Origin of the sequence: Streptomyces sp. NPDC001508 (genome assembly GCF_040298665.1) — a bacterium.
GTDB lineage: Bacteria > Actinomycetota > Actinomycetes > Streptomycetales > Streptomycetaceae > Streptomyces.
In genome coordinates this window covers 57,672-109,168 of record NZ_JBEPAP010000028.1, presented here as the reverse complement: position 1 = coordinate 109,168, position 51,497 = coordinate 57,672, and the positions used below count along the sequence as shown (strand labels likewise).

At 71.8% G+C, this 51,497-nt stretch carries 43 protein-coding genes, 1 tRNA gene and 3 pseudogenes (1 of these 47 only partly in view); 32 read left to right on the top strand and 15 right to left on the bottom strand.

Annotated elements, in window-relative coordinates:
* Nucleotides 1-94: 94 nt before the first annotated feature.
* A pseudogene (locus tag ABT245_RS24565) lies at nucleotides 95-598 on the bottom strand (transposase); the annotation flags it as partial.
* A gap of 259 nt (nucleotides 599-857) precedes the next feature.
* Between ABT245_RS24565 and ABT245_RS24560 the strand changes: the two are divergent.
* Nucleotides 858-1,901: a cytochrome P450 gene (locus ABT245_RS24560; RefSeq protein ID WP_351736974.1), complete on the top strand. Its 1,044-nt coding sequence runs from the start codon at nucleotides 858-860 to the stop codon at nucleotides 1,899-1,901.
* Nucleotides 1,888-2,685 carry a cytochrome P450 gene (locus ABT245_RS24555; protein ID WP_351736972.1) on the top strand — a complete coding sequence of 266 codons (798 nt, stop codon included), beginning with the start codon at nucleotides 1,888-1,890 and terminating at the stop codon, nucleotides 2,683-2,685. The genes ABT245_RS24560 and ABT245_RS24555 overlap by 14 nt, the downstream gene beginning before the upstream one ends.
* 163 nt (nucleotides 2,686-2,848) lie before the next feature.
* Here the strand turns inward: ABT245_RS24555 and ABT245_RS24550 are convergent.
* Nucleotides 2,849-2,922 (bottom strand) — tRNA-Pro (locus ABT245_RS24550).
* Nucleotides 2,923-3,036: 114 nt separating this feature from the next.
* On the opposite strand from ABT245_RS24550, the gene ABT245_RS24545 reads away from it, so the two are divergent.
* Together ABT245_RS24545 and cobF are read left to right on the top strand one after the other, a co-directional pair.
* Nucleotides 3,037-3,570 (top strand): DUF309 domain-containing protein, encoded by a 534-nt coding sequence (locus ABT245_RS24545; RefSeq protein WP_351736970.1) that lies wholly within the window; start codon nucleotides 3,037-3,039, stop codon nucleotides 3,568-3,570.
* A 377-nt stretch (nucleotides 3,571-3,947) separates the two neighbouring features.
* Nucleotides 3,948-4,721, top strand: coding sequence for a precorrin-6A synthase (deacetylating) (cobF, locus tag ABT245_RS24540; RefSeq protein WP_351736968.1), 774 nt, complete (start codon nucleotides 3,948-3,950; stop codon nucleotides 4,719-4,721).
* 57 nt (nucleotides 4,722-4,778) lie between these two features.
* Here cobF and ABT245_RS24535 read toward each other — a convergent pair whose 3' ends face one another.
* Complete coding sequence (locus ABT245_RS24535) at nucleotides 4,779-5,537, bottom strand: cobalt-precorrin-6A reductase (RefSeq protein ID WP_351736966.1); 759 nt, start codon at nucleotides 5,535-5,537, stop codon at nucleotides 4,779-4,781.
* 210 nt (nucleotides 5,538-5,747) lie between these two features.
* On the opposite strand from ABT245_RS24535, the gene ABT245_RS24530 reads away from it, so the two are divergent.
* Nucleotides 5,748-6,542: an HAD-IIA family hydrolase gene (locus tag ABT245_RS24530; protein WP_351736964.1), complete on the top strand. Its 795-nt coding sequence runs from the start codon at nucleotides 5,748-5,750 to the stop codon at nucleotides 6,540-6,542.
* 9 nt (nucleotides 6,543-6,551) lie between these two features.
* Here ABT245_RS24530 and ABT245_RS24525 read toward each other — a convergent pair whose 3' ends face one another.
* Together ABT245_RS24525 and ABT245_RS24520 are read right to left on the bottom strand one after the other, a co-directional pair.
* Nucleotides 6,552-7,325, bottom strand: a complete 774-nt coding sequence (locus tag ABT245_RS24525; protein ID WP_351736962.1) for a sulfite exporter TauE/SafE family protein — start codon at nucleotides 7,323-7,325, stop codon at nucleotides 6,552-6,554.
* A gap of 387 nt (nucleotides 7,326-7,712) precedes the next feature.
* On the bottom strand, nucleotides 7,713-8,900 hold the full coding sequence (locus tag ABT245_RS24520) for a thiolase family protein (RefSeq protein ID WP_351736960.1): 1,188 nt from the start codon (nucleotides 8,898-8,900) through the stop codon (nucleotides 7,713-7,715).
* A 131-nt stretch (nucleotides 8,901-9,031) separates the two neighbouring features.
* Here ABT245_RS24520 and ABT245_RS24515 point away from each other — a divergent pair, with 131 nt between their 5' ends.
* The 5 genes and pseudogenes from ABT245_RS24515 (at nucleotide 9,032) to ABT245_RS24495 (ending at nucleotide 13,214) form a co-directional block, all read left to right on the top strand.
* Nucleotides 9,032-9,841, top strand: a complete 810-nt coding sequence (locus tag ABT245_RS24515; RefSeq protein WP_351736958.1) for an alpha/beta hydrolase — start codon at nucleotides 9,032-9,034, stop codon at nucleotides 9,839-9,841.
* A gap of 282 nt (nucleotides 9,842-10,123) precedes the next feature.
* Nucleotides 10,124-10,933 (top strand): SAM-dependent methyltransferase, encoded by an 810-nt coding sequence (locus ABT245_RS24510; protein WP_351736954.1) that lies wholly within the window; start codon nucleotides 10,124-10,126, stop codon nucleotides 10,931-10,933.
* 38 nt (nucleotides 10,934-10,971) lie between these two features.
* On the top strand, nucleotides 10,972-12,375 hold the full coding sequence (locus tag ABT245_RS24505; protein WP_351736952.1) for a type I glutamate--ammonia ligase: 1,404 nt from the start codon (nucleotides 10,972-10,974) through the stop codon (nucleotides 12,373-12,375).
* A 6-nt stretch (nucleotides 12,376-12,381) separates the two neighbouring features.
* A pseudogene (locus tag ABT245_RS24500) lies at nucleotides 12,382-12,675 on the top strand (amidohydrolase family protein); the annotation flags it as partial.
* A gap of 11 nt (nucleotides 12,676-12,686) precedes the next feature.
* Nucleotides 12,687-13,214, top strand: a complete 528-nt coding sequence (locus tag ABT245_RS24495; protein ID WP_351736982.1) for an NUDIX hydrolase family protein — start codon at nucleotides 12,687-12,689, stop codon at nucleotides 13,212-13,214.
* A gap of 31 nt (nucleotides 13,215-13,245) precedes the next feature.
* Here the strand turns inward: ABT245_RS24495 and ABT245_RS24490 are convergent, their stop codons facing one another.
* Nucleotides 13,246-15,060 (bottom strand): ABC transporter ATP-binding protein, encoded by a 1,815-nt coding sequence (locus ABT245_RS24490; protein ID WP_351736950.1) that lies wholly within the window; start codon nucleotides 15,058-15,060, stop codon nucleotides 13,246-13,248.
* 189 nt (nucleotides 15,061-15,249) lie between these two features.
* A complete protein-coding gene (locus ABT245_RS24485) occupies nucleotides 15,250-16,362 on the bottom strand; it encodes a transaldolase family protein (protein WP_351736948.1) in 1,113 nt (370 codons plus the stop codon).
* A 264-nt stretch (nucleotides 16,363-16,626) separates the two neighbouring features.
* On the opposite strand from ABT245_RS24485, the gene asnB reads away from it, so the two are divergent.
* The 9 genes from asnB to ABT245_RS24440 all read left to right on the top strand — a co-directional run bounded on the left by asnB (nucleotide 16,627) and on the right by ABT245_RS24440 (nucleotide 27,084).
* Entirely contained in the window at nucleotides 16,627-18,480 is a 1,854-nt protein-coding gene (asnB, locus tag ABT245_RS24480; RefSeq protein WP_351736946.1) for an asparagine synthase (glutamine-hydrolyzing), read from the top strand.
* Nucleotides 18,481-18,484: 4 nt separating this feature from the next.
* Nucleotides 18,485-19,222: a DsbA family oxidoreductase gene (locus ABT245_RS24475; protein ID WP_351736944.1), complete on the top strand. Its 738-nt coding sequence runs from the start codon at nucleotides 18,485-18,487 to the stop codon at nucleotides 19,220-19,222.
* A 375-nt stretch (nucleotides 19,223-19,597) separates the two neighbouring features.
* Nucleotides 19,598-20,887 (top strand): multidrug effflux MFS transporter, encoded by a 1,290-nt coding sequence (locus ABT245_RS24470; RefSeq protein ID WP_351736942.1) that lies wholly within the window; start codon nucleotides 19,598-19,600, stop codon nucleotides 20,885-20,887.
* A 208-nt stretch (nucleotides 20,888-21,095) separates the two neighbouring features.
* A complete protein-coding gene (locus ABT245_RS24465) occupies nucleotides 21,096-22,268 on the top strand; it encodes a 3-deoxy-7-phosphoheptulonate synthase (protein WP_351736940.1) in 1,173 nt (390 codons plus the stop codon).
* A 26-nt stretch (nucleotides 22,269-22,294) separates the two neighbouring features.
* The gene (locus ABT245_RS24460; protein WP_351736938.1) at nucleotides 22,295-23,104 is read left to right on the top strand and encodes a 2,3-dihydro-2,3-dihydroxybenzoate dehydrogenase; all 810 of its coding nucleotides are present in this window, start codon (nucleotides 22,295-22,297) and stop codon (nucleotides 23,102-23,104) included.
* On the top strand, nucleotides 23,101-23,778 hold the full coding sequence (locus ABT245_RS24455) for an isochorismatase family protein (RefSeq protein WP_351736936.1): 678 nt from the start codon (nucleotides 23,101-23,103) through the stop codon (nucleotides 23,776-23,778). The genes ABT245_RS24460 and ABT245_RS24455 overlap by 4 nt, the downstream gene beginning before the upstream one ends.
* Complete coding sequence (locus ABT245_RS24450) at nucleotides 23,775-25,649, top strand: anthranilate synthase family protein (protein WP_351736934.1); 1,875 nt, start codon at nucleotides 23,775-23,777, stop codon at nucleotides 25,647-25,649. The genes ABT245_RS24455 and ABT245_RS24450 overlap by 4 nt, the downstream gene beginning before the upstream one ends.
* On the top strand, nucleotides 25,646-25,993 hold the full coding sequence (locus ABT245_RS24445) for a hypothetical protein (protein WP_351736932.1): 348 nt from the start codon (nucleotides 25,646-25,648) through the stop codon (nucleotides 25,991-25,993). The genes ABT245_RS24450 and ABT245_RS24445 overlap by 4 nt, the downstream gene beginning before the upstream one ends.
* Nucleotides 25,993-27,084: an FAD-dependent oxidoreductase gene (locus ABT245_RS24440; RefSeq protein ID WP_502982180.1), complete on the top strand. Its 1,092-nt coding sequence runs from the start codon at nucleotides 25,993-25,995 to the stop codon at nucleotides 27,082-27,084. The genes ABT245_RS24445 and ABT245_RS24440 overlap by 1 nt, the downstream gene beginning before the upstream one ends.
* Here the strand turns inward: ABT245_RS24440 and rfbB are convergent.
* Together rfbB and ABT245_RS24430 are read right to left on the bottom strand one after the other, a co-directional pair.
* Nucleotides 27,074-28,045: pseudogene (rfbB, locus tag ABT245_RS24435) on the bottom strand (dTDP-glucose 4,6-dehydratase); the annotation flags it as partial. The gene ABT245_RS24440 and the pseudogene rfbB sit on opposite strands and share 11 nt — an antisense overlap.
* Nucleotides 28,042-29,103: a glucose-1-phosphate thymidylyltransferase gene (locus tag ABT245_RS24430; protein WP_351736928.1), complete on the bottom strand. Its 1,062-nt coding sequence runs from the start codon at nucleotides 29,101-29,103 to the stop codon at nucleotides 28,042-28,044. The gene ABT245_RS24430 and the pseudogene rfbB, both read right to left, overlap by 4 nt.
* Before the next feature lie 162 nt (nucleotides 29,104-29,265).
* Here ABT245_RS24430 and ABT245_RS24425 point away from each other — a divergent pair, with 162 nt between their 5' ends.
* Complete coding sequence (locus ABT245_RS24425) at nucleotides 29,266-30,396, top strand: nucleotide disphospho-sugar-binding domain-containing protein (RefSeq protein WP_351736926.1); 1,131 nt, start codon at nucleotides 29,266-29,268, stop codon at nucleotides 30,394-30,396.
* Between the two features lie 91 nt (nucleotides 30,397-30,487).
* On the opposite strand, the gene ABT245_RS24420 is transcribed toward ABT245_RS24425, so the two are convergent.
* The 4 genes from ABT245_RS24420 to ABT245_RS24405 form a co-directional block, all read right to left on the bottom strand.
* Complete coding sequence (locus ABT245_RS24420) at nucleotides 30,488-31,300, bottom strand: AfsR/SARP family transcriptional regulator (RefSeq protein WP_351736924.1); 813 nt, start codon at nucleotides 31,298-31,300, stop codon at nucleotides 30,488-30,490.
* A gap of 185 nt (nucleotides 31,301-31,485) precedes the next feature.
* The gene (locus ABT245_RS24415) at nucleotides 31,486-32,385 is read right to left on the bottom strand and encodes an LLM class flavin-dependent oxidoreductase (RefSeq protein ID WP_351736922.1); all 900 of its coding nucleotides are present in this window, start codon (nucleotides 32,383-32,385) and stop codon (nucleotides 31,486-31,488) included.
* 33 nt (nucleotides 32,386-32,418) lie between these two features.
* Nucleotides 32,419-32,724, bottom strand: coding sequence for an antibiotic biosynthesis monooxygenase family protein (locus ABT245_RS24410; RefSeq protein ID WP_351736920.1), 306 nt, complete (start codon nucleotides 32,722-32,724; stop codon nucleotides 32,419-32,421).
* A gap of 103 nt (nucleotides 32,725-32,827) precedes the next feature.
* Nucleotides 32,828-34,300 (bottom strand): MFS transporter, encoded by a 1,473-nt coding sequence (locus ABT245_RS24405; RefSeq protein WP_351736918.1) that lies wholly within the window; start codon nucleotides 34,298-34,300, stop codon nucleotides 32,828-32,830.
* A gap of 257 nt (nucleotides 34,301-34,557) precedes the next feature.
* On the opposite strand from ABT245_RS24405, the gene ABT245_RS24400 reads away from it, so the two are divergent.
* Nucleotides 34,558-35,865 (top strand): NDP-hexose 2,3-dehydratase family protein, encoded by a 1,308-nt coding sequence (locus tag ABT245_RS24400; protein WP_351736916.1) that lies wholly within the window; start codon nucleotides 34,558-34,560, stop codon nucleotides 35,863-35,865.
* Nucleotides 35,862-36,881 (top strand): Gfo/Idh/MocA family protein, encoded by a 1,020-nt coding sequence (locus ABT245_RS24395; protein ID WP_351736914.1) that lies wholly within the window; start codon nucleotides 35,862-35,864, stop codon nucleotides 36,879-36,881. Before ABT245_RS24400 ends, ABT245_RS24395 begins: the two co-directional genes overlap by 4 nt.
* Here the strand turns inward: ABT245_RS24395 and soxR are convergent.
* Nucleotides 36,844-37,299, bottom strand: coding sequence for a redox-sensitive transcriptional activator SoxR (gene soxR / locus ABT245_RS24390; RefSeq protein ID WP_351736912.1), 456 nt, complete (start codon nucleotides 37,297-37,299; stop codon nucleotides 36,844-36,846). The genes ABT245_RS24395 and soxR overlap by 38 nt on opposite strands.
* A gap of 232 nt (nucleotides 37,300-37,531) precedes the next feature.
* Here soxR and ABT245_RS24385 point away from each other — a divergent pair, with 232 nt between their 5' ends.
* A complete protein-coding gene (locus tag ABT245_RS24385; protein ID WP_351736910.1) occupies nucleotides 37,532-38,671 on the top strand; it encodes an IS701 family transposase in 1,140 nt (379 codons plus the stop codon).
* Here the strand turns inward: ABT245_RS24385 and ABT245_RS24380 are convergent.
* Nucleotides 38,647-40,614 (bottom strand): helix-turn-helix domain-containing protein, encoded by a 1,968-nt coding sequence (locus ABT245_RS24380; protein WP_351736908.1) that lies wholly within the window; start codon nucleotides 40,612-40,614, stop codon nucleotides 38,647-38,649. The genes ABT245_RS24385 and ABT245_RS24380 overlap by 25 nt on opposite strands.
* Before the next feature lie 186 nt (nucleotides 40,615-40,800).
* Here ABT245_RS24380 and ABT245_RS24375 point away from each other — a divergent pair, with 186 nt between their 5' ends.
* The 9 genes from ABT245_RS24375 to ABT245_RS24335 form a co-directional block, all read left to right on the top strand.
* Nucleotides 40,801-41,511 carry a methyltransferase domain-containing protein gene (locus tag ABT245_RS24375; protein WP_351736906.1) on the top strand — a complete coding sequence of 237 codons (711 nt, stop codon included), beginning with the start codon at nucleotides 40,801-40,803 and terminating at the stop codon, nucleotides 41,509-41,511.
* A gap of 32 nt (nucleotides 41,512-41,543) precedes the next feature.
* The gene (gene pabB / locus ABT245_RS24370) at nucleotides 41,544-43,661 is read left to right on the top strand and encodes an aminodeoxychorismate synthase component I (protein WP_351736904.1); all 2,118 of its coding nucleotides are present in this window, start codon (nucleotides 41,544-41,546) and stop codon (nucleotides 43,659-43,661) included.
* A 304-nt stretch (nucleotides 43,662-43,965) separates the two neighbouring features.
* A complete protein-coding gene (locus ABT245_RS24365; protein WP_351736902.1) occupies nucleotides 43,966-45,618 on the top strand; it encodes an AMP-binding protein in 1,653 nt (550 codons plus the stop codon).
* Nucleotides 45,615-46,889, top strand: coding sequence for a pyridoxal phosphate-dependent aminotransferase (locus ABT245_RS24360; RefSeq protein WP_351736900.1), 1,275 nt, complete (start codon nucleotides 45,615-45,617; stop codon nucleotides 46,887-46,889). Before ABT245_RS24365 ends, ABT245_RS24360 begins: the two co-directional genes overlap by 4 nt.
* A gap of 69 nt (nucleotides 46,890-46,958) precedes the next feature.
* Complete coding sequence (locus ABT245_RS24355; protein ID WP_351736898.1) at nucleotides 46,959-48,299, top strand: KamA family radical SAM protein; 1,341 nt, start codon at nucleotides 46,959-46,961, stop codon at nucleotides 48,297-48,299.
* Nucleotides 48,296-49,438, top strand: a complete 1,143-nt coding sequence (locus ABT245_RS24350; protein WP_351736896.1) for an acyl carrier protein — start codon at nucleotides 48,296-48,298, stop codon at nucleotides 49,436-49,438. The genes ABT245_RS24355 and ABT245_RS24350 overlap by 4 nt, the downstream gene beginning before the upstream one ends.
* 38 nt (nucleotides 49,439-49,476) lie before the next feature.
* Nucleotides 49,477-49,722: a phosphopantetheine-binding protein gene (locus ABT245_RS24345; protein ID WP_351736894.1), complete on the top strand. Its 246-nt coding sequence runs from the start codon at nucleotides 49,477-49,479 to the stop codon at nucleotides 49,720-49,722.
* Nucleotides 49,723-49,786: 64 nt separating this feature from the next.
* Nucleotides 49,787-50,920, top strand: coding sequence for an acyl-CoA dehydrogenase family protein (locus tag ABT245_RS24340; RefSeq protein WP_351736892.1), 1,134 nt, complete (start codon nucleotides 49,787-49,789; stop codon nucleotides 50,918-50,920).
* Nucleotides 50,913-51,497, top strand: partial view of an acyl-CoA dehydrogenase family protein gene (locus tag ABT245_RS24335; RefSeq protein ID WP_351736890.1) — the 5' portion only. Its footprint extends 489 nt past the window's final position; 585 of the gene's 1,074 nt are visible here — the first part of the coding sequence; its start codon is at nucleotides 50,913-50,915; its stop codon lies beyond the right edge, outside the window. The genes ABT245_RS24340 and ABT245_RS24335 overlap by 8 nt, the downstream gene beginning before the upstream one ends.

Below are 51,497 nucleotides of genomic sequence, written 5' to 3'. Positions count from 1 at the left end.
CTCCAGGAGCACATCATGAGAGCACCCCATTCATGATCGCGAATCGTCGGCACAGCCTGCTCAACCGTCCGCATCACAAGATCGTCGACAGAACCCTGATCTTGACGTTGATAGCGTCCACGAACAGGACCGGGTAGACGCGATCGAGCGGCCGGTTCTGCCATTCGGCCATGCCGTCCATCACCTTGTCGGTGATGGTGGAGATGGTCTGCTTGGACACCTCCGCCCCGTAGACCTCGGCGAGGTGAGCCGCTATCTCACCGTGGGTGAGACCCTTCGCGGACAAGGAGAGCACCATCTCGTCGACGCCGGTCAGGCGGCGCTGCCGCTTCTTGACTATCTGCGGTTCGAAGGTGCCGGCGGTGTCGCGGGGCACCCTCACCTCCACCGGGCCGACGTCGGTCAGCACGGTCTTCGCCCGGGTGCCGTTGCGGCTGTTGCCGTTGTTCTTCCCGGCCGGGTCGTGCTTCTCATAGCCGACGTGGTCGGTGATCTCGCCTTCCAGGGCGGACTCCAGCACCCGCTTGGTCAGCAGTTGCAACAGCCCGCCCTCGCCGGTCAGCTGCAGCCCCTCGTTCCGGGCCCGGTCAACCAGCATCGCAACGAGCTGCTCGTCCGACACCACACTCGACGGTGCCTGAACCACCTGCTCGGCCTGCTCGTTCTCCACGGCGGTCTCCATCATCAGACGCGTCTCCTTGATCATCAGATCCGCCGTTGATTAGACACTCCCGCCTCCGGACGAACACAACCGGCAAATGACACCTAACGGAGCCCTACTAGCCATCGGTGGGGTCGTCCCCGTCGCACGGCGGGGGCGACCTCACCGGTCCCCTCGGCCTTCCCGGAGACCTCGCATGCGTACCACGGTGTTCCACCCTCGCCTCGCCGCCCTGCTCCGGGACCACCTCGGACAGGACGTCTTCCGGCTCGAACCGGACACGGTCGCAGTGGCCGGGCACGGCGTCGCCGACAGGGTCCTCGCGGCCCGTCGGGCCACCGAGACCGAACGGCCCACGTTCAAGCCGTTGCACGGGCGCTCGATCTCCCGCGCCGAGGCATCATCGGTGATGCGGGTCATTGCCGGTGACGTCCGCACAGCGCTGCACAAGCCACGGGCACGGCCTGAGGACGTCGATCTGTCCGGGGTCTGGCCCCTCACGGGGCATCTGTACCTGCGGGATCTCATCCTCGGTGGGGACCCATACCGGCTGCGCATCCTGATGAGCCGCAACCTCGAACTGACCCCCCTACTCACCTGGACGGTCATAGCGGCGGGCGCCGCGCTCCCCGGCCGGACCGGACGGCGAGGTGCCCAGGTGACCGGTATCGCGGGTCTGACGGCCGAGGCCACCGGCTACCACGAGCGCCGGTACGCCATGGGCATGTACCGGCGTGCAGCGGCCCCCGTGTGCTTCACGGTCTCCACCCTGGTCGCGAACGCGCTGTGGCTCGGCTCGCCGTTCGACCCCGATACGCCGAACCGGCACATCCTCTACGAGGCGATGCGACTGCTGCCGCCGTCCTGGAACATCCTGCGCCGTGCCTCCGCCGAATACCCCGCCGTCGACCGACGCATCGCACCGGGCGACGATGTGCTCGTCCTGCCCCTCCTCTCACATCGGGATCCTGAACTGTGGGAGGACCCTTCCCAGTTCCGCCCGGAACGCTGGAACACCCTCGACCCCGACACCGCGCCCGGCTACCTGCCCTTCGGTCACTCCTCCGAACGCTGCTGGGGCCGGCACATGGTGATGCCACTGGCCGAGTTGCTCCTGGACCTCGTACGCGGGGCCGGTCTGACGGTCAGTCCCGCCCAGACCACCGCGAAGGTCCCCGTCTTCGGTCTGCTCGGCGTCGAGAACGTACAGGTGACGAAGGTGTGCGATGCCGCCGTCTGAGCCGACCCACCCCACCGAGACCGTGGACGAGTCGTTCGCCGTCCACCCGCACGACGTCTACCGGCGCTGGCGCGACGAAGGCGGCGTCCGCAGGGTCCGCTTCCCCGGCCCCGTCCCCTTGGCGGGCTGGGTCGTCACGGGTCATGCGGCCTGCCGGGCTGCCCTTGCCGACCCCCGGCTGAGCAAGGACGGCGCGACCGAGGTGTTCGCACGCTACGCCGGACTACCCACCGACGGCCCAGGCGGATCGCTCACCACACACATGCTCAACTCCGACCCACCCCGGCACACCCGCCTGCGCCGAATTGTCCAGCAGGCGTTCACCACACGGCGGGTGGCGGACCTGCGCCCCAGGATCGAGGCTCGTGTCACCGCGCTGCTCGACGCCCTGGACGGGGCGGACCAAGACGAAGTCCGCCACGAAAGCCCGTTCGGCATCGCCACGCTGCGCTACACCACAGAGCCGGTGACCATCGCCGGCACGGCGATTCCAGCCGGGGAGTTCGTGCAGATCGCGCTGTCGGCCGCCAACCGCGATCCGGACGTTTTCGGGGCCCCCGACCGGTTCGACATCACCCGAGACGCCTCCCGGCACCTGGCGTTCGGCCACGGCATCCATCATTGCCTGGGCGCACCACTGGCCCGGCTGCAGGCCGGTATCGCATTCGGCCACATACTCCGACGCTTCCCCGGCCTGCGACATGCCTATCCGCATCGTGCCCCTCAGTGGCAGAACAACCCACGGCACCGGGGACTGCTCACGTTGCCGGTCCGGCTGCGCTGATGTGATACCAGGTCTCTGCCACGGAGGACGCCATCGCCTCCGGCCCGGAGCTGGGACGGAACGAGGAACTCGAGGGCGCCGTCGGCACCGCCGCGGTCGAAAGATCAAGGGGCCGTTTTCGGATCTCCTCTGAAAACGGCCCCTGACCTGCGACTTCGTAAAGTCGGGACGACAGGATTTGAACCTGCGACCCCTTGACCCCCAGTCAAGTGCGCTACCAAGCTGCGCCACGTCCCGGTGCGCTCGCGGGTGGTGACCCGGGTGAGCGCGCGAAGAGCACTTTACCCCAATCCCCGGGCCACTCCGAAAGCGGCGCCGGGTGCGGCCGGGCCGGTGGGGGACAATCGTCGTATGGGAAGCACGGGCGCATCATCGGGAGGGCCGGCCGGCACCCGCGACCGGGACAGCGCGGGCCGGGCCCGCAACGCACGGCCCCGTGACGGGCTGGGGCGGCCCCTGCCGTACGGCGCGGACGGTGTGGCGCGCCAGCCCGAAGGGATCGTACGCACGCCGTCGCAGACGGTCACCGAGGCACAGGAACTGCTGGACGCGGGCAGACCCTTCCATGCGCACGAGGTCTTCGAGGACGCCTGGAAGTCCGGGCCCGAGGACGAGCGCGCACTGTGGCGGGGCCTGGCCCAGCTGGCGGTGGGGCTCACCCATGCGGCCCGGGGCAATGCCACCGGCGGGCCACGGCTGCTGCGGCGGGGCGCGGGAGCGGTCGAGGAGTGGGCGGCGCACAGCGGACGGCAACGGCCGTACGGGCTGGACATCGCCGGGCTCGCGACCTGGGCGCGCGACCTGGCGGGCGCGGTACAGCGAGACGAAGAGCCCATCAACGCCGCCGAGCGGGCGCCCCGGCTGAGCAGGCGGCAGGCGTCGTAGGGCCCAGTCGAACGGGGGGCGCGGCGCCCCGGCTGCGCGGGCCGCAGGCGTCGTAAGGCCCGGCGGGGCGGAGGTACGGCGCCCCACTGGGCAGGCGGCAGGCGTCGTTGCGCCCGGTAGGACAGGGGTGCGGGCGCCATCGACGCCGCCGAGCGGGCCCAGGCTGAGCAGGCGGCAGGCGCCGTAGGGCCCAGTCGAACGGGGGGCGCGGCGCCCCGGCTGCGCGGGCCGCAGGCGTCGTAGCGCCCGGTGGGGCGGGGTGCGTGATCCGTCGACGCTGCCGCGCGGATGCCCCAGCGAAGCAGGCGGCAGGCGTCGTAGGGAGCGGTGGGGCGGGGGGTGCTGGTGTGGTCGGGGGGATGGGGCAGACTCGGGGGGTGCGAAGGATTCTTGTCATCGGTATCGGCGCGGGCGACCCGGAGCAGCTGACCCTCCAGGCGGTCCGGGCGCTGCGCGGCACGGACGTGTTCTTCCTCCTCGACAAGGGTGAGGTGAAGAGTGATCTGACCCGGGTGCGCCGGGAGATGCTGGACGCGCACCTGCCGCCGGGGACGTACCGGCTGGTGGAGGCGCGCGACCCGGAGCGGGACCGGGGCGCGGGCGGCGCGGCGTACTCGCCGGCCGTCGGCGAGTGGCGCAGCGCCCGTGCCGACGTCTACGAGCGCCTGATCACCGAGGAGTTGGGCGAGGACGAGACCGGGGCATTCCTGGTGTGGGGGGACCCCGCGCTGTACGACAGCACGCTGGGGATCCTGGAGGAGGTGCTGGCCCGGGGCACCGTGGCCTTCGCCCATGAGGTCGTGCCGGGCATCAGCAGTGTCTCGGCGCTCGTCGCCCGGCACCGCACCGGCCTGAACCGGGTGGCGCGGCCCGTGCAGATCACCACCGGGCGGCGGCTGGCCGAGGGTTTCCCCGAGGGCGTGGACGACGTGGTGGTGATGCTCGACGCCCAGCAGGCGTTCCGGCGGTACGCCGGCGAGGACATCGACATCTACTGGGGCGCCTATCTGGGCACCCCGGACGAGATCCTGGACTCCGGTCCGATCGCGGAGGCCGGGCCGCGCATCGAGCGGCTGCGCGCCGAGGCCCGTGCGCGCAAGGGCTGGATCATGGACACGTATCTGCTGCGCCGCCGTCCGCGCGACCGGTGACGACGCCCCCGTACCGTGCGATGGCCCGGTACGGGGGGATCCGGTGCCGTGGCCAGCTCAGGGCGTCGGGTGTGGCGGGGTGCGGCCCAGTCGTTCCAGTACGGCCGCGATGTCGGGCACCGCGGTCACTCCGGCCGGCAGCGGTGGCCTGCGTACGACGACCACGGGCAGGCCCAGCGTGCGGGCGGCCGTCAGTTTGGCGGCCGTGGCCGCTCCCCCGCTGTCCTTGGTGACCAGGACGTCGATCCGGTGCCGGCGCAGCAGCGCCGTCTCGTCGGCCACCGTGAACGGGCCCCGCGCGAGGACGACTTCGGTATGCGGCGGCAGCGGCGGCGCGGGCGGCTCCACGGACCGTACGGCGAGGCGAACGCCGGCGAGGTGGGCGAAGGCGGCGAGACCGAGACGGCCGGTGGTCACAAAGGCCCGGCGGCCGAGGCCGGGCAGCGCGTCCGCGGCGGCGGCCAGGGAGTCCACCGGGTGCCAGCGGTCGCCGTCGCCGGGCTGCCAGCCGGGGCGGCGCAGCACCACCAGCGGCACTCCGGTCGCCGCCGCGGCCCGCGCCGCGTGGGCGGTGATCCGGGCGGCGAAGGGGTGGGTGGCGTCCACGACGGCGGTCACCCGCCGCTCGGCGAGCCACGCGGCCAGCCCCTCGGCCCCGCCGAACCCTCCGGTGCGGACGTCCCCGGGCATCGGCGCCGGCCGGGTCACCCGCCCGGCCAGTGACATGGTGACGCGGACACCGGGTCCGGCCGCGAGTTCGGCGGCGAGCAGGCGTGCCTCGGCGGTGCCGCCGAGGATCAGGACATGCGGGGACATGGGGGTGAGCGTACGGGGTCGCGCGTCGCCGCCCGCCCGGTGTGGCGTACGAGGCCGCGGATCGCCGCCGTCCGGGTGTGCGGAGTCTGTGTGCGGTACGGGCGTCCGGGCCGTAGGTGCGGGCGGAGCACGGTCGGGGTGGTCGGAGTGGTCGGGGTGCGGTCGGGGTGCGGCGATCGGGGGTACCTGGCCGGTATGGAGACGGGTCCGATGTCCGTGCGTGCCGTGCTGATCGACATCGACGGGGTGCTCACCGTCTCGTGGCGGGCCCTGCCCGGCGCGGTGGCGGCGCTGCGGGAGATCCGCGCGGCCGGGCTCGGCGTCGCGCTCGTCACCAACACGACGTCCCGGACGCGTGCCTCGATCGCCGCGGCCCTGGCCGAGGCGGGTTTCGCGGCGGGCGCCGAGGACGTGCTCACCGCACCCGCCGTCACCGCCAAGCATCTCGCCGAGCACTTCCCGGGTGCCCGCTGCGCCCTCCTGAACAGCGGGGACGTCCGGGAGGACCTGGAGGGCGTACGGCTCGTCGACGAGAACGAGGACGAGAACGAGGACCCGGATGTCGTGATCGTGGGCGGCGCGGGTCCGGAGTTCGGCTACGCGGCGCTCAACCGGGTCTTCGGGCACCTCCAGCGGGGCGCGCGGCTGGTGGCGATGCACCGCAATCTGTTCTGGCGCACGGACCGCGGTCTGCGGTTGGACACGGGCGCTTTCCTGCTGGGCCTGGAGCGGGCGGCGCGCACCGAGGCGGTGGTGACCGGCAAGCCGTCGCCGGCGTTCTTCGCGGCGGCGCTGGCCCGGCTGGGGGTGGACGCGGACCGGGCGCTGATGGTGGGCGACGACGTCGAGTCGGACGTGCTGGCGGCGCAGCGGGCCGGGATCAGCGGGGTGCTGGTCCGCACCGGCAAGTACCTGCCCGAGTCGCTCGCCGCGGCGAGCGGCACCCCGGACCATGTGCTGGACTCGTTCGCCGACCTGCCCGCGCTCCTCCGACTGCGCGGGTAGCGGTCGGCGTCAGCGCAGCAGCAGTTGCGCGCCGCCCACGACGGTCGCCGCGATCACCAGGCGCTCGAACAGCCGCTGGTTGATCCTGCCCACGGCCCAGGCGCCGAGGAACGCGCCGGGCACGACGAACACGACGAGCGCGGCGTCGAGGAGCAGCGAGTGCCCGTCGATCAGTCCGAGGCCGACGCTGAAGGGGACCTTGGACACGTTCACGATCAGGAAGAAGAACGCCGACGTGCCCAGGAAGCCCAGCTTCCGGAAGCCCGCCGACAGCAGGTACATCGACATCACCGGGCCACCCGCGTTGGCGACCATGGTGGTGAAGCCGCCGAGGACGCCGTACGAGCGGGCCTTGAGGCGGCCCGCCCGGCCGGTGTCCGGCTCGGGCGCCTCCTCGGTGCCGGAGCGGCGCCGCCGCCAGAGTGTGACGGCGGCCATCAGCAGCAGGATCGCGCCGATCGAGGTCCGTACGATCCCGTCGTCGGCCCACATCAGGAACAGTGTGCCGACGACCACACCGGCCGCGACGGCGGGGAACAGCCGCCCCAGTGTGGGCCAGTGGGCGTGCCGCCGGTAGGTGGCGACGGCGAGCAGATCGCCCGCGATCAGCACCGGGAGCAGTACGCCGGTGGAGGCGCGGGCGGGCAGCACCGCCGCGAAGACGGCGAGGCTGACCGTGTTGGCCCCGCTCACCGCGGTCTTGGAGAAGCCGACCAGGAGCGCCGCGAAAGCCAGCGCGGCGAACTCCCAGCCTGATAGGTGCCAGAGCGTCATCGTGTTCATGCGGTCACTGATGCTATGCCCACGCATTCGGGCCGCGTAAGGAAGCGTTCCGCGGAGCGGCCCGGACGCCCGGCCCACGCGTCGGCCCGCGTGCCGCCGGGCGCCCGGCCCGCCGCCGCACAAAGACGCACGACCAGGCATGGCGCCAGCGCGGAAGACCCGCAACCGGTCACGGCACCGGCGCGGGAAGGCGCGGGACGGTCACAGCACCGGCGCGAAAAGGCGCACGACCGGTCACGGCGCCAGCGGAAGACCCGCGACCGGTCACGGCACCGGCGCGAGGAGGCGCGGGACGGTCACGGCCGCCGGCGCGAGGAGGCGCGCAACCGGTCACGGCGCCGCCGCGGGCGGCCGGCGACGCGGCGCGGCTTGTCCCCGGCGGAGCCCTCAGGGCCGCTCGACCAGCACCGCGCTGCCCTGCCCCACCCCCACACACATGGTCGCGAGCCCCCGCTCGGCGCCCGTGCGGCGCATGCGGTGCAGCAGGGTGGTGAGGATGCGGGCGCCCGAGCAGCCGAGGGGATGACCGAGGGCGATCGCCCCGCCGTACGGGTTGACCAGGTCGGGGTCGATGCCGAGCAGGTCGACGCAGGCCAGCGCCTGGGCGGCGAACGCCTCGTTGAACTCGGCCTCCTGGATGTCGCCGATCTGCCAGCCGGCACGGGCCAGCGCCTTGCGGGTGGCGGGCACGGGGCCGATGCCCATCACGTCGGGGTGGACGCCGGCGGAGGCGCCGGCCGCGTACCGGCCGAGGGACACGAGCCCCAGCTCGTTCAGGACCTCCTCGCTGACCAGCAGCAGTCCGGCGGCGCCGTCGTTCATCGGCGAGGCGTTGCCCGCGGTGACCGTGCCGTCCTGGCGGAAGACCGGCCTGAGCCGGGCCAGTCTCTTTGGCGACGTGTCCTCGCGGATGCCCTCGTCGCCGTCGACGACGATGCCGTCCGGGCGCTCGACGGGCAGCAGTTCGTCGTCGAAGTGGCCGCTCTTGCGGGCCGCGGCGGCCAGTTGGTGGCTGCGCAGCGCGAACGCGTCCTGGCGCTCGCGCGGGATGCCGTACCGTTCGGCGACCTGCTCGGCGGTCTCGCCCATGGACAGCAGCCCGTGCAGCTCACGCATCGCCGGGTTGACCAGGCGCCAGCCGAGCCAGGTGTCGACGGTCTCGATCCGGTGCGGCAGCGCCTCGTCGGGGCGGGGCAGCACGAAGGGGGCGCGGCTCATCGACTCGGAGCCGCCCGCCAGCACGATGTCGGCCTCGCCGGCCGCGACGGTGCGGGCGGCGGCGGTGACGGCCTCCATACCGGAGGCGCACAGCCGGTTGACGGTGGCGCCCGGCACGGTCTCGGGCAGGCCCGCGAGCAGGGCGGCCATCCGGGCGACATTGCGGTTGTCCTCGCCCGCCTGGTTGGCAGCGCCCCAGTAGACATCGTCGATCCGGGCCGGGTCGAGCGCGGGCACGTCGGCGACCAGACGGCGGATGACGGCCGCCGCGAGGTCGTCGGGCCGCACGGAGGACAGGGCTCCGCGCAGCCTGCCGATGGGGGTGCGGCGGGCGGCCGCGAAGTGGACGGGGCGCACGGCTGGGCTCCTGACCGTCGGCGCTGGTGACCAGCGAGCTTACTTAGCACTGCTAGTTTCAGACTCTAGCCGGTCGCCCCGACCGCTGGAAAGATCTCCCCCATACCCGTACCGAGGCATCCGGAGGTCCCATGGCCCACGCCCGCGAGCATGCCCTGACCGGTGTCCGGGGCGCGATCAGCGCGCGCGAGTGGCCGCACCCGGCGCCGCGCCACCTCGTCCTCCTGGCGCACGGTTACGGCGAGCACATCGGCCGCTACGAGCGGCTCGCCGACGTCCTGTCCGGGCACGGCGCGGCCGTGTACGGGCCCGACCACCTGGGCCATGGCAGATCGGCGGGCGAGCGGGTGCTGATCGAGGACTTCGAGGACGTGGTCACCGATCTGCACGCCGTGGCGGACCTCGCCCGCGCGGCGCATCCCGGGCTGCCGCTGGTCGTGCTCGGCCACTCCATGGGCGGCCTGATCGCGGCCCGCTATGCGCAGCGCCATCCCGCCGAGCCCGCCGCGCTCGTGCTGTCAGGACCGGTGATCGGCGCCTGGGAGCTGCCGGGGCGGCTGCTGGCCCTGGACGAGATCCCGGACATCCCGGTCAGCCCGTCGGCGCTCTCCCGCGATCCGGCCGTGGGCGCCGCGTACGCCGCCGATCCGCTGGTGTGGCACGGCCCGATGAAGCGGCCGACGCTGACGGCGTTCGCGCGCACCCTGGAGACCGTGGCCGCGGGCGGTGCCGTCGGCCGGCTTCCCGTGCTGTGGCTGCACGGCGCCGAGGACCGGCTGGTCCCGCCGGCCGGCAGCCGGCCCGGCGTGGCACGGCTGAGCGGCGGCACGGCGACGGAGCGGATCTACGCCGGGGCCCGGCACGAGGTCTTCAACGAGACGAACCGGACCGAGGTCTTCGCGGACCTCCTCCGCTTCCTGGACACCGCGCTGCCGGCCTGAACCGGCCCGAGCCGTACCGGGAACCGCCGGATGCCCGAACGCCCGCACCGCAAGACGGACCCGACGACGGCCCGAACGCCCGCACCGGAAGACCGACCCGACGACGGCCCGAACGCCCGCACCGGAAGACCGACCCGGCCACGGCCCGACGCCACGCGTACCGGCCCGGTGTTCCTCATGGCGCGGACGGACCCCGAGCCGTCCGCTGCCGGATTCCCGGGACAGTTGCGATCATCGGGCGGCACAATGACGGCGTAACACCCAGATGAGAAGGGCAGTGACGTGAGCGAGGGGCACCCTGCGGACGGGCCGGTGAGGCTGAACACCTCCGTGGCCCACAACGCGCGGGTCTGGAACTACTGGATCGGCGGCAAGGACAACTACGAGGTCGACCAGCAGGTCGGCGAGCATGTCGCCGGGCTGTTCCCGGTGATCCGGGCGGTCGCGCGCGCGGACCGGGAGTTCCTGGGGCGGGCGGTGCGGTTCCTGGCCGAGGAGCGCGGGGTGCGGCAGTTCCTCGACATCGGCACCGGGCTGCCGACCGTGAACAACACCCATGAGATAGCGCAGCGGATCGCGCCCGAGTCACGGATCGTGTACGTCGACAACGACCCGATCGTGCTGGCGCACGCCCGCACCCTGCTCACCAGCAGTGCCGGGGGCGTCACCGACTACATCGACGCCGATGTGCACGACCCGGAAGCGATCCTGCGGCGCGCCGCCGAGACCCTGGACCTGTCACGGCCGGTCGCGGTGATGATGCTGGGCATCCTGAACTTCGTGCTCGATGTGGACAAGGCCCGGGACATCGTACGCCGGGTCATGGCGGCGGTGCCCTCCGGCAGCTTCCTCGTGCTGACCCATCCCACCCTCGACGCCGAGTTCGGCGGCGCGGGCAACGTGGCCGCCATGGAGTTCTGGAACGAGAACGCCACGCCGCCCATCATCGCCCGCACGAAGACCGACGTCGCCGCCTTCCTCGACGGACTCGACCTGCTCGAACCGGGCCTGGTGCCGTGCTCGCAGTGGCGCGCCGGACCCGACTCCCCCGCGGCGGTGCCCCAGTTCGGCGCGGTGGCCGTGAAACCCTGACCCTGGGACCGGACCGCCGAGCCCGTCATGGAGGACGTATGACCACGCTGGCCGATCCCGTGCCCGGGGGGCGTCCCGGTGATGTGGAGCGGGCCGTGGCCCGCACCGCCGAGCTGACCGGCCGGGGCGTCCACGGAATCGTGCTGTCCTACGTCGACACGGCGGGCGTGGGCCGGGTCAAGACGATCCCGACGGCGCGGCTCGCCGACGCGGCGGCCTGGGGCGTCGGCATGTCACCGGTCTTCGACACCTTCCTGGCCGACGACTCGATCGTCACCACGGACGTCCTCGGCTCCCCCGACGGCGATCTGCGGCTGTACCCGGACCTGGAGCAGCTGGTGGAGCTGGCCGGTCAGCCCGGCTGGGCCTGGGCGCCGGTGGACCGGATCACACAGGAGGGCGAACCGCACCCCGGGTGCGGCCGTACCTTCCTGCGCCGGGTCGTCGTGGACGCCGAGGCCCGGCTCGGCGTCACCGTCCGGGCGGCCGTCGAGATCGAGTGGACCGTCGGCCTGGACACGGCACCCGAGGACGCGTTCGTGCCCGCGGTGTCCGGCCCGGCCTACAGTGCCTCCCGGCAGGTCGAGCTGAGCGACTGCACCGCCGATCTGCTCGCCGCGCTCGCCGCGCAGGGCGTGGCTGTGAACCAGGTCCATCCGGAGTACGCGGCCGGGCAGTTCGAGGTGTCGGTCGGTGCGCTCGACCCGGTGGCGGCGGCCGACCGGAGCGTGCTCGTGCGGCAGACCGTCCGGGCGGTGGCGCGGCGGCACGGACTGCGGGTGTCGTTCGCCCCGGCCGTGCTCGCCACCGGCGTCGGCAACGGCGGTCATCTGCACCTTTCCTGCTGGCGAGGCGGGGTGAACCTGCACGCGGGTGGCACGGGCCGGTACGGCATGACGGGCGCCGCGGAGTCGTTCACGGCCGGGGTGCTCGCCCGGCTGCCCGCGCTGGCCGCGGTGACCGCGCCGAGCCCGGCCAGCTATCTGCGGCTGCGGCCCTCCCAGTGGGCCGGCGTGTTCACCTGCTGGGGCCGGGAGACCCGGGAGGCGGCGCTGCGGGTCGTCACCGGCATGGCGGGCCGCCGGGAACGGGAGGCCAATCTGGAGGTGAAGCCGGTCGACCTGGCCGCCAACCCGTATCTCGCGCTCGGCTGTGTCATGGCCGCCGGTCTCGACGGTCTCGCCGCCGCGGCCCCGCTGCCCGAGGAGATCACCGGGAACCCGGCCCGGTTCGACGCCGACGAGGCGGCCGCCCGGGGCGTGCGACGGCTGCCGACCACGCTCACGGCGGCGGTCGAGGCGTTCCGTGCCGACCTGGTGCTGCGCGCCGCCCTGGGGCCGGTCCTGGCCGACGCGGTGACCGCGGTCCGCCTCGGGGAGGCCCGCAGCGTCGACGGCCTCGACGACGCGCAGGTGGCGGCGGCCTACCGCTGGCGGTACTGACGATGGGCGCGGTCCCGGGCGATCCTGGAGGAGGCCCTGGAGATCACCCCGTTCCGCAAACTGCTGTACAGCTCCGACGCGTACGCTCTGGCCGAGTTCCACCACCTGGGCGCGCTGTGCTTCCGGCAGGGGCTCGCCGCGCTGCTCCAGGACCGGGTGGACACGGACGAGCTGAGCCTGCCCGACGCCCTGCGGATCGCCGCGTGGACGGGCCGGGACAACGCCCGCCGCCTGTACGGACTGCCCGCACCCGACCCCGCCCGCGACCGAGCGCACACCACACCGGAAAGTATGATCTAGCGATGTCTGACATGACCGAAACCACGCCCGGCTGGCTGACCAGCGACGAGCTGGAGATGGCGCGCGCCCGCATGCCGATCCTGTACGTCGAGGCCGTGCCCGTGCGCGTGGACGACAGCGGCGAAGTCACCAGTGTCGGTCTGCTGCTGCGCATCGGACCGGACGGCACGGTCAGCCGGACCCTGGTCTCCGGCCGGGTCCTGCACCACGAGCGGGTGCGCGACGCCCTGCTGCGCCATCTGGAGAAGGACCTCGGGCCGGTGGCACTGCCGCGGGTGCCGGCCTCGCTCCAGCCGTTCACGGTCGCCGAGTACTTCCCCACGGCGGGGATCACCCCGTACCACGACCCGCGGCAGCACGCGGTGTCCCTCGCCTATGTCGTCCCGGTGACCGGGGACTGCCGCCCCCGGCAGGACGCGCTGGACCTGGTGTGGTTCACGCCCCAGGAGGCCGCGTCCGAGGCGGTGCACAGCGAGATGCCCGGCGGGCACGGGGCGCTGCTGAAGCAGGCCCTCGCCCACGTCGGCCAGGTGTCCTGACCTCCTGCGGTCCTCGGTCCGTCCCGCGTCCTCAGCGCGGGTCGGCCTGGGGCGGGACGGCGTCGAGGAAGCCGCCCGACTGGTGCTGCCACAGCTTGGCGTACGCGCCGTTCGACGCGAGCAGTTCCTGGTGGGTGCCCTGCTCGACGATCCGCCCGCGGTCGAGCACGACCAGCCGGTCCATGGAGGCGACCGTGCTCAGCCGGTGCGCCACCACCAGCGCCGTCCGCCCTTCCATGAGCCGCCACAGCGCCTCCTGGACGAGGATCTCGCTCTCCGAGTCGAGGGCGCTGGTCGCCTCGTCCAGCAGCAGGACCGGCGCGTCCCGCAGGATCGCCCGGGCGAGGGCGACCCGCTGGCGCTGACCGCCGGACAGCTTGACGCCGCGCTCGCCCACCATGGTCCGGAAGCCGTCGGGCAGCGCGTCGGCGAACTCCGTGACATGCGCCGCCTCGGCGGCGCGGCGGATCTCGGCGTCGGTGGCGTCGGGCCGGGCGAACGCGATGTTGTCCCGCAGCGAGCGGTGGAACATCGCCGGGTCCTGCGGCACATAGGCGATCAGGCCGCGCAGGTCCGCCTGGCGCATCTGGTTGATCTCCCGGCCGCCGATCAGGATCCGGCCGGAGTCGATGTCCGTCATCCGCAGCAGCAGCCGGGTGAGCGTGGTCTTGCCGCCGCCGGACCGGCCGACGAGCCCGAGCCTCGTTCCGCTGGGCACGGTCAGGTCCAGTTCCTCGAACAGCGGCTCGGCGCCCGCGTGGGCGAAGCTCACCCGCTCGAACCGGACGTCGGCGGGCCGGGTCGGCAGCGGCTGCGGCGACCGGGGGTCGAGCACGGTCGGCGATGTCCGCAGCAGTTCGGTGAACTGCGCCGCCTCCGTCAGGGAACTCTCCAGACGGCGGTAGATCTGGTTGAACTCGAACATGATCCGGGTCGCGTTGGTGTAGTACGTGAAGGCGACGACGACGGCCTCCACGCCGTGCTCGCCGGCGCCGAGCGCGACCGCGAGCAGCAGGCCGAGCGCGTTGGTGAGCACGGACATCGGTGCGACGAGGGTGTCGATGCGCAGATTGCCGTAGTCCCACGACCGCAGGGTGAGCCGGCGGGACGCGGCGACGCGGGAGCGGTGCTCGGCGGCCTCGCGTTCCTCGGCGGCGAACGCCCGGACCGTGTCCATGTTCATCAGGCTGTCGGCGACATGCCCGGACACCCGGGCGATGGCCTCCTCACGTTCGTCGACGAGGGCCTGACGGCGGCGGATCAGGGGCACCACACACACCGCGGTGAGCGCGATCATCGTCAGCAGGCCGACGACGAGCAGCGGTTCGTAGCGCCACAGGACGACCGAGCCGAACGCCAGCGGTACGAAGCTGCCGACGACGTTGAAGGTGAGGGTGTCGATGAACTCCTCGAAGCGTGAGGCGAAGCTCAGCACCCGTTTGGTCAGCGATCCGGCGAAGTTGTCGTGGAAGAACGCGGCGTCCTTGGCGAACAGTTCGTCCATGCCGATGACGTACAGATGCTCGATGCCGAGGGCGTCGATGCGGTTGAGGCAGTGCAGTCCGATCCGCCACAGCGCCTCCGCGAACAGCAGTACGCCGGCGAAGCCGAGGACGTACGGCAGCACCGAGCCGACGGCGGTTTCCGGGTCGTCCGCGAGGTCGGCGACGAGTTTGGCGACGATCAGCGGCGCGATGTAGGCGATGCCGATGTTGCCCAGCGCCGGCAGCAGCATCGCGGGCGCCGTGAGCCGTCGCAGTCGGGCCAACTCCCGTCCGTAGTAACGAAGGGCGAGGAGCACCGAGCCCCTGCGCCGAGGATTCCCACGCGATTCAGGCGTTTCCATCCCAACCCTGTGGTGTCGTAGGACGGCCCGCATCCGCAGGCGACCGACGGCGGCCACCTGCGGTACGGGCGGACAGGACGGGCAGTGTCCCGCGGGCGCCCGCACACAGTCCAAGCGTTTTCCCGGCCGACGACCCGAACCGGCCGACGCCGCAGCCCACTTGGGGGTCGGTCTCAAGCGGGTGTCGGCTCAGCCGGGGTTCGGATCCGCCGCGGCCGGGCTTGTGGAACCGGTCCCGTGTGCCGGGTCCCGCCACAGGGCGCGCCCCCGCTCCTCCCGGTCGGCCAGCCATGTCGTCTCCAGTTCCCTCGCCAGTTCCTCGTAGGAGAGGCCGAAGGCGTACAGCGCCTCCAGGTCCTGGCGCGCGGTGATGTGGCGGCCGGACAGGGCGTCGCCGATCAGGGTGGAGCCGGCGATGGTGGGCAGCGCGGGACGGCTGACGGCGTGCACCACTCCCCAGGCGACGAGGTGGTCGGCGTAGCACATCGGTCCGGCCGGCTCCAGATCCGTCCACACGAGGTGCGGCAGTCGCGCGCCGTGCGTGGCGAGCCGCTGCCAGCGCGGCGCGCTCATCGCCTGCTCGTGCAGGTGGTACACGACACGGGCGTGCGCGCGGGCCGCCTCGCCCGTCGGGTAGCGGGAGGCGGCAAGCCCCTGCTCGCGCAGCCGACGGTCCACCAGGGCGTCGACCGGGGCGATGGGCAGCGACACCGCCGAGCAGATGCGGTGCAGCGCCCGGCCCGCCCGCCGTGCCTGCTCCAGGCCCGCGCACAGCGCGTCGAAGACCTGCTCGTACCGCATGGCGCTGAACACCGGTGTGACATCGACGCCGATGCCGTCGGCGAGCAGGGCACTGACCGTCTCCATACTGCCGGGCGTGCCCGGGATCTTCAGCAGCAGATTGGAACGGTCGACGGCCCACCACAGGGCTCGCGCCTCCTTGGCCGCGGAGCGGCCGGGCGCGGCCGGCGGGAGATCGGCCGAGACCAGACCTGTCCGGCTGCGGCTGGCCTCGTACAGCGGGAGCAACGCGTCGCAGGCGGCGCGGGTGGCGTCCGCCGACAGCCGGCGCCAGGCCCGGGCCGGGTCGGCTCCGCCGTCGCGGAGTTCGGCGAGGCGGGCCCGGCCGTCCCCGGCGAGGACGTCGTCGACCGTCCAGGTCACTCCCCCCAGGTCCCAGGCCGCCACGAGGCCGGGCAACTCGCCCTCCGGATCGGGATGGTGGAACCCCCGCAGCCAGACGGAGACCCCCTCGGCGCGCAACCGCTTGAGGTGACGGCCGGTCGTGTCACCGGCGTTCATCGAGTGGCCCTTCTTCTCTTGCCTTCCGCGTGAACACCGGTGAGCCGCCTCGCGTTGGCACTCCGTACATCTCGCGGATCGTGAGGAGCCAGGTTAGGCGGGCCACCGCCGACCGGTGCAGGTGCGGCCCGCCACTTCGTCAGGTCCGCGGCCGCCGGAGCCGGTCGCGGTACGGGACCTGACGAGGTAACCGCGGCCTTGTGGTTCGGGGTCAGCGCCCCGCACATGCTGCCCACGGACCCTAGTGAAAGGAACCGATTGACGATGTGCGGTCTCGCGGGATGGGTGAGTCTGCGACGTGATCTGACCCGGCACACCGGCATCGCGTCCGCCATGACGCGCACCTTGGAGTGCCGGGGCCCCGACGAACACGGGCTGTGGGCCTCCGCACACGCGCTGCTCGGGCACCAACGCCTCAGCATCATCGACCTGGAGGGCGGCAAGCAGCCGATGGCCGCCGTCCCGGACGCACCGGACGCACCGGTCGTCACCTACACCGGTGAGATCTACAACTTCCGTGAACTGCGCGGCGAGCTGGAACGCCTCGGGCACCGGTTCCGCACCGCGAGCGACACCGAGGTGCTGCTCCACTGCTACCTGGAGTGGGGCGAGGACTTCACGCAGCGGCTGAACGGCATGTACGCCTTCGCCCTGTGGGACCCGCGCACCGAGCGGCTGCTCCTGGTCCGCGACCGGATGGGTGTCAAGCCTCTCTACTACTTCCTCACCGACGACGGCATTCTCTTCGGCTCCGAGCCCAAGGCGATCCTCAGCCATCCGGAGGCCGAGGCGGTCGTGGACGCCGACGGGCTGCGCGAGATGTTCAGCATCGTCAAGACACCCGGGCACGCCGTGTTCCGCGGCATGCGCGAGGTACGTCCGGCGACCGTCGTGCGGTTCGACGAGAGAGGGCTCAGCGAGTACGAGTACTGGCGGCTCACGGCACGCGAGCACACGGACGACCTGCCCACGACGATCGGCCGGGTGCGCGAGCTGCTGGAGGACATCGTCGAACGGCAGCTCGTCGCCGATGTCACCGTGGGCACCCTGCTCTCCGGTGGACTGGACTCCAGCGCCGTCACCGCGCTCGCCGCCCGCGCCCTGGCCGCCCAGGGCGAACAGCGGCCGCTGCGCGCCTTCTCCGTCGACTTCACCGGACACAGCGAACGCTTCGAGGCCAACGTCCAGTGGGAGGACCCCGACACCCCGTTCGCGATCGAGGTCGCCCGGCACGTCGGCGCCGAGCATGTCGTCGTCGAACTCGACAGCGACGACGTGCTCGACCCCGAGGTACGGGCCAAGGTGCTGCGGGCGCAGGACCTGCCGGTGTCCACCGGCGACATGGAGTACTCGCTGTATCTGCTGTGCCGTGCCCTCAGGGAGCGGATGACCGTCGCCCTGTCCGGGGAGGCGGCGGACGAACTGTTCGGCGGATACACCTGGTTCCACGACAAGGCCGCCGTCGAGGCCGACACCTTCCCCTGGCACCACCCCTTCGAGCAGGCGGGCGGCATCGGCGCGCTGCGCGACGCCGGCATCTGGGACCGGCTCGGGCTGGGCGAGTACATCAAGCAGCGGTATGCCGAGGCCCTGGCCGAAGTGCCGCGGCTGGACGGCGAGCAGGGCCTTGAGGCCCGGATGCGGGAGGTCGGCTACCTCAACATCACCCGCTGGGAGAACTTCCTGCTCGACCGCAAGGACCGTATGAGCATGGCCGTCAGCCTGGAGGTACGGGTTCCCTTCACCGATCACCGGCTCGTCGACTACGTCTTCAACGTCCCCTGGGCGATGAAGACCCACGACGGCCGTGAGAAGAGCCTGCTGCGCGCCGCGATGCGCGGGATACTCCCGGACTCCGTCCTGGACCGCAAGAAGAACCCCTACCCCTCGACCCAGGACGTGACCTACGAACTCGCCCTGCGCCGCATGGTGGAGGGCCTGCTCACCGAGGGCTCCCCGGTGCTCGGTCTGGTCTCGGCAGATGCCGTCCGCAAGCTCCTCGACCGGCCCGTCGGCGCCTATGCGATGGGCGGGCCGTGGAGCGCCCGCGCGGTACTGGAGCGGCTCTTGGAGTTCGACGCCTGGGTCACCCGGTACGGCGTGCGGGTGGAGCTCTGAGCCCGTGACCGTGCTCACCGTCTGGTCGGACATCGGCTGTCCCTGGGCCGGGCTGGCGCTGCACACCGTGCGGGCCGCCGCCCGGTCCCGAGGCCGCGAGCTGCTGATCGACCACCGGGCCTTCCCGCTGGAGCTGTTCAACGCCGAGCCGACGCCGCGGCACATCGTGGAGCCGGAGGTCGTCGTCATCGGGGCCGCGCGGCCCGAACTCGGCTGGCGGCTGTGGGCCGGCCGCGACGCCGCCTATCCGTCCACCACGCTGCCCGCGCTGGAGGCCGTCCAGGCGGCGAAGGATCCGGCGATCGGCGGGCTGCGCGGCTCGGACGCGCTGGACGCCGCGCTGCGGCACGCCTTCTACGCCGAGAGCCGCTGCATCAGCATCGTCCCGGTGATCCTCGATGTCGCGGCCCGGTGTCCGGAGGTCGACGCGGACGCGCTGGCCGAGGCGCTGGCCCGTGGGGCCGGCCGCGCCGAGGTCTTCGCGCAGTGGCGTGCCGCGCGGGACAGCGCAGTGCGGGACAGCGCAGTGCGGGACAGCGCAGTGCGGGACAGCGCAGTGCGGGACAGCCCGCACCTGTTCGGGCCGTACGGCTGGGCCGCGCACAACCCGGGCGTCCGGCTCACCTGGACCGGTGACCCGCAGGCCGGCGGTCTGCCCCGTCTGGAGTCGTTCGACCCCGGCTGGGCCGACACGTTCCTCGACCACACCGAGGCCCAGGCTGGCCCCGCACCGCCTGCCTGACCCCGAACCTCTGCCCCACACCCCGACACCCACCCCACCTCCGCCCACACCAGTCCCGCCCACATGGGGCCCCACCACACCACTCGCACCCACGCCATCCGCCCACACCAGTCCCACACGCATGGGCCCCACCACACCACTCGCACCCACGCCGTCCGCCCGCGCCGGTTCGGCTCACACCACTCCCGCCCACACGACTCCCGGCGGCGCCCCAGCCGCCCGGAGTCCCTTAACCCCACTCGCACCCACGCCGTCCGCCCCCGCCACCACCGGCCACACCCCTCCATCCGCGTCTCCCCCACCTCCCGTACGTCCGTGCACCCGTCCGGAGCCCGGTGCCTCGGGCGCGTGGGCTCCTCGCCCTCGGAGCCTCGTATGTCCTCGTCGCCGCCGTCACCCTCGTCGCCACCGTCGCCCCCGTCGCCCCCACGTCCGCCCCGTGCCGCCCGGCGGGCGCGGGCCTCCGCCGCGCTCACCGCGGTCCTCGCCCTGCTGTCGTTCGTCATGCCGCTCGCCACCGACATGTACCTCCCCGCGTTTCCGCGGATGGCGACCGACCTGGGCACCGATGCCTCCGGGGTGCAGCTCACACTGACCGCCTTCATGGTGGGACTGGCCCTGGGCCAGCTGGTGTTCGGGCCGTTGTCCGACCGGTTCGGCAGGCGGCGGCCGATTCTGGTCGGCACCGGGGTCTGCGCCTGTGCCACCGCCTTGTGCGCCGTCGCGCCCACGCTGGAGTGGATGATCCTGCTGCGCTGGCTGACCGGCGTCGGCGGCGCGGCCGGACTCGTCGTCGGACGTGCGGTGGTCGCCGACCTCGCCCGGGGCGAGCAGGCGGCACGGCTGTTCGGCATCCTCATGGCGCTGGGCGGCGTGGCCCCCATCGTGGCGCCGCTCGCGGGCGGGGCCGTGGTCAGCGCGACCGGGTGGCGTGCCGTGTTCTGGGTCCTCGCGGCGGCCTCCCTCGTGACCTTCGCCGCCGCCTACGCGATCGTTCCCGAGAGCCTGCCGCCCGCGCGGCGCACCCCCGTCGGGGCGGCCGCGGTGGCCCGGTCGATGCGTTCCGTCCTGACCGACCGCGCCTACCTGGGCTTCACCGGAGCCTTCGCGTTCGGCAGCGCCGCGCTCTTCTGCTACATCGCCGGTTCGCCGTTCCTGCTGCAGAACGTGCTCGGGCTGAGCGTCGGGCAGTCCTCGGCGGCCTTCGCGGCGGGCGCCCTGACGGCCACCGTGTCCAGCGCCCTGAGCGCCCGCCTCGTCGGCCGTTACAGCCCGTGGTCCCTGCTGCTGGCCGGGCTGGTGCTGCTGGCCGGTGCCGCGACGGCCGCGCTCGCCGTCACCGCCCTGGGCCGGCTCGGCCGGATCGAAGCCTTCACCCTGCTGGGGCTCGCCTTCCTCGGGCTCGGCCTGGTCTTCGCCAACGGCACGACCCTCGCGGTCGGCGCGGTGCCCCACGCGGCCGGCGCGGGCTCCGCCGTGCTCGGCACCGCGCAGAGCGCGCTCGGCGCGCTGGCCGCCCCGCTCATGGGGCTCGGCGGTGACCGCACCGCGCTGCCGGTGTTCCTCGGGATGACCGTGTCCGCCGCGCTCGCCCTGCTGTGTCTGGCGAGCGCGCGGTCACGTCCGGCACCCGCGCCGCACAGGGATTTCCTGGGGAATTCTTGATGTGATTCTGGAGGCGTTCTATAGGGGAACCAAAGGATCGAGCGCGCCTTCAAAGGGGATTTCAGCAGGCCGCTCAACCGCCCGTGAAGTGCGTCGATGGCCCACCTCTCCTGCGGGGCAGATGACTTGACGGAGTCCGAAGCGATTCCTTTCCGGTGCTATTTCAAGGCCCGGAGAATTCACGGCACCCGTCCAGAAGGAGGTTTCCGTGGACCACTATCTCGCGCTCCTGCGCCGACTGCCCGCCTCCCAGCAGCCGGAGTGGGAGGACGACGACACACTGCACCAGGTACGGGACGATCTCGCGGCCCGGCCCCCGCTGGTGCGGGCGCGGGATGTCCACCGGCTGCGCTCCCTGTTGGCGCGGGCCGCCTCCGGAGCCGTCCAGGTCATCCAGGCGGGAGACTGCGCGGAGGACCCCGAGGAGTGCACGCGCGGATACGTCGCGCGCAAGGCGGCGCTGCTCGACCTGCTCGCCGGCACCCTCAAATCGCTGTCCCACAAGCCGGTGCTGCGCGTCGGGAGGATCGCCGGCCAGTTCGCCAAGCCCCGCTCGCAGCCGACGGAGACCGTGGCAGGGCGGGTCCTCGCGGTCTACCGCGGGCATCTCGTCAACAGCCCCGAACCGGACCCGCTGCTGCGCACACCGGACCCGCGCCGGCTGCTGACCGGTTACGACGCGGCGAGCAGTGTGCTGCGCCACCTCGGCTGGCAGCAGCCCACACCGGGGCAGGACGTGGACGCCGCGATGTGGACCAGCCATGAGGCGCTCGTCCTCGACTACGAACTGCCCCTGCTGCGCGAGGACGACGACGGTGCCCCGTATCTGGCGTCCACGCACTGGCCCTGGATCGGCGAGCGCACCCGGCAGGTGGACGGCGCGCATGTCGCCCTGCACTCCGCCGTCGTGAACCCGGTCGCCTGCAAGGTGGGCCCCGGCATCACCCCCGAGGAACTGCTCGCCCTGTGCGACCGGCTCGACCCGCATCGCGACCCGGGCCGGCTGACGCTGATCGCCCGCATGGGCGCCGCCGCCGTGAGCACCCGGCTGCCCCGGCTGGTCCGCGCCGTCCGGCAGGCCGGCCACCCCGTCCTGTGGCTGTGCGACCCGATGCACGGCAACACCGTCACCGGCCCGGACGGTCTGAAGACCCGCTTCCTCGAAACGGTCGTCCACGAGGTGGAGACCTTCTACGAAGCGGTCCACGAGGCCGGTGGCACCGCGACCGGGCTGCATCTGGAGACCACGCCCGACGATGTCGCCGAGTGCCTGTCCCGTGAGGCGCCCGAGGAGCGGGACACCGGCAAGTACACCAGCTTCTGCGACCCGCGCCTCAACCCCGCCCAGGCCATCGCCGTGGCCGCGGCCTGGCGCGGCTGACGGCACAAGATCCCCAACGACCTGTCATGGGAGGCAAGTTGAATCCGAAATCGGACCTGCCCCGGAACACGGCCCTGGTCACCGGCGCGGCCGGCGGCATCGGCAGTGCGATCGTACGGGCCCTGGGTGAGCACGGTGTCACCGTGGCCGCCGTGGACCGGGCCGAGGCCCGGCCCGACGTCCTCGCGGAGAAGGCCCGCGCCGACGGGCTCGACGTCCACGCGTTCACCGCCGACGTCAGCGACGAACGGGCGGTCGAGGCGCTGCTCGACGATGTCGAGCGCCGGCTCGGCGGCGTCGGCAGCCTGGTGAACGCGGCCGGGGTCCTCAGGCCCGGACGCGCCCACACCCTCAGCCACGAGGACTGGGCCGGCACCTTCGCCGTCAACGCGACCGGTGTCTTCCTGGTCTCCCGTGCCGTGGTGCGCCGTATGCTCGACGCGCGCCGCCCGGGTGCCGTGGTCACGGTCGCGTCCAACGCCGCAGCGACGCCCCGCACGGACATGGCGGCGTACGCGGCGTCGAAGGCCGCCGCGACCATGTTCACCAAATGCCTCGGCCTGGAAGTGGCCCGGCACGGCATCCGCTGCAACATCGTCGCGCCCGGCTCCACCGAGACCCCCATGCTCGCCTCGCTGTGGCGCGAGCCGTCCGGGCGCACCGGCACCCTGGAGGGCGTGGCCGACGAGTACCGGGTGGGCATCCCGCTCGGCCGGATCGCCCGTCCCGGCGATGTCGCCGACGCCGTCGTCTATCTGCTCTCCGACCGGGCGCGGCACATCACGCTGCAGTCCCTCACCGTCGACGGCGGCGCCGCACTGGGGGTGTCCGCATGACCCGGGCGCTGCCCGCCCCCGGCATCCCCGCGATCGAGGGCTATCCGCTGCCGGGCCCCGGTGAACTGCCCGCCAACACGGCGCGCTGGACGCCCGATCCGCGGCGCGCCGCGCTGCTCGTCCACGACATGCAGCGTTTCTTCCTGCGGCCCTTTCCGGAATCGGTGCGCACACCGCTGATCGCCAACACCGCGCTGGTGCGGCGCGCCGCGGCCGACACCGGGATGCCCGTCGCCTACACGGCCCAGCCAGGCGGTATGACATCGCGTCAGCGCGGTCTCCTCAAGGATTTCTGGGGGCCGGGCATGACCCCGTCGGCCGAGGACCGTGAGGTCGTCGGCGATCTCGCGCCGTCCTGGGCCGATCACACCTTCACCAAATGGCGCTACAGCGCCTTCGTCAACACCCGGCTGCTCGACTGGATGCGGCGGGAGCGGCGCGATCAGCTCGTCGTCTGCGGTGTGTACGCCCATGTGGGCGTCCTGATGACGGCGTGCGAGGCGTTCTCGTACGACATCCAGCCGTTCGTCGTGGCCGACGCGGTCGCCGACTTCGGCGTGGACGAGCACCGCATGGCCCTGTGGTACGCGGCCCGGCGGTGCGCCGTCGTCATCGGGGCCGAGCACTTCGACGCCGAGGTGCGTGCGGCCGCCGGGTGCAGGGAGCGGGAATGACCGACGCCCTGTTGGAGCGGGTGCTCGGCGGGGCCGTAGCCGCCTATGCGCTGCTGTACCGGCCCGAGGCCACGGGCACCGGTGTCGTGGAGGTGCTGGCGGGTGACACCGTGACCCTGGACACGCTGTCCGCCCTCTCGGCCCTGTCCAATCCCGCGCCCGGCCCGGGCGGCGCCGCGGCACGCCATGACGTTCTGGCCCTGGTGCCGTACCGGCAGCTCGCCGAACGCGGTTACGCGGCACCCGACGACGGCACTCCGCTCACCGCGCTCGTCGTGCGCGAGCAGGCCCGCGTGGCGCTCGCCGATGTGCTCGCCCGTGTCCCCGCCGTCCCCGCCGCGCTGCGCGGTGGCCGCTTCGAACCCGACGACGAGACCTACGCGGCGGCCGTCCGGCGCGTCGTGGAGGACGAGATCGGCTCCGGCGAGGGCGCCAACTTCGTCCTGAAGCGTTCCTTCGTGGCCCAGGTCGACGGCCACGACGCGCACACCGCCGTCCGCTTCTTCCGCCGGCTGCTCGGTCAGGAGAGCGGGGCGTACTGGACGTTCCTGGTGCACACCGGGGAACGCACCCTCGTCGGTGCCTCCCCGGAACGGCACCTCAGCCTGGACGCCGGGCGGGCGGTGATGAACCCGATCAGCGGCACCTACCGCTACCCGCCCACCGGCCCGGTCCTCGACGAGGTCATGGAGTTCCTGCGGGACACCAAGGAGACCGACGAGCTGTACATGGTCGTCGACGAGGAACTGAAGATGATGGGCCGCATCTGCGAGGGCGGCGGCCGGGTGGTGGGCCCGCGGCTGAAGGAGATGGCGCGGCTCGCCCACACCGAGTACTTCATCGAGGGCCGCTGCGACCGCGCGATCCCCGACATCCTGCACGAGACCCTGTTCGCCCCGACGGTCACCGGCAGCCCGCTGGAGAACGCCGCCCGTGTCATCGCCCGGTACGAACCGGGCGGGCGCGGCTACTACGCGGGACTCGCCGCGCTCATCGGACGTGACGAGCGGGGCGAGCCGGCCCTGGACTCCGCCATCCTCATCCGCACCGCGGACATGGCCGGGGACGGCCGGGTCGAGATCGGGGTCGGGGCCACCCTGGTCCGGCACTCCGATCCCGCCGCCGAGGTCGCCGAGACCCGGGCCAAGGCGGCCGGGCTGCTCGACGCGCTCGCCGGCCGCGGCGGCGGGCTCGCCGACCACCCCGAGGTGCGTGCCGAACTCGCCCGCCGCAACGCCCGCGTCGCCGGTTTCTGGCTGGCCTCCGGCGCGGACGACACGCCAGCCGGTCTCGGCGGGCGGACCGCACTGGTCATCGACGCCGAGGACACCTTCACCGCCATGCTCGCCCATCAGCTGCACGCGCTCGGCATGGCGGTCACGGTGCGCCGCTACGACGAGCCACATGTCCTCGGCGCACACGACCTCGTCGTCATGGGCCCGGGTCCTGGCGATCCCACGGACACCGGCCATCCGAAGATCGTGCATCTGCGCGGGAGCCTGCATGAACTCCTGGACCGCCGGCTGCCGTTCCTCGGGGTCTGTCTCAGTCACCAGGTGCTGGCCTCGCTGCTCGGGCTCGACGTGCGCCGCCGGTCCCGGCCCAGCCAGGGCGAGCAGCGGTGTATCGACCTGTTCGGCGAGCGGGTCAGGGCCGGCTTCTACAACACCTTCGCCGCGCACGCCACCGACGACAAGGTGTACGTCGGCGGCGTCGGCGCGGTGGAGGTCTGCCGGGACCCGGACAGCGGTGAGGTGCACGCCCTGCGCGGACCGGGCTTCGCATCGTTGCAGTTCCACCCCGAGTCACTGCTCACCCAGAACGGCCCGCGCATCGTGGGTTCGCTGATCAAGGAGGTGCTCAGGTCGTGAAGGCCGTCGTTGCCTGGTGGGATCTCGCGTCGTGCGGACGCGACGCGGCGTCGCTGCGGGCGTTTTTGCGCGAGGAGGCCGTCGCCCGGTTCGCTCAGGTCGCGGGCCTGCGGCTGAAGGTGTGGATATCCGATGCGCCGACCGGCCGCTGGGGCGCGATCTTCCTGTGGGAGTCCGCCGAGGCCGCGGCACAGCAGCTGCCGGCGCGCGCCGCCGAGATCATCGGCCGTCCGCCCACGGAGGTGCATGTCTTCGACGTGGAGGCGGCCACCGAGGGCCGGCACGGCACGCCGGATCTCGCGGGGCTCGGTCTCGCCTACGCGGAGAGGAGCCCTGCCGCGTGATGGACCTCATCGTGGTGGGCGGCGGCATCGGAGGGCTCGCCGCCGCCCTGGCCGCGGCCCGGGCCGGATGCCGGGTCACCGTACTCGAACGCCAGGATGCCTTCGGTGAGTTGGGGGCCGGTATCCAGCTCGGCCCGAACGCCTTCCACGCCCTGGACCGGCTCGGCGTCGGCGACGCCGTCCGTGACCGTGCCGTGCGCATCGACGCCCTGCGCCTGATGGACGGCACCACGGACGAGACGATCGCCGCCATGCCGCTGACCGGCGCGTATGTGACCCGCTTCGGCAACCCGTACGCCGTTGTGCACCGCGCCGACCTGCACCGGCCGTTGCTGGATGCCTGCCGGGACGCCGGGGTCGGCCTGCGGGTGGCCAGCGGTCTGGTGCGCTACGAACAGAACGCGGCGCACATCAGCGCCGTGCTGGCCGGTGGTGAGCGGGTGCGGGGTCATGCCCTGATCGGCGCCGACGGGATCCGCTCCACCGTGCGCGGCCAGCTCGTCGGCGACGGCGAACCGCGCGTGTCGGGGCACACGATCTACCGGTCCGTCGTGCCGATGGACACGGTGCCCCGGGAGCTGCGCTGGAACGCCGTCACGCTGTGGGCGGGGCCGAAGTGGCACTTCGTCCACTACCCGATAGCCTCCGGCGAGTTCCTGAATCTCGCGGTCACCCGGGACGACGGCGCGCGCGAGGCGGTGGCCGGGCTGCCGGTACCCAGGAAGCGGGTCCTCGGGGAGTTCCCCGGCCTCGGCGTCTTCGCCCGTCGGCTGCTGGACCTCGGCCGTGACTGGCGCACCTGGGTGCTGTGCGACCGTGATCCCGTCGGGACCTGGACCGAGGGCCGTGTCGCCCTGCTCGGCGACGCCGCGCATCCCATGCTCCAGTACGCCGCCCAGGGCGCCTGCCAGGCGCTGGAGGACGCGGTGGTGCTGGGCGGACTGCTCGACGGGGCCGGGCTCGACGAGGTACCGCAGCGGCTGGAGAAGTACGCCGCCGCGCGCCGCGAGCGGACGGCCAGGACGCAGCGGGTCGCGCGCCAGATGGGCGAGCGCCTTTACCACCCCGCGGGCCGGGCCCGCCCTGCTTGAGCGGGCGCCACCAGTCCTCGTGGCCGCGGTACCACTCGACCGTCTCCCGCAGTCCGACGTCGAACGGTTTCAGCGGCCGGTAGCCCAGTTCCTCGCGGATCTTGGAGTCGTCGATCGCGTACCGCAGGTCGTGGCCCTTGCGGTCGGTGACGAGCCGGATCCGGGAGGCGTCCGCGCCGCACAGGTCCAGGAGCCGTTCGGTGATCTCATGGTTCGTCAGGCCGGTGCCGCCGCCCACGTTGTATATCTCGCCGGCCCGGCCCCGGGTGAGCACCAGATGCACGGCGCGGCAGTGGTCGTCCACGTGCAGCCACTCGCGCATCTGGCGGCCGGTGCCGTACAGCGGCACGGTCAGGCCGCTGATCAGGTTGGTGGTGAACAGGGGGATCAGCTTCTCGGGGTGCTGGCGCGGACCGTAGTTGTTGGAGCAGCGGCTGATCCGCACGTCCAGGCCGTGGGTGCGCCAGTAGGCGCGGGCCAGCAGGTCCGAGGATGCCTTGGACGCGGCATAGGGGGAGTTGGGCAGCAGCGGCTGCGCCTCGTCCCAGGTGCCCGTCTCGATGGAGCCGTACACCTCGTCGGTGGAGATGTGCACGAACGTCCGGACGCCGCAGTGCAGGGCGGCCTCCAGAAGCGTCTGTGTGCCGAGCACATTGGTCCGTACGAAGGCGCGCGGCCCGAGCAGCGAGCGGTCCACGTGCGACTCGGCCGCGAAGTGCACGACCTCGCGGTGGCCGGGCAGCAGCGTCCGCACCAGTTCCTCGTCGCAGATGTCGCCCTTGACCAGCGTCAACCGCGGGTGGTCCAGCGGCAGATTGGCGGTGTTGCCGGCGTAGGTGAGCAGATCGAGGACGGTCACCTCGGCGTTCTCGTATCCCTCGTGACGGCCCTCAAGGAGGCCGCGCACGAAGTGCGAGCCGATGAACCCGGCGCCGCCGGTGACCAGGACGCGGTGTGTCACGCGACCACCGCCCGGCAGTCGTCGCCGACCACGAGCTGGTGCGCGCGGGTGCCGGGCGGCGAGGTGACCTTCGCGCCGCGGCCGATCAGCGAGGCGCGCACCGGCCGGACCCCGTCGAGCACGGCGCCGTCCAGCAGGATGGAGTCCTCGATGTCGGCGCCGTGCACGGTGCAGCCGGCGCCAAGCGCGGTGTGCGGGCCGATCCGGCTGTCCTGGACGACGGTGTCGGCGCCCACGACGAGCGGTCCGGTGAGCCGGGAGCGCACCACGGTGGCGCCGGGCTCGACGATCACGGCGCCGCTCAGCACGCTCTCCTCGTCGACCCGGCCGCGTACGTCGGAGACGACCCGGTCGAGCAGCACGCGGTTGCACTCCAGCAGGCCGTCGATCTTCCCGGTGTCCTGCCAGTAGCCGGCGTACTCCACGGCGGTGACCGTGCGGCCCTGGGTGACCAGGTGCTGGATGGCGTCGGTGATCTCCAGTTCGCCCCGCGCGCCGGGCGGGACGGCGCGCACCGCTTCGTGGATGAGCGGGGTGAAGAAGTACACGCCGATGACGGCGAGATCGCTGCGCGGGTGCCGCGGCTTCTCCACCAGGGCCCGCACGACGCGGTCAGGGCCGACCTCGGCGACACCGTACTGCCGCGGGTCCAGCACCTTGGTGACCATGATCTGGGCGGTCGGGCGGCGCGCCACGAAGGACTCGGCGGCCTCGCCGATGCCCTCGACGAGCACGTTGTCCCCGAGGTACATCACGAAGTCGTCGTCGCCCAGGAAGTCCTCGGCGATGGCCACGCAGTGCGCGAGACCCAGTGGCGCCTGCTGCCGTATGCAGGTGATCCGCAGGCCGAGCCGCGCGCCGTCGCCGACCGCGGCGGCGATCTCCGCCGCGTGGTCCCCGACGATGATGCCGACCTCCGTCACGCCGATGGCGCGGATGTTCTCCAGGCAGTGCACCAGGACCGGTTTGTTGGCCACCGGGACCAACTGCTTGGCCATCGAGTGGGTCAGCGGGCGGAGCCGGGTTCCCATTCCACCCGACAGGACGAGTGCTTTCATTGCAACCTCTCACTCAATAGGTGGGGAAGCGCCGGGAATGACAATGCCGCAACGGTCTTGCGGTGCCCTTGAGAAGTGTTAGCGGCCCGCCAGGGCAGGCCGGCGAACGGCCTCCAGAAATCTTCTGGGATTTCCCTAGAACGCATTCCTAGGGTGACCGCCATGCATATTCTCTTTCTGGCCGGGGGAAGCCCGGCGACGATTTTCGGCCTGGCGCCGCTCGCCACGGCCGCGCGGAACGCGGGACACCAGGTGTTCCTCGCCTCCACCGAGGAGATGATGCCGGTGGCCGCCGGCGCCGGGCTGCCGGGCGTCCCCGTCACCACGCGCTCGATCCGTGACTTCATGACGACCGGACGTTCCGGCGAGGCCCTTCAGTGGCCGCAGGACCCGCAGGAGCACATCCGCTTCATCGGCCGCGGCTTCGGCCGGATGGCCGCCGGCAGCCTGCCCGCGCTGATCGAGCTGGGCCGCGCCTGGAAGGCCGACCTCGTGGTCGGCGGCATGCTCTGCTTCGCCGCGCCGCTGGCCGCGAAGGCCCTCGGCGTCCCCTATGTGCGGCAGGCCTGGGACACCGGCGAGCCGCCCGAGGTGGACGGCGCCGCGGCGAGCGTCATGGGGCCCGAGCTGGCCGCGCTGGGCCTGGACGGGCTGCCGGAACACGACCTGTACATCGACATCTGCCCGCCCAGCCTGCGCCCCCGGGGTGCCCTCGACGCGCAGCCGATGCGGTACGTACCCGGCAACGGACAGCGCGCCCTGGAGCCGTGGATGTACGTCCCCGGGGAGCGCCGGCGGATTCTGGTGACCGCCGGCAGCCGGGTCAGCCGCCATCAGTACTTCGACTATGTGCGTGAACTGGCCCGCAAGGTCGGCGCGTTGGCCACGGAACTGCTTATCGCCGTGCCCGACGAGGTCGCGGGCGAGCTGACCGAGGGGCTGCACCATGTGCGGGCCGGCTGGATGCCGCTGGACGTGGTCGCGCCCACCTGCGATCTGGTCGTGCACCACGCGGGCGGTGGCACGGCCCTGACGGCGATGAACGCGGGCGTACCGCAGTTGCTCATCCCCAACATGCCCAAGCTGGTGCCGCCCTCGCGCCGCCTCGTCGACTTCGGGGCCGCGCTGATGGTGCCGGACGGCGAGGACTCGCAGGACGCCGTGGTCGCCGCCTGCGAGAAGATCCTCGGCGACCCCTCCTATCGGGAACGCTCGCAGGCGCTCGCCGCGGAGATCGCCGGCATGCCGCTGCCCGCTCAGGTCGTGGGCGCCCTGGAGGACCTCGCCGGCTGACCGCACGGACCACGGACACGGCCGCGGGGTGGCACCGGGTTCACGGTGCCGCCCCGCGGCCTCGCGTGCGCGGGGACGGTCCGCCCGGCCCTCACCACGAGGGGCGGGCGAAGGAGCCGGCGGCCGCCCTCTCCCGGCTCGGGGTGAGCCCGTCCACGAGGTCGGTGTCGAGCCGGGGGTCGCCCGTGAGGATGGCCTCGTGCAGCAGCCGGACGCGCAGGCACGGTTCGATGCCGAGTTCCTCGTCGAGGATCCGCCGCAGCCGGTGGAACGCCTCCAGGGCCTCCACCTGCCGGCTGGACCGGTACAGGGCCAGCATGTACTGGGCGGTGAGGTTCTCGTTCAGTGGATGCCGTGCGGACAACGCGCCGAGTTCGCTGAGGAGTTGGTGATGCAGGCCGAGTCGCAGCTCGGCCTCGAAGCACTGTTCCATCATGCCGAGCCGCATCTCGGTGAGGCTGTTCACCCGCTCGCGCAGATGTGGCCCCGGTGTCACGTCGGCCAGGACCTCACCTCGCCACAGGGACAGCGCGGCGCGGAAGATCCGTGACACGGCCCGGTCGTCACCGGCCCGCTGTGCCACCCGGCCCTCCTGGAGCAGGCGGTTGAAGCAGGTGAGGTCGAGGGCGTCGGGTTCGGTGACGATGCGATAGCTGCGCGAGCCCGTGACCAGTTTCTTCCGGGCGGACTTCAATGAGCAGATCGAGGGTGAACGGGCGAGGGAGCGACGGATCTGCAGGATGTAGGTCTGCAGGGTCGGCAAGGCGCTCGGCGGTGGACTGTTCTCCCACAATTCCTGACTGCATATCTCGGTGGACACCGGAAGATTTGCGTGAAGCAGTAACAGCGCCAGCAGATGCCGCTGCTTGGGCGCCGTCGGAAGATACTCGATCCCATCGTCCATGGCGGAGATCGGCCCCAGGACACGAAATTCCATTGATTCCCCTGAACGATATGGGGCAGTTCGGATCCTGCCGCGTGAGGCCCCCACTTTCTGGCACGGATCGACCGGGATGCAACGGAACCGGGGATATTCTGTCAGGTGGCCGAGGACGCCGGACACAATGCGTTGTCGGCCCCGCTGTGCAATCAGGAGATCAACTGACGTGCCTTCCCGAGGAGTTCGATCTGCTGCTCCCAGGAACCGCCGACGGGGCAGACCACGACGTGTTCGGCGCCCGCGGACGCGTATGCCGTGATGCGCTCGGCGATCAGTTCGGGCGGCCCGGACACCGCGACCGCGTCGGCGAGTTCACGCGGGAACCCGAACTGTCCGTGCAGCACGTCCACCAGCGCGTCGTGCGAGAGTCCGCCCATGTGCCCGTCGAGCGCGGCGAACACGGTGACCGTGACACGCGACACCGACCGCCCGGCCTCGGCACTCAACTCCCGTAAAACCGCCCGCCCTTCGGCGACGTGTTCGGGGGTGATCGCGGCCGGCAGCCAGCCGTCGCCGAGTGTCGCGGCACGGCGCAGGGCGGCCGGTGACCCGCCGCCGATCCACACCGGTGGGACGGGCACCGCGGGGGCCAGGGCCACCGTGGTGCGGGGCAGGTCAAAAAGCTCCGTCGCCCGGCCTGCCAGCAGCGAGGGCAGCGCGCGCAGCGCCGCGTCGGTGCGCCGGGCCCGCTCGGCGACCGGTACCCCGGCGGCCTGCCATTCCTCGGCCGGTACGCCGCCCAGGCCGACGCCCAGGTGCAGCCGGCCCGGTGCCAGGGCGTGCAGTGAACCGATCTGCTTGGCGGTCCAGGACAGTCTGCGCAGGGCCAACTGCAATACGCCGAAGCCCACTTCGAGCCTGCTGGTGGCGGCGGCAGCCGCGGCCAGCGCCACGGTGCTCTCCAGGAACGGGGCACCGGTGGCCAGATGGTCGCTGGCCCACAGGGAGTCGAGGCCGGTCTGTTCCGCGCGCAGTGCCACCTCCTGCGGGGTGGGCAGCGAGCCGTCGGGCGCGCTGAGGGACGAGTACGAGATGCCTGTCTTGACCATGAGTTCTCCTTCGGCGGACGATCGGGACGGCGGTCACTGCGCGGCCGGGGCCGGCTCCCCCATGCTCACGACGGCGCAGCGGTGGTGATCGATGTCGACTAGCCCCTTGGTCCGGCCGAAGATCTGCTGGAACTCCGCGAGCGCCGCGCACCGTTCGAAGGACTCCTGGTCGTCCCAGAGCGCGAGCGAGAAGTAGACGTCGGGCTCGTGCAGCGACCGCACCAGCTGATGGCGGATCAGCCCCGGCTGCCGCTCCATGAAGGCGCCGCCCCGGGCGTAGATCTCCTCGTACAGCTCGGTCGAACCGGTCACGGTGATCCGGTTGGCTATGACGTACATGCGGGCTCCCAGGGGTGTGCGGGTGGCGGGCCGGACCTGACGGTGAGCGGGGGGACGGCCGGAGCCGGCGACGGGGGAATGGCTCCGGCTCCGGCCGTCGGTCTCAGGCGGGCTGGTTCTCGGACTCGGACGTGCGCTTCGGGGCCGGGCCCGCGGCACGGGGCGCGGTGGAGCCGGCGAGCATCGCCACCACCAGGACGGCGCCGACGGCGCAGACACCCGCCACCCACCACAGGACGATGTGCCAGGCGCTGGTGAAGTGGTCGGCGAGCACGGCGTGTTCGGGGCCGTCGGGCAGATTGCCCGCGGAGATCTCCTTGGCCAGGTGCGCCGAACCGACCCGGCTCTGGATCAGGCTGACCAGCAGGGACCCGAAGATAGCCAGGACGAGGGCCTCGGCGCCGCCGCGGATCGTGTTGAGGAACCCGGCCGCCATGCCCGCCCGCTCCGGTTCGACCTGGCTCATGGCCTGGCCGTCGGTGATACCGAACGAGATGCCCATGCCGATGCCGATCACGACCAGCGGCCCGACGAGCCGGCCCGCGCCGATCCCGGGCTCCAGGACGGTCAGCCATGCGCTGCCCGCCGCGATGAACAGCAGGGCGAGCATCATCAGGATGCGCGGCGGGAAGCCGTGGGTGATCAGCCAGCCGCCGATCTGCGGGGCGACCAGCACCGGCACCGTCATCAGCAGCATGGTCACACCGGCGCTGGTCGCCGAGGCGTCGCTCGCGCCCTGGAAGTAGGTCGGCAGATAGGTCAGCGTGCCGACGAATCCGATCGAGGTGATCAGTGTGCCGACGCACCACCCGGTGTAGCGGCGGTTCTTGATCAGGGTCAGGTCGAGGACCGGGTGGGCGCTGCGGCGCTCGACGATCGAGAACACGATGAGCAGCGCCACGCCGAGAACGAGGCTGACCACGATCAGCGGATGCCCCCAGCCGCTCTCCGGCCCCTGCACCAGGCCGATCATCACCAGGGCCAGTCCGAGCACGAAGGAGATCACTCCGGGGACGTCGACGCGCGGTCGTTCCCCGGCCCGCGACTCGCCGACCTTGACCGTGCCCAGCAGCACGAAGACCAGCACCACCACGTAGAACAGGAAGCTGGCGCGCCAGCCGAGGCTGCCCACCAGCCAGCCGGACAGCGTCGGACCGAAGGCGATGCCGATGCCGACCACGGTGCCCATGGCGGCGAAGGCGCGGGTGCGCGCCGCCCCGTCGAACGTGGTCGCGAGGATCGCACCGGAACTGGCCAGGACGCCCGCGGCGCCGACGCCCGCGACGGCGCGTGCCAGGTCGAGCACCGCGATGTGCGGTGCGAGCGCGCTGATCAGCGAGCCCACGGCGAACAGCCCGCCGCCCAGCACAAAGATCCGGCGCCGTCCGAACAGGTCGGACAGCGAGCCCGCGACGAGCGTGATCGCCGCGAAGAGCAGGTTGTAGATGTTCACCACCCACATCAGGGGGGCGCCCGAGGTCTCCAGGTCCTTGCCGATGTCCGGCAGCGCCACGGCCGCCCCGGAGATGGACATGGGAACGACGAGGACGCCGAGCAGCACAACGACGAGCGTCATGGCCGGACTCGACTGTGGTGGAGATGACTTCGTTCCGGCTGTGCTCATCGTTTTCCCTTCCCGGATGTGACGCGGACAGCTCCGAACGTAGAAGGTCAAGTTCGGTTGAGGTCCAGTGCGGCTCGCGCACTTCGTCAGGTCGGGTAAGGGGCCCAGATTCCCGTCAGGAAGTCTCTAGGGCGGTGGGCGAGCCTGGTCCCGACGGCCGGGGCTTGCCCCCGCCGGCCGCCCCACGACGGTCTCCCAAGGAGAGTGCGATGGTGTTCACGGACCTGGCGGACTTCCACCGTTGGCTTGCGAAACGTCACGAAGCGAACGAGTACCGGGTGACCCCGGCGCCGCTGAACCGGCTCGACGGCTGGGCCGCGGACCCGGTCACCGGCGATCTCCACCACACCAGCGGCCGCTTCTTCACGGTGCACGGGCTGGACGTGACCGGTTCGGGCCGCGAGGTCGGGCACTGGCAGCAGCCGATCATCAACCAGCCGGAACACGGTGTCCTCGGCATCCTGGTCAAGGAGTTCGACGGCGTGCCGCACTGTCTGCTCCAGGCCAAGATGGAGCCGGGCAACATCAACACCCTCCAGCTCTCCCCGACCGTGCAGGCGACCCGGAGCAACTACACCCGCGTCCACCGCGGGCGCGCGGTGCCCTACCTGGAGCTGTTCATCGCGCGGGGACACGGCCGCCCGCTGGCCGACGCGCTGCAGAGCGAACAGGGCTCGTGGTTCCTGGCCAAGCGCAACCGCAACATCGTCCTGCTGATCGACGACGACATCCCGGTCCTGGACGACTTCTGCTGGCTCTCCCTGGACCAGATCGGCGAGCTGCTGAAGGTGCACGACCTGGTCAACATGGACACCCGTACCGTTCTGTCGCACGTTCCGGACGCGCTGCTGCCCGCGGGCGGGCGTTTTCGCGGCGCCCCCGCCCACCCCCAGGCGGACCTGCTCAACTGGCTGACCCACCACAAGACCATGGACCGTACGACGCGCCGCACCGTCCCGCTCGCCAAGACCGAGGGCTGGCGGATGACCGACGAGGAACTGCGGCACGAGCACGACCGCTACTTCCGTGTCGTCGGCGTCGACGTACGGGCCCAGAACCGTGAGGTCGCCCACTGGTCCCAGCCGATGCTCGCGCCCTGCGGCGAGGGCGTCGTCGCCTTCGTCGTCCGCCGGATCGACGGTGTCCCGCACGTCCTCGTCCAGGCCAGGGCCGAGGCCGGCACCCCGGACGGCGTGGAGATCGCCCCGACCGTGCAGTGCAGCCCGGGCAACTACGCGCATCTCACCGACGGTGTGCGCCCCCGCTACCTCGATACCGTGCTGTCCGCGCACCCCGACCGCGTGCTGTTCGACGTGGTGCACTCCGAGGAGGGCGGCCGCTTCTACCACGCCCGCAACCGCTACCGGGCCGTCGAGGTCCCCGACGACTTCCCCGTCGACGTCCCGGACGGCTTCCACTGGGCGACCTGCGGCCAGCTGGCCCGGCTCAACCAGTACGGGGGGCTGCTCAACGTGGAGACACGCAATCTGCTGACCTGCATGGGGTTCATCGCATGAGACCGCAGCGGCCCGTACGCGTGGGGGTCATGGGCTGCGCCGAGTTCGCGCTGCGCCGCATGCTGCCCGCCATGGCCGACAGCCCGGACATCGAACTGGCCGCCGTCGCCAGCCGCCGCCCGGCGGCGGCCCGTGAGGTCGCCGCGCGTTTCGGCGGCAGCCCCGTGCCGGGCTATGAGCGGCTGCTGGACTTCCCGGGCCTGGACGCCGTCTACATCCCGCTGCCGAACGCGCTGCACGCCGAGTGGGTGCTGCGCGCCCTGGACGCGGGGCACCACGTCCTGGCGGAGAAGCCCCTCACCACCCGCGCCGGCCTCACCCTGGAGGCCGTGCGGCGGGCCGAGGGACGCGGGCTCGCCCTCGTGGAGAACTTCCTGTTCGTGCACCATCCGCAGCACGAGCGGGTCCGCCGACTGCTCCAGGACGAGATCGGCGAACTCCGGCAGATGTCCGCCGCGTTCGCGATCCCGCCGCGCCCCGCCGACGACATCCGCCACCGGCCGGACCTGGGCGGCGGCGCGCTGCTCGACGTCGGCGTCTATCCGCTCAGGGCCGCGCAGCACTTTCTCGGCACCGGTCTCACCGTCGTCGGAGCCGTCCTGCGGCAGGGCTCCACCGGCGTCGACGTAGAGGGCTCAGTGCTGCTGCGCCGCGCCGACGGGGTGTGCGCCCAGCTGTCCTTCGGTATGGAGCACGCCTACACGTCCCGCTATGAACTGTGGGGCGCTAGGGGACGTATCACCGTGAACCGGGCCTTCACTCCGCCGGCGGACCACCGGCCCGATGTGAGCGTGGAGCGGGACGGCGTCGTCCGCGGCGTCGGACTCCCGGCGGCCGATCAGTGCGCGGCGGCCGTCGCCGCGTTCGCCGCGGCGGTCCGCGACCCGGAGTCCTGCCGTGCGGCGGCACAGCACTCCGCGGACCTCGCCCGCCTGACCGACGACGTCCGTGCGGCCGCCGCCCGAGCCGCCCGGCAGATCACGGCAGCCGGCGCGCCCCCGGGCCCTGGCGGCTGAGCACATCGTGCGGATTGGACAGCGCACAGTGTTCCAGCGACAGACAGCCGCAGCCGATGCACTCCGTCAACCGCTGCTGCAATCCCCGCAACTGACGGATACGGGCGTCCAGTTCCGGCTGCCACGAGCGGGCCAGTCTGGCCCAGTCCTCGCGGGTGGGCGGGCGGCCTTCCGGCAGTTCGGCGAACGCCTCCCGGATCGCGGCCAGCGAGATCCCCACCGCCTGCGCGGTCCTGATGACGGCGACCCGGCGCAGCGTGTCCCGGCGGTAGCGCCGCTGGTTGCCGCCCGTACGACGGCTGTGGATCAGCCCCTCGCGCTCGTAGAAACGCAGTGCCGAAGGGCGCACGCCGCTACGTGCCGACAGCTCCCCTACGGTGAGTTCCTTGGCCGGCGGACGGGACGGTTCTCGGTCCATCCGCACACGCTATGAGGCTTGGGCCGTCCTCCCGATCGACGCGCACGAACTGTGTCATGTCACCGGGGCACCGGACGTTCCCCCAGGTCACCGCTGCTCCCCGGTGACCTGGACAACGAGGGGAGCACCTAAGTGTGTGGTCGGCGGCCCTCCCGCCGAAGGGCCCCGGCACCGACGGTGGAGACACACATCTCGTGGTGACCGTGCCCCTGTGAGCGGGAGAAGAAGCATCGTGATCGCATCCGCCGGACCCGAACTGTCCTCCCGGCTCTTCGCGTCCCTGCGCCGCCGTGACCAGCGCACCAAGGCGGAGCTCTATCTCACGGGGCTGCTCGCCACCGAGGGCCGCAAATCGGTGCGCAACATCTCCGCGTCGCTCAGCGGCGCGGGCGACGGTTCGACGGAACAGAGCCTGCACCACTTCATCACCAGCTCGACCTGGGACTGGGCGCCCGTGCGCGCGGCCCTCGCCGAGGCGCTCACCGAACGCGCCCCGCGGCATGTGTGGACGGTGCGGGCCCTGCCGATTCCCAAGGCGGGCACCCACTCGGTCGGTGTGGACCGGCTCTATGTGCCCGGCCTGGGCCAGTCCGTCCACGGCCAGTTGGCGTTCGGCCTGTGGTGCGCCGCCGAGCAGTTGGCCGCCCCCGTGGACTGGCGGCTGCACCTGCCGGACAGCTGGCTGAGCGAGGCCCGGCGCCGCGCCCGCGCCGAGATACCCGCGTCCGCCGCGCCGGAGGACCTGGACGAGTGCGCCGTCTCCCTGGCCATCGGCGGCACGGGCCGCACCACGGGACGCCCGGTGGCGCTGGATCACATAACGGCCCGGCCCGGCGCCGTCGCCGACGCGTTCACCCGGGCCGGTGTGCCCTTCCTCGCCCGGATCACCGCACGGACCCCGCTCGCCGTCGCGGACCCCGCGCTGCCGGGCGCAGGCGCCGGCCCGCTGCCCGCCGGGCAGATCCTGCAAGCGCTGCGCGGACTGCGCCGCCCGGTGACCTGGCCCGACCCCGGCCGCACCCCGGTGCGCCGCACCTCCCTGGTGGCCGCCGTCCCGGTCCGCGCGGGCCGCGCCGCCGCCGGGCACCGGCTGCTGCTGCTCGGCGAGTGGACCGATCCGCGGCGCCCGCCCGCGGCCCTGTGGCTGACCTGGGTGCGCGGCGCCTCCGCGGGCACACTGCTGCGCCTGACCAAGTACGCGGCGCGGGTCCGCGTCGACGGCGAGCCGCTCGGCGACCGCGTCGGCCTGCGCGACTTCGAGGGCCGCTCCTTCCCGGGCTGGCACCGGCACATGACCCTCGCCTCCGTGGCCCACACCCTGTCGGCGGCCCCCGTAGCGGACACCGCCTACGAGTTGCCGCTGTCCGCCTGACGCCGGGCCGTGCGCGGCAGCCGGCCGAGCAGCGTGTTGCGGGTCCGGTGCAGCCGCAGCGCCAGCTGGATCTCCAGGGTGCGCCCCGGCTCCTGCCAGTTCTCGCCGAGCAGTTCGGTGATGCGGTCGAGGCGGCGGGCGACCGTGTTCGGGTGGATGTGCAGCACGCGGGCCGCCCGCCGCGGGCTCGCCCCGGCCGCGAAGTACACCTCCAGCGTGCGGGCGAACTCCGTGTAGCGCTGTGCGTCGTGGGCCAGCACCGGTCCGAGCACCGACTCCACATACGACGGAACGCTCAGCACATCCGTCAACAACACGCCCAGGAAGCCCAGTTGTTCCGGTGTGGCGACGCTGCCCTGGCTGCCGAGTTCGGTCAGCGCGGTCAGACAGCGCTGGGCGTCGGCGTGCAGCCCCGCCGCCTCCAGCAGGCCCGTCCGCGGTCCCGCCGCCCCCACCGTCACCGGCACACCCAGCAGCGGCGACAGCTCCTTGTGCGCGGCCTGCGCGGCGGCCGCCGCGTCGCCGCCGGGCAGCAGCAACGACAGACAGTCGCCCCGCACGCTCTTGAGTCCCTGCTTGCGATGCGCGTACGACGTCGCCCACGCGGTCGCCCGCCGCAGCGAACCGCCCTCCGGACGTGCCACGACCACGACGTACGGCGTCTCGGGTGCGATCCCCAGCCGGCTCGCCTGCTCCCCGAGTTGCCGCCACGCAAGGCCCGTGGAGTCCGGTGCAAGCAGCGCCTCGAACAGGGCGTCGCGGGTGCGTCCCTCGGCCGTCGCCCGGTTCCGGTCGCGCAGCAGGGACAGCGCGATGGTCCTGACCACCAGCCGCAGCGAGCGCGGACCCCGCTGCCCGGTGAACGGCGTGTCCGGCAGGAACAGCACCGTGCCCAGCGGATCGCCGCCGCCGGTGAGCGGTGCCACCCACGCCCCGTCGTCCAGCGGCACCGGTTCGCCCGCCGCCATCGCGTCGAGACTGCGCTGGGTGAGCAGCTCGTCCTCGTACTCGGGCAGTCGGCCGTGCGCGGCGAGCAGTTCGCCGCCCAGCTCGCGCACCGCCAGCGCCCCGCCCAGCGCGGTCGCCGCCACCTCGGTGATCGTCTCCAGCGGGCTGCCGTCGTCCACCAGGGTCAGCAGATGGTCGTACGCCGCCTCCATCCGGCGGTGCGCGCCGACGATGGCCCATGCCTGGGCGCCGTCGCGCTCCAGCTCCGCCTTCTGCGCGCCGAGCGATTCGATCAGCCGTGCCGTGCCGATCGTGGTCGCGGTCAGGGAGGCGAGCGTGGACAGCGAGCTGATCTCCTGGGCGGTGAACCAGCGCACCTCGCGATGCGCGGCGTACAGGGCTCCCGACACCCCGCCGGAGGACCGGAACGGCACCGCCACCATCCCGCGCAGGCCCTCCGCGCGTACCACCTGGTCGATCTCCTGCGAGTGCTCGATGGAGGAGTCGGCCAGATAGTCGGAGGTGGAGAACGGTGCCCCCTTGTCCAGGGCGGCGCGCCCGATCCCGAACGGGGCGGTGACCCGCAGCCCTATGTTCAGCGCCGTCACGTCGCCCTCCGACGCCACGACCGTGATCGACCCGTCGGCCTGCTCGTACAGACCCAGATAGGCGAGGTCGACCCGGAGTAATCGGCGGGCCCGCTGCGCCGCGGTGCGCAGCGTGCCCTGCACGCTCTCGGCCATCACCTCGGCCAGATCACGGGAGGTGTCCACGAGCGAGACCAGCCTCGCCTCCCTGTCCTGGGCCTGCGTGAACCGGTCCAGGACGGACGAGCCGAGCACCACCGCCTGCTCCAGTTCCTGCATCTGACGCGGGCTCGCGCCGAGCGTCCTGGCGTCGGGGAGCAGTTCGTCCAGCCGATGTGCGGCTCCTTGCTCGGCGAGTGCGGTCAGAACGTCCAGCACCGTGGGAAGCCGACGGGGCGCAGGGGACATGGTCCTTCCTCTCCAAGGGGGTGGGCCGTGACGCCCAGTGGTGACGCGAGCACTACAAGGGACCGTCAACCTTGTCATGGCACCACCTGTTGCGTGGTCATGACCTTGCACACAATGGCAGGCGCGATGGATCGCGGTGCGCACAAGGCGGGGGCTAGGCGCCCGCGAACCCAGGGGAGGGGACCGATGAAGGGCGTCCGCAGTTACGAACGCTCGCTCGCCCGGAGCAAGGCCGCACGCAGCCACAAGGACCGGCCCGAGGTCTTCACGCTGCACGGCCGGCGATGGGACCTGCTGGACGATGTGTTCGCCCCACCCTTTTCCCCGTCGACCGGTGTGGCCATGGACCTCCTCGGCCTCACCGGGTCCGGCCGGCCGCCCTGTGGCTCCTTCCTGGAGATCGGCTGCGGCACCGGCGTCATCGCCGTATCGGCGGCCCTCGCCGGCTGCGACCGTGTCGTAGCCGCCGACATCAACCCGCACGCGGTCCGCAACACCGAAATGAACGCGGCGCGCCACGGTGTCGCCGGACGGGTGCGGACCCTGCGGAGCGACCTCTTCGCGGGCCTTCCCGAAGCGGACCGCTTCGACACCGTGTACTGGCACTCCAACTTCGTGCTGGCCCCGCCCGGCTACCGGCACCGCGACATCCACGAACGGGCCTATGTGGACCCGGGCTACGAAGCGCACCTGCGCTATCTGCGACAGGCCCCGCGGCGCCTGACCGAAGGCGGCCGGGTGCTCCTGCACTTCTCCAGCCGCGGTGACCTCGCGCGGCTGCGCCGCAGCGTCGCCGACGACGGCGGGGACCTGCGCCCGATCGCCTCGGCGACCGTGCGGGAGGGCACGGAGGACATCGAGTACACGCTGCTTGAACTGATCACCGCGGCAGGCTGACCGGCCGCGGCCCACTGACCACCGGAGCGGACGTGCGCACGCTGATCGTCGACAACTATGACTCCTTCACCTTCAACCTCGCCCATTACGTGGCCCAGGTGACGGGGGTCGAACCGACCGTGATCCGCAACGACGACCCCACCTGGCACCCCGGGGTGCTCGACTCGTACGACAACGTCATCCTCTCCCCCGGACCGGGCACCCCCGTGCGCGCCGGCGACGTCGGCATCTGCCGCGAGGTCATCGAGCACGGCACCCTGCCGATGCTGGGCGTCTGCCTCGGCCACCAGGCCCTGGCCCTGTGGCACGGGGCCACCGTCGGCCGGGCCGCGGAACCACGGCACGGCCGGCTCTCGCCCGTCCTGCACGACGGCACGGACCTGTTCGCCGGCCTTCCCGACGGGTTCCAGGCGGTGCGCTACCACTCGCTCGCCGCCACGGACCTGCCCGAGGAGTTGGCGGCCACCGCGCGCACCCCGGACGGCGTGCTCATGGCACTGCGGCACCGCCACCGCCCGCTGTGGGGCGTGCAGTTCCATCCGGAGTCCATATCCACCGAGTACGGGCACGAGATACTCGCCAACTTCGCCCGGCTGACCCGCGAGCACCGGGCCCGCCACGGCCTTCCCGTCCGGCCGGCCGCCGCGCGCCGGGCCCCGCATCCGCCCCGGCCGGGCCGCCCGGCGTCCGCGGCGGCGCCGCGGCGCCGGCTCAGGGTGCTCACCCGGCGGCTGCCGACCCGCTGGGACAGCGAGACCGTCTACGGGCACCTCTTCAGCACCAGCGGCCATGCGTTCTGGCTCGACAGCAGCCGCAGGGACGGCGCCACCGGCCGGTTCACGATGATGGGCGACGCGGCCGGGCCGCTGGCCCGCGTCGCGACCGCCGACGTGTGGCACGGCACCATCACGGTCACCACCGCCACGGGCACCCGCACCGAACGCGGCGCCTTCCTGGACTGGCTCGACGCCGACCTGCGCTCGATGGACACCCAGGTCCCCCCGCTGCCCTGTGACTTCGCACTCGGCTGGGTCGGTGTGCTCGGCTACGAACTCAAGGCCGAGTGCGGCGGCGCGCGCGCCCATCGCTCCCCCGAACCCGACGCGGCGATGATCTTCGCCGACCGGGCGATCGTCTTCGACCATCTGAGGGGCACCACCCATCTGCTGGCCCTCGCCGAGGACGACGAGACGCCGGCCCTCGCCTGGCTCGGCGCCACGGCCGCCCGTCTGAAACGCCTCGCCACCGAGGAGCCGCCCCCGCTCGGCGAGGACCACGGCACCGCCCAGCTGACCGACCTCCGCCTCCGGCACGACCGGGAGACCTACCTCGGGCTGATCGACCGCTGCCAGGAGGAGATCAGGGCGGGCGAGACCTACGAGGTCTGTCTGACGAACATGATCACGGCGACCGGCGACCTCGACTGCTGGCAGGCCTACCGGCGACTGCGCCGCACCAGCCCCGCCCCGTTCGCCGCCCTGCTCACCTTCGGGCCCGGCCTCCGTGTGCTGAGCACATCACCGGAACGGTTCCTGCGCGTGTCCGCCGAGGGCGTCGCCGAGTCGAAGCCCATCAAGGGGACCCGGCCGCGCGGCGCCACCGCCGCCGAGGACGCGGCGCTCGTCGCGGACCTGCGCGGCAGCGAGAAGGACCGGTCCGAGAACCTCATGATCGTCGATCTGGTCCGCAACGACCTGGGCCGTACCGCCCGCACCGGCTCGGTCACGGCCGACGAACTGTTCCACGTCGAGAGCTACGCCACGGTCCATCAACTGGTGAGCACCATCCGGGCGCGGCTGCGCGCCGACGCGAGCGTCGTGGACTGCGTACGGGCCGCCTTCCCCGGCGGTTCGATGACGGGCGCCCCGAAACTGCGCACGATGGGGATCATCGACCGGCTCGAAGGAGGACCGCGCGGCATCTACTCGGGCGGACTCGGTTACCTCTCGCTGTCCGGAGCGGTCGACCTGAGCATCGTCATCCGCACGCTCGTCGTCACCCCGGGCCAGGTCCGCTACGGCGTCGGCGGCGCGATCGTCGCCCTGTCGGACCCGCAGGACGAGTTCGAGGAGACCGTGGTCAAGGCACGGCCCCTGCTCGCCCTCTTGGAGGAGGGCTTCCCGGGACGCACCCCGGAGGCGGTCGGCTGAACCACACCCGCGCCGGCCAGGGCCGGCCCCACAGCTGACCCGGCACTCGCCTTCGCCGGGCGGCCCGGACGTGGGGCGTCGGACACTGCCTTGACACCGTGACCCCCTCCCACGAAGACGCCTACCCCACACACAGCCGACTTCACCAGATCCGCCTGCTAGGACTCTGGTGTACCGCCGGCCCATCTTGAGTGCGAGCGCTATGGCATTCACCTACATGGTTGCGTGAGCGGGAGACGACTACCGTCGCCACTGCACGTGCCAGGTCCATTGGCGTTCGTCCTCACCTTGCCGCGAGGAGACCATGGCCTACACCGGTTCCCTTCCCACACCGGAGTTCTCCCGGAATCAGGAGTTCATGCACGACTACCTCCTCTTCGTCGGCCGCACGTGTCCGCACCGGACCGCAGTCGTCGAGAGAGGACCGGACGGCGGTCTGCGGTCCCTGTCCTATCGGGAGTTGGAGGACCTGGCACGCGTTTGGGCGGATGAGCTGTCGGCCCTCGGGGTGCGAGTCGGAGATCGGATCGTGCTTGAGACGGACAGCAGTTCATCGGCTCTGGCCATGTTGTTGGCCTGTTCCATGCTGGGTGGGACTTTCATTCCGCTCAGTCCGCAGAGCCCGCCGGTTCGGCGGTCGACCATAGTGGCACTGACCGATCCGGTCCTGTATCTGTCCTGCCAGGACAGCGACAACAGCACGAGGGAGTCGGTCGGCGGTCCCACCTCGGAAAGGCTCGTTGCAGCCCCGCCCCACATCGGCCTCGGCCGGTTCGGTCCGCACGGTTTGACCATCGACCGGCCGCCCACCGTACATCACGGTCATCGGCGAGCACCTGTCGCCACCGACCCCGCGTACATCGTCTTCACCTCGGGCTCCACCGGTGCCCCCAAGGGCGTCGTCATGAGCCATCGCGGGTACATCGCCTTCTGCCAGGGGATGCTGCGCTACGGCCTGGCCACCGCGCAGGACCGGGTAGCCAGCACTTCTCCGTTCCAGTTCGACTTCTCTCTGCTGGATATCGGGCTCGCCCTCGGCACCGGTGCGACACTCGTGCCTGTCCCGCGGAGCCTGCTCGCATGGCCGCGCCGGTTCGCTCGCTTTCTGCGTGAGGCTGCGGTCACCCAGGTCAACGGCGTGCCCTCGATCTGGCGGCCGTTGCTGCGGCACGAGCCAGAACGACTGTCGGAACTCGGCGCCGTGCGCGGCGTTCTGTTCTCCGGCGAGCGCTTCCCGTTGCCCGATCTGCGGGTGTTGCGCGGGGCGCTGCCCGGAGTGCGGATCGTCAACTGTTTCGGTAGCACCGAGTCGGTCGCCTGCTGCTTCACCGACGTATCTGATCCGCTTCCCCGGACCGAGGCGGAGCTGCCCATCGGCCGACCGCACCCCGGCGCGGAGATCCTGCTCGTCGACAGCGAGGGGCGCCCGGTGGAATCCCCCGGCGAGGTGGGCGAGATTCATCTGCGCAGTCCCGCGTTGTTCACCGGCTACTGGGGCGACGCCGAAGGCACGCGGCGAGCGCTCGTGCCCGACCCGGTCGTTCCCGAGAGTGGCCAGACCGTCTACAAGTCAGGCGATCTCGCTTCCTGGGGAAAGGACGGCAATCTGTACTTCCACGGCCGCTCGGACTCCATGGTGAAGGTCCGGGGAAACAGGGTGGAGTTGGGGGCAGTGGAGCGGCGACTGTGTGAGTTCCCCGCTGCTGAGAGTGCCGCAGTAGTGGCAGCGCCGAGTTCAGGGAACGCAAGCGATCCGGTGCTGACCGCGTTCGTGGTGCCCGTCCCCGAGGGGGCGCCCTGCGAGCCCGGGCAACTGCGTGCCTTCTGCCGGCTCGAACTACCCGATTACATGATCCCCGAGGAGTTCCACCTCATCGATCGCCTCCCGACCAACCCCAACGGCAAGGTCGACAGGACCGCGCTGCTGGCGCTGACCGCAAAGGAGTCACGGTCATGACGGGGCTGGGCCTCACCGGTGCTCGTGGGGTGTCTCCCAATCTGGCGCTGGACGAGCTGGTGAGAGAGCGGCGGCGAGCCGGGGTGTCCGTGGTGCACCTCGGGTTCGGCGAGTCCCGCCTGCCGGTGTTCCCGCCCTTGGCGGAGCGCCTGACAGCGGGGGCGACACGCAACGCGTACGGGCCCGTTCAGGGAGATCTCGCAGTGCGGAGTGCGGTGGCAGGCTACTTCACGCGGCGACGCATCCCTACCGAGCCGGACCAGGTGGTACTGGCCCCTGGCAGCAAGCCGCTGCTGGCGGCGGTGCAGATGTGTGTGCGCGGCGACACGCTGCTTCCGCTGCCGTGCTGGAACACATATCCGCCGCAGGCCATGTTGGCGGGCAAGTCGGTGCTGCCCGTTCCGATCCCGGACGACTGCGGTGGTGTTCCGAAGCCTTCCGCACTGGCCCGGACGATTCGCACCGCGCGGGCCGACGGCCGCGATCCGCGCATCCTGGTCCTGGCACTGCCGGACAACCCCACCGGGACACTGGCGCCGCCCGCCGTGGTCCGGGAGCTGTGCGAACTCGCGCGCGCGGAGGACCTGTTGATCGTCTCCGACGAGATCTACCGCGACCTGCTGCACGACCCCGAGCAGCCCGTGCTGAGTCCGGCCGAGGCCGCCCCGGAACGCACGGTGGTGACCACGGGGCTGAGTAAGAACCTGGCTCTGGGAGGCTGGCGCATCGGAGCCGCCCGTTTCCCTTCGAACGCCTTGGGTGCCGGATTGCGGGACGCGGTGACCTCCTTCGCGAGCGAGGTCTGGTCCACGCTGGCCGGGCCGATGCAGGAGGTGGCGGCGTACGCCTTCGGGGAGCCTGCCGAGTTGCGTGCGTATCTGGCGCGGGCCGCCCGGCTGCACGGTGCGCTCGCCCGCGCGGTACACCGCATCGTGACCAGTGCCGGAGCGGACTGCCGCCCGCCAACCGCCGGCTTCTACGTCTATCCGGACTTCGAGCCGCGCCGAGACGCCTTGTTTCGGCGGGGGGTCACGGACTCCGCGTCGCTGCAGCACCGACTGCTCGCGGCCCACAAAATCGCCGTGCTGGGCGGCCATCACCATGGCGACGATCCGGGCGGCCTCCGGTTCCGAGCCGCCACCAGCATGCTGTACGGCGACACCGCCGAGGAGCAGCTCGCGGCCCTGGACAGCGCCGATCCGCTGGCTCTCCCCCACACGGCTCGACTGCTCGACGCGCTGCGGGAAGGCTTCGCCGAACTCTGCGAATGACCGATCCGCTTTCTGGCCGCGCCAACGGCAGGGCAGGCCCCAACCATCCGATGGAAGGATGACCGCACGGTGGCCCCGAACGATGCCGCGATTCCGCGGCCCATGGACAGCCCACCCCCTCGATTCCGCCCTTTTACCGCGAGACACCTCGACGTCCTGACGGCGCGTGCGGGACTGTCGGCTGAGCAGCGGCTGGCCGTGCGTGCCGTGGCGGAGGTCCTCCCGTTCCGTACCAACAGCCATGTGGTGGAAGAGCTGATCGACTGGTCCGCGGCTCCCGACGACCCTCTCTATCGTCTGGTCTTCCCGCAGCAGGACATGCTCCCCGCCTCTGATGTAGCCCGGATCACGGAGCTGCTGCGCCGCGACGCCCCGCGCCGGCAGGTCCAGACGGTCGCCCATCAGATACGGATGCGGCTGAACCCGCACCCGGCGGGACAGGTGGAGCTGAATCGTCCGACGCTGGACGGCAGGCCACTCAACGGAATGCAGCACAAGTACCCCGAGACCTTGCTGTACTTTCCACGCCAGGCCCAGACCTGCCACGCCTACTGCAGTTACTGCTTCCGCTGGGCTCAGTTCGTCGGCGAGACGGAGCTGAAGATCGCCGACGACGGCGACGTGTCTCTTCTTGTCTCCTACCTGCGCGCGCATCCGGAGATCACCAACGTGCTCTTCACCGGCGGTGACGCGATGGTGCTCAGTGCTGCTGTGCTGCGCCGGTACGTGGAGCCGCTCCTCGCGCTGGAGCAGATCGAGTCCGTCCGGCTGGGCACCAAGGCCCTGGCCTTCTGGCCGTGGAAGTTCCTGTCCGATCCAGGAGCAGAGGATCTGCTGCGCCTTTTCGAGCAGGTCGTCGCTGCAGGCAAGAACCTGTCGTTGATGGCCCACTTCTCCCATCCGCGCGAACTGGAACCGCCGGTGGTCCAGGAGTCGGTCGCTCGGATCCGCGGCACCGGAGCGGTGATCCGTACCCAGGCGCCGCTGATCCGCTCCGTCAACGACGACGCGGGGATGTGGGCCTCGTTGTGGCGGCGACAGGTGCGGCTGGGCATGGTGCCCTACTACATGTTCGTCGAACGTGACACCGGCCCCGTGGACTACTTCGCGGTGCCATTGGCGCGCGCGTACGAGATCTTCCGTGCCGCCTATGCCGATGTCTCCGGACTCGCCCGCACGGTTCGCGGGCCTTCGATGTCGGCGACGCCCGGCAAGGTCTGTGTGGACGGGGTCGTCGAGTTGTCCGGCCGCAAGCTTTTCGCCCTGCACATGATCCAGGCCCGCGATCCCGGGCTCGTCGGTCGGCCCTTCTACGCCGAGTACGATCCGGCAGCCGTCTGGCTCAGTGATCTCAAGCCCGCCTTCGACGACCGGTTCCCCTTCGACGAGCCTGCGGAGGGGCTGCTGTGACCGACGAGTTGCTGAGCGGACGGGCAGGCTTGCTGGACTGCTTCCAGGCCAACCTCGGGGTGCTGGCCGACCGGCTGCACGGGGACGGAGCCCATCTGCGGCTGGGCGCCGTACTGCGGTTGCGACCGCGTCCCGGGCCCGACGGCCTCCCCACAGTCGAGCAGTCGATCGACGAGGTACTGGCGGACGCCGCCGACCTTCTCGGTCTGACCGTGGCGGCGAAGTGGCCAGGGACGGGTGGTGCCTTCGTGCGCTCACTGCGCGATTGCGCCTGGGTGATCGCCGATGCGTACCACTTGCCCTGGGTTCCCTACCACCGTCATCGGCATGTCGCGCACAGTTTCCTGGTCGAGCCTGCGGCCGACGGCATTGTCGTGACCGATGCCTATGACAACGACACCCCGTGGGGCGCTGCCCGTCCACAGCAATGCCGGCTGCGCCGGGACGAGCTGGCCGCGGTCCTCGATGCCGATCCAGACGCGACCCATGCTTTCCGGTTCTCATCCGTCGACCTCGTACCGGTCGCCGAGGAGACCGCGGCAATCCCAGGAACTTTGATCGACGGCTACCTGCGCGCCTTCGCCGAGCACCCGGACCGGGCACTGGCGCTCGACCGATTCACCATGGAGACCTGGCTGCTCGCACGCTCACGGCGACTGCGGGCGGCGTACCTGGGCGATCGTGCCGGCGGCATCCCCCAGCAGGTGCGGGAGCACTTGGCCCGGTGGGACGGTCTGGCGGAGCAGGCCTACCTGGCCTCGCGACGGGTCGCGCGCGGCCGTCCGGAGCCTCCAGGACTACTGCTCAGGGCAACGGAGACGCTTCGGGGCGACGCGCTGCTGCTGTCCGCAGAGAACTGGGAGTTCGGCAAGCGCCCCCTGGTCGCGGCGGAGGAAACCACCATCAGCGTGGAGCGGACCGTTCGGGAGGTGCTCGGCGTTCACGGTCCTCTGGATGCTGACGCCGACCTCCGGACGATGCCCGAGTTCAACTCGCTGCGCATGCTGGAGATCGTCGACCGGCTGGAGGAGAACTTCGCGATCGAGTTCGGAGCCGGTGAACTCGTCCCCGAGAAGCTGCGCCGCGTCCGCGACCTGGCGGTGCTGGTCCGCAAAACGATCGACGGGGATGCCGGATGAATCCGGCCTCGACACCGATGGAGAAGGGTTGCTCAGCGATGGACGAGCGTTTCACCGGAATACTCCGGCCGTTTCTTCCGTATCTGGCGGACCGGCCGCTCACCGAGGACACGCCGCTGCGTGAATCCGGGCTGACCTCCATGCAGTCGATCGAGCTGCTGCTCGCTCTGGAGGACGAACTGGACGTTGAACTGCCCGACGAGCTACTCGTCGAGGAGACGTTCAGCACCGCCGGTTCCTTATGGTCAGTGGTTGCTTCGCTGCGGGGCGGCGCCGATGTCTGACCGGTCTCACCGCCCGACGAGCGCGCCCGGAAGGTTCGCCCAACGGACCGAACATGTCTGCACGGTGGCGGAGAAGTACGCCGAACAAGCCGACACGGCAGCAGAGTTCCCCGTCACGGTTCTGGAGGAACTGCGCAGCAGTGGGCTGCTCGGTCTGCTGGTGCCTGCCGAGTACGGGGGGCTTGGCGGGACGCTGGACGATCTTCTGGACGTGGGTATCGCGCTGGGACGCGTGGACCTCTCCGCAGCGATGATCTTCGCCATGCACTGTCAGCAGGTGGCCTGCGTCATCGATCACGCTGCCGCTCCGCTTGCTCAAGAGCTTCTTCCGGAGGCCGCGGCGGGGCGCATGTACCTGGCCTCGGTGACCACAGAGGCGAGCAAGGGTGGTCACCTCCTCACCGCCTCGGCCCGACTGGAGGCCGACACCGACGCGTCCGGGCAGCTCCGCGTCGACCGGTTTGCGCCGATCGTGACCGGAGGGGCCTACGCCGATGGCTTCCTCATCAGCATGCAGGCGCCCGGGGCACGTTCTCCCGGGGAGGTCTCCTTGGTCTTCGCGCGCCGCTCCCAGCTGGACATCACCGCCTCCGGGGACTGGGACCCGCTGGGCATGCGCGCCAGTCACAGCGTCGCCCTGCGGCTCACCGGCCGAGTCCCGGATCACCAAGTCCTTGGCGAGCACGGCGCGTTCCGTGCGGTGGCTCTGCGTACTCTCGGGCCGCTGGCGCACCTGACGTGGGCCGCCTGCTGGCTGGGAGCAGCCGCAGGAGCCCTGTCCCGGGTAGTGCAGATGTTGCGGGACTCCGCCAAGAGCAAAGACAGCGCGACGAAGTCGGAGCTGCTGTTGGCCCGTCTGTCCCGGGCCCGGCAGCGGCTCGACACAGTCCACGCCCTGCTGCGCCACACGGCCGATGTCTACACCGCCGCTTCCACCGGTGACGGTGATGTCTCGCTGCCCCGGAACCAGTTGTTGATCAACGCGTTGAAAATCACCGCGTCCGAGGAGTGCCTACGAGCAGTGGAGGACTTGATCGATGCCGTGGGCCTGCGCCACGGCTACCTCAAGAACTCACCCACCCGGCTGGAAAGAACCCTGCGCGACCTGCGATCCGCTCCCCTGAACTACAGCAACGACCGCCTCCACCAGGCGGACGGGGTACTCGCCCTGCTCGACCAGGGAGTCCGTTTTGCCTGACCGCGCCACCGCCCGCCCGGCCGACGCACGCCAGTTCCTGGCGGCCTTCGCACACTCCGGGCACCTGCGTCGGCTCTACCCGCACGCCACTGCCGACCGCCTCGACCCACGCGTCCTTCGGGAACTGCTGGCCTGCGCCGACACGCATCGAGAGGTGGGACCGGTGCTGTCGCTGTGCGTGCACCTGGCCACCGCCGTACCACTGCTCGCCGAGGGCGCACGTACCACGACGGCCACAACGTATCTGGAGGCCGCCGTGCGAGGAGAGCGTCTGCTGGCGCTCGCCGCCACCGACGAGGGCGCGGGCTCCGATCCGACAGCCCTCACCACCACCGTCGGTCCGGGCCCGCGGGGACTCGTGCTCAACGGCCGAAAACGCTGGGTGACTTCCGCTGCCACAGCCGATGCCGCCCTGGTCCTGGCCCGTCGGACGGCCGGCCGACACTTCACCAGCTTCAGCTGGATCCTGGTGCCGCTCGATGCCCCAGGTGTCTCCGTCCGACCCGCCGACACAGACTTGTTCCGCGGCTCCGGCCTCGGACACATCGCGCTGGAAGGAGTCGAGCTCTCCTCCGAG

Excerpts from the sequence above, each read along its gene's own strand:
- ABT245_RS24530 (WP_351736964.1), top strand. The coding sequence starts at position 5,748 with ATGTCCGTGCGTGCCGTGCTGATCGACATCGACGGGGTGCTCACCGTC.
- ABT245_RS24405 (WP_351736918.1), bottom strand. The coding sequence starts at position 34,300 with ATGACGCTCGTCGTTGTGCTGCTCGGCGTCCTCGTCGTTCCCATGTCC.
- ABT245_RS24450 (WP_351736934.1), top strand. The coding sequence starts at position 23,775 with ATGACCGACGCCCTGTTGGAGCGGGTGCTCGGCGGGGCCGTAGCCGCC.
- ABT245_RS24365 (WP_351736902.1), top strand. The coding sequence starts at position 43,966 with ATGGCCTACACCGGTTCCCTTCCCACACCGGAGTTCTCCCGGAATCAG.
- ABT245_RS24395 (WP_351736914.1), top strand. The coding sequence starts at position 35,862 with ATGAGACCGCAGCGGCCCGTACGCGTGGGGGTCATGGGCTGCGCCGAG.
- ABT245_RS24485 (WP_351736948.1), bottom strand. The coding sequence starts at position 16,362 with ATGAACGCCGGTGACACGACCGGCCGTCACCTCAAGCGGTTGCGCGCC.
- asnB (WP_351736946.1), top strand. The coding sequence starts at position 16,627 with ATGTGCGGTCTCGCGGGATGGGTGAGTCTGCGACGTGATCTGACCCGG.
- ABT245_RS24375 (WP_351736906.1), top strand. The coding sequence starts at position 40,801 with ATGAAGGGCGTCCGCAGTTACGAACGCTCGCTCGCCCGGAGCAAGGCC.
- ABT245_RS24495 (WP_351736982.1), top strand. The coding sequence starts at position 12,687 with ATGACCGAAACCACGCCCGGCTGGCTGACCAGCGACGAGCTGGAGATG.
- soxR (WP_351736912.1), bottom strand. The coding sequence starts at position 37,299 with ATGGACCGAGAACCGTCCCGTCCGCCGGCCAAGGAACTCACCGTAGGG.
- ABT245_RS24420 (WP_351736924.1), bottom strand. The coding sequence starts at position 31,300 with ATGGACGATGGGATCGAGTATCTTCCGACGGCGCCCAAGCAGCGGCAT.
- ABT245_RS24535 (WP_351736966.1), bottom strand. The coding sequence starts at position 5,537 with ATGTCCCCGCATGTCCTGATCCTCGGCGGCACCGCCGAGGCACGCCTG.
- ABT245_RS24525 (WP_351736962.1), bottom strand. The coding sequence starts at position 7,325 with ATGAACACGATGACGCTCTGGCACCTATCAGGCTGGGAGTTCGCCGCG.
- ABT245_RS24560 (WP_351736974.1), top strand. The coding sequence starts at position 858 with ATGCGTACCACGGTGTTCCACCCTCGCCTCGCCGCCCTGCTCCGGGAC.
- ABT245_RS24545 (WP_351736970.1), top strand. The coding sequence starts at position 3,037 with ATGGGAAGCACGGGCGCATCATCGGGAGGGCCGGCCGGCACCCGCGAC.
- ABT245_RS24455 (WP_351736936.1), top strand. The coding sequence starts at position 23,101 with ATGACCCGGGCGCTGCCCGCCCCCGGCATCCCCGCGATCGAGGGCTAT.
- ABT245_RS24380 (WP_351736908.1), bottom strand. The coding sequence starts at position 40,614 with ATGTCCCCTGCGCCCCGTCGGCTTCCCACGGTGCTGGACGTTCTGACC.
- ABT245_RS24360 (WP_351736900.1), top strand. The coding sequence starts at position 45,615 with ATGACGGGGCTGGGCCTCACCGGTGCTCGTGGGGTGTCTCCCAATCTG.
- ABT245_RS24555 (WP_351736972.1), top strand. The coding sequence starts at position 1,888 with ATGCCGCCGTCTGAGCCGACCCACCCCACCGAGACCGTGGACGAGTCG.
- ABT245_RS24425 (WP_351736926.1), top strand. The coding sequence starts at position 29,266 with ATGCATATTCTCTTTCTGGCCGGGGGAAGCCCGGCGACGATTTTCGGC.
- ABT245_RS24400 (WP_351736916.1), top strand. The coding sequence starts at position 34,558 with ATGGTGTTCACGGACCTGGCGGACTTCCACCGTTGGCTTGCGAAACGT.
- ABT245_RS24345 (WP_351736894.1), top strand. The coding sequence starts at position 49,477 with ATGGACGAGCGTTTCACCGGAATACTCCGGCCGTTTCTTCCGTATCTG.
- ABT245_RS24490 (WP_351736950.1), bottom strand. The coding sequence starts at position 15,060 with ATGGAAACGCCTGAATCGCGTGGGAATCCTCGGCGCAGGGGCTCGGTG.
- ABT245_RS24505 (WP_351736952.1), top strand. The coding sequence starts at position 10,972 with ATGACCACGCTGGCCGATCCCGTGCCCGGGGGGCGTCCCGGTGATGTG.
- ABT245_RS24440 (WP_502982180.1), top strand. The coding sequence starts at position 25,993 with ATGGACCTCATCGTGGTGGGCGGCGGCATCGGAGGGCTCGCCGCCGCC.
- ABT245_RS24415 (WP_351736922.1), bottom strand. The coding sequence starts at position 32,385 with ATGGTCAAGACAGGCATCTCGTACTCGTCCCTCAGCGCGCCCGACGGC.
- ABT245_RS24460 (WP_351736938.1), top strand. The coding sequence starts at position 22,295 with ATGGGAGGCAAGTTGAATCCGAAATCGGACCTGCCCCGGAACACGGCC.
- ABT245_RS24515 (WP_351736958.1), top strand. The coding sequence starts at position 9,032 with ATGGCCCACGCCCGCGAGCATGCCCTGACCGGTGTCCGGGGCGCGATC.
- ABT245_RS24470 (WP_351736942.1), top strand. The coding sequence starts at position 19,598 with ATGTCCTCGTCGCCGCCGTCACCCTCGTCGCCACCGTCGCCCCCGTCG.
- ABT245_RS24430 (WP_351736928.1), bottom strand. The coding sequence starts at position 29,103 with ATGAAAGCACTCGTCCTGTCGGGTGGAATGGGAACCCGGCTCCGCCCG.
- ABT245_RS24410 (WP_351736920.1), bottom strand. The coding sequence starts at position 32,724 with ATGTACGTCATAGCCAACCGGATCACCGTGACCGGTTCGACCGAGCTG.